The sequence below is a fragment of the Sphingobacterium micropteri genome, from assembly GCF_014692515.1.
GTDB lineage: Bacteria > Bacteroidota > Bacteroidia > Sphingobacteriales > Sphingobacteriaceae > Sphingobacterium > Sphingobacterium micropteri.
This window is the reverse complement of the sequence record NZ_JACOIK010000005.1, coordinates 173,015-230,685: the sequence shown is the minus strand read 5'-3', so window position 1 is coordinate 230,685 and position 57,671 is coordinate 173,015. Positions and strand designations below refer to the sequence as shown.

The following is a 57,671-nucleotide window of genomic DNA, read 5'->3' as shown; positions in this document are numbered from 1 at the left end:
TCCCCTATACGGCCTCCCTCTTGCAATCCACCCATCCAAGCATAACCATTTGAAGCGTTATCCCAAACATATACACCGCCCACACGATTATGCAATACCCCATTGTCAGGTAGTTTCAAGATTTTGGTCTTGGTCGTGGAGATATTGAAACCAACATTCCAGCCTAAAGCAGAGGTTCTGGGTAAAATATCGGCATTCAATTCCAATTCAATACCCTTATTTTGAAGGCTTCCCAAATTGGTTGAAATGCTAGAGAATCCAGTCGATGGGGGTAAAGTCAAGTTTGTGATCAAATCATCTGTTCTTCTATTGTAGTAATCGAATAAGATGTTGAACCGATTATCCATAAAACCTAAATCTACCCCGAAATCTAAGGTCTTGGATTGCTCCCATTTCAAGTTAGGATTAGCCAAAACGGTATTCTGTACAGCAGATTCATCCAAATAACGGCTACCGACAGCATAAGATCCTTGCGCATGGAAATCTGATAATCCTGAAATATTACCATTCACACCATAACTAGCTCTTAATTTCAAAGTCGATAAATAAGGTTGTACATTCGCAAAGAAATCTTCCTTATGCATATTCCATCCTATGGAAACACCCGGAAAAAAGCCCCAACGGTAGTTGGCGCCCAGATTAGATGCCCCGTCATATCTTGCCGTTACGGAAAGCAGGTACTTTTGCGCATAATTATAGTTTAAGCGAGAGAAATACCCTACCATAGCAAATATGGTTTCATTTCCATTTACGGAAACAGGTGTAGAAGATGCATTCAAAGTAGGGATCAAATCCGTTGCTGCTCCTTGTCCAGATGCATTAAAGCCATATATATATCTTTGGAAGTAAGAGAAACCTACCATAGCCTCAAAGGCATGGTTCCCATAGCTTTTCATGTAATTAGCCGTTAGGTCAGCTTGGGTCTGCATATTTTTATTGTAGGCAGAAGATGCAGCTCGGGTTGTATTGACATTACCAACTCCATTCAGGTAAGCATGGGTAAACACATAATTATCACCCGTTACTTTGTACAGGGAAACCTGGGGTGAAACTGTTAACCCTTCAATTGGCTTCCAATCTGCAGAAAGTGCTAATGTTAAATTCTCCGTAGCCGCTTTATTGTCTCTTTTATGCAGATGATAAACCGGATTACCGGTGTTCCGAGCCTGTCCTGGAGCTAACGTACCGTCTTCAAAAGTGTACTTGGCGGTTGGCGCTAGATTAGCTGCTCTAAAGAATAACTCCGAATCGCTATACACAACATTATTGGTCGAATAACTGTACATCATCTTGCCATTAACCGTCAATTTATCGTTAACCTTTAAGTCCGAATTCAGGTTCGCTGAAATACGGTCGTAGAAAGTCGTAATGGCGATACCATCACTCTTCATGTAACCAATGCTTGCATTTACGGTAGCACGGTCTGTACCGCCAGATACCGCCAGGTGGTGATCATGGGATAAACTATTTTGGAATAAGACATCCTGCCAATTGGTTTCTTGGAAGATAATCGTTTTACTGGGATCGGTCGGATCCGTCATCGATTGCCATCCCTCATCCAATTTATGTTTATTCGCATCCGTTAAATATTGTGTTGTAAAACCGGTATTGTTGGTCAAGTCATTACCTGTGCCAAAACCAGTCGGTTGCGTTAAAAGATTGATGGAACCCGGCACTTTACGCTCCGCCACCTGCGCACCAACTCGAGAATAATAAATATAATCCCGAGCAGAAGCCATATCATACAATTTACCTACGTTCGAAGATGACAAATTATAGGAGTACTCAATTTGCGTACGGTTAGCATTGCCCGATTTGGTGGTGATGATAACCACACCATTTGACCCTCTAGCGCCGTAAATGGAAGTCGAGGCGGCATCTTTCAATACTTGCATGGAAGCAATATCATCGGCGTTGATATCGTTCATGTTCGAACGGATAACACCATCGATGATGTATAAAGGACTAGCGCCATTTGGATTGTTAATGGATGTACCACCCCGAATAATTACACGCGGTGCAGCACCTGGTTGTCCGGAGGTGCTTTGAACACGAACACCCGACACCGTTCCTTGTAAAGCTGATGCTGGATTGGCAAAGGAAACATTCTCCAGCACCTTTTCATCCATTTTGGAAATAGCTGTTGTTAACGTCTCCCTGGATTGCGTACCATAACCTACGACTAATACCTCCTCAATATTGGTGTCGTCATTTTCAAGGGAGATAGCGGCAAGTGTAGAACTAGATGCAGACACTTCGATGGTTTTCTTTCCGATGGCGCTAATGACCAAAATACTTTGGTTCGAGTTTACCGCTAAGCTAAAGGCTCCATCTTCTCCTGTTAACGTTCCGTTTTGTGTTCCCTTTTCTGTAATAGTTACACTTGATACAGGTTTTTTATCCTGATCTACTACCTTCCCTGTAACGATCGTTTGTGCATACGCTAAGAAACTGGAACAAACAAAAAATAACAGTAATGCTGTCCGATTCAGATACATACTGGAACTCATGGTATCCTCTTTATCGGATGATGATTTGCTTAAATTCAATTGTATATTTTTAACCATAATTGTAAGGGAGCTGATTATAAGTATTATTACATTACCAAATTTAGACGTAAACCGCTCCCCCACCTACTACTTTTATGTAAATTACCGATACAATATTTCACTCACCCTATTTTCATTGTTTAAGTTTAAATGTTGTCGTATTTGCCATAGAAACAATTGCCTCGTTGTCTTTATCAAGATTACGCGTGCCTATTGGTCTTCGTTTATCCTGTATCCAGGTAATTATTCTTGTCTGTAACCGCCCCTCCAATACGACACCCGTATTCATATCCACCCATTGTTCACGTTTAAATAAAATCTTTCCCCCACGCTCGTTCAAAAAGTGGTAATTTGAGCCCCCTACTCGCTTTATTTCTTCTTCCGGCAATATATCTTCCACCGTGATTCCCCAGTCAGACAGCCATGCTTCCCCAGAAGACACCAGCAATCGACAGCGTGTACCTTCATACCATATATCTTTTTCATAGTGGATATCCAGCTCTTTCATTTTTACAGCCGGTAAATCAGTCGCGCGCAAAGCAGGAATCCTGATATTTTCTATCGATTGCCACGTATCTCCCGGTCGCAGACCATCTGTCGGCAACAATGCGGACAATATAGCGATATCCGACGCCAACCATTGTGCATATTTCCCTTCTGTCTGTACAGCAGAAGTTTTACCCTGCCTGTTTATCCGCATAGCAATCTTTTGGCCTTCGTTGTCTTTGGCTGGTTTATCAAACCACTTAAAATTATGTATAGCGATATCCGAAAGAAAAGAATTTGTGACTGAATCTGTTTGCACCGCGAGATCCACCGTTGCAGAAGCCTCAAAATATGGCATCTGCGTTGTAGGTCGCGGCATGAAAAGTCTATATTCAGGGTGAGATATCATAGCGAGAGAGTTAGCCTCGGGGACCGCTTGTAAACCCGCGACACTGACTTCATACTGTAGGGATTGATAGGTCGAATAATCTACAGAACGCACGCCTTGGTCAGGTTTCATGTACCGAAACAATTGCTGCAATATCTTTCCGTTGTCCGCCCATGGTCGAGATATATTTCCCGTCCAGGAACCAGCATCACCAACCAGTATTACCTTTCCTTTCCCGGGGCGAACCATCACGATACCAGGCCCAGATACAGAACGATCGGTGTACGTACTATCCGAGTAGACATCCAATAAAACTTCCGGATTTTCTGCTTCCGGCAGTATGTTAAGGGTACATCCCGCGCCGTAATGAAATACGGGCACATCATAGAAATAGGGATGTCCTGACGGTATGATATTGTCTGAATAATGGGTATCGTCATTGTTCCATGCTAACCCAAACTTTCGTAGCAACTTTTTAACCTGGTTGGTTTCAAAAGATTCACTAAAACGATCCTCTACCATCGCATTCAACATCAGCATCAAACTTCCTCCTTCCTCCACGAACTTTTCTAACACAGAAATTTCTTGATCGCTGATCACTTTAGCGCCAGCTATTAAGTCCGGGTTATCTGCCGCAAAAATTACCACGCCATCAAAACCTTTCAAAAGCTGCTCACTATATGGAGACCGGCTCATGGAAATCGAATACTCTTTGGAAAGGATAGTATAAGCATGGTCAAGTGTATTGGTATGCACGAAATCATTCCAACCATACCGTCCATCCGAATCTAACCAGCTCCCCGTGACGATATGATTTCCTACCTTGGTCGAGGGAAGATTATGATGGTAGTAGTCAAAAAGCAGCTTTACATCCTTATCGTCATTATAATTGATGGTTTCCCCCTGTTGAGCAAAAAGCCCCTGCAGATTCAACGCAACTAAAATTATACTAATAAAAATTTTATACATAATCATGATGGGAATTAAAGGTCTACATCTTTTTTACCGTAATCTCACGGACTTTAATCGCTTTCCGGATCTCTCCGTTGGACGTCTTATATTGGAAATCTGAATAAATCAATAAAAACCTATCTTTTCCTGTCTGCAATAACTCGGGATAGCCACAAGTTAGTGTATTTCCATCCACTCCGTCTAACCAGGGCAACATTTCAAAGGGATCGGACCATTCCTCTCCTTCTTCATCCAAAGCGACACGTATCTGTAAACCCGGTCGGCCGGAGGCCAACACCAAGGCTCCATTATCCAATTGCTTTAATTTGGGCAAGACGCCGGCTTTGGTAAAGGCAGTAGGTTTACTCCAACTTTTTCCTTGGTCAGTCGATCGGCTATAATACATCGGACTATTACCCAAACCGTCGGTTGTCCGTATCACGGACAGATACGAACCGTCCTGCAAGATCTCAAAAGCCGGCTCCGTCCATCCCAATGCATGTCTTTGCCCTCCTTTGGGGTCTTTTATCGGATCATAGTGATAAGGGATACGCCCAATGAATGACCAACTTCTCCCGCCATCCTGCGATCGATAAAAAGCGACGTCCGAAGGAGGCACCGTTCCGTTTACAAATGTAAAGCCGGGGTATACGCCGGCGACGATAGAACCATCTTTCTCCAGCTTCATATCACCCCACCACACGATCGGCAGTAAATTGTTATCGGAATACCGAACCATATTCGGTTCGCTGATATTATTATGTTCCGTTGTCCATTCACTCCCCCCCTTTGTTCGCCTTTGTATGTATACCCCCTGCAGTTCTGTAGGTAGATCTTCCGTTTTCCAAAACCTGAATGTACGTCCGTAAGCTTCCTTAACGGTAGCAATAGGCTCGGGTAAATGCAAGTCTTTCATCGGAATAGCTGGTGGGGTATGGACATGGATATATTCACCGTTCGCTAATGCTAGTCCCCCTCCTATAGGCTGTTTATCCGTTTGCGTCCAGGTTTTGCCCTTGTCTTTTGAAACGGCGAATCCATTTCCTCCTTTTCCATAGCTCTCGGCATCATCGTTTGCCATATTCCATCGGGCTACAATTTCTCCTTGATCTGACCAGTATAATCCGGGGAACTGAAAAAAGCCCCATTTGTAAGGTTTATCCGCAACAGCAACCACGATAGGCTCGCCAAAATCTATTTTGAAACTGTTCTTTCCATCTTTCTGATAAACATATTCGGTCTTACCATAGGCCGGAATACCTTCCCTCAATGATGCCCCATCAAAATCCAGCCGATGATCCTGTATGTTGACAACTGCTTGTTGCGTACTACACCCCACCAATAAAAAGAACAATCCGTAAATACTTCTTCTACTCATATTTTAATGTTTTCTAATATAACTATAACCTTTTCACCGTCACCTTCCTTACTTTAATTGCCTTGCGTCTTTCACCCTCAGGCGTCCGGTGCCAGAAATCAGAATACACAATAAGAAAGCTATTGTCATCCACTTTCAGAAATCCGGTGTATCCACAGGAGAAAGTCTCATTGGGCACCCATGGCAGCATCTCAAAAGGTTCAGACCAGTCATCGGCATTATTATTCAGCATAAAACGCAACTGTACACCGGGTCTGCCGGAGGCCAATGCCACGACCTCATTGTCCAGCTCCAGAAGTTTTGGCAATACACCGGCACCGGTAAATACCTTCGGCTTGGTCCAGCTTACCCCCTTATTGGTAGAGGTACTTACATACATGGGGCTTTCACCAAAGCCATCCTGTGTGCGCAACACCGACAAAAACGTACCGTTCTTCAGCGCTGCAAATGCCGGCTCAGTCCATCCAAATGCTTTACGTTTATTGCCGTTAGGATCTAACATCAGATCGGGTTGATAAGGTATATTCCCTTGTTTAATCCATGTTAACCCTAAATCCGTAGATTTATAAAAGGTCACGCCCGATGCGTCAATCCCTCCACCTGGCTTAGTTTCGTAAGTAGGGTATGTCCCCCTGTATATTCCATCAGATAATTCATGCATATCACCCCACCATACCACGGGAAAAAGATTGCCATCCGAATAGCGGGCTAGATTTGGATGTACCAAAGTTCCCCGCTCGGCAACCCAAGCAGTAGTCCCGCTCTTGATTCGGTGTTGATACGTACCTTGCACCTGCAAAGGCAATTTATCGTATTCATAAATTCGAAAAAGGCGGTCATAATTCGATCCGTCCTGGAAAGTGGCCAAGACAGGCGGAAGGTCAAGATCACCTATGGGAATGGCCGCAGGGGTAGAAACCGTAATACGATCTCCATTGCTCAATAATATCCCTCCGCCAGTAGGGGCTCTTTCCACGCGTGTCCATGTTGCTCCTTCGTCACTGGATACCGCACTATTACCGCTCACTGCCTGGCCATAACTCTCGGCATTGTCGTGGCTCATGCTCCAGCTGACAGATATCTGCTGACCGGACAATGAGCGTCGTATACCGGGAAAATTGAAAAAACCCCAGGGTAATTCCCGATCTGCCACTGCGACGATAACCGGTTCACTCAATTCTACCTCTAACAATTGGCGCCCATTACGGATATATTTCACCACCTGCTCGTCGTAAGCAGGTATACCGGCTTTAATAACTGCTATATTGGGACTTTTATTTTCTGTCCATTCTAAGGTATCTTTTTCTGCTAGGACAAGCTCTCCTATTTTTCGCACACGGAATGACTTTATGTTAGAGGTTTGACCTCCAACCAATACAGATACATTGATCTTTGCCCCCTCAGCCAACTCCGGAACTTTCACCGAAATAACACCATCAGATAGATCTAATACTTCGCCCATTACCTCTCCAAATTTTACCTGTATACCTTCAGGATTGCTGCCAAATCCATTGCCCTGTATTTGTACTGTGGACCCCGATGCTGCCACATTCGGTAATATCAAATTAACCGATAGCGCATTCCCTTCACCATTTGTATCTGGCTCATCTGTTTTCTTCGCGCATGATGTCACATCCAAAAGGACGAACATACATAGCAAGTTCAATAAAATAGTTTTCATCTGTATAATTTGTTTTTTCAATTTATTCTACGGTCTGCTAAAGCCATGCAATACCGCCGGATGATTGCCTTTTATATCCTCAATCGTCAGATTAGTACCACTACCCAGTACCTTTTTCAGATCATAGGCGGCTACTAACCCGGGTGTTTCCGCGGTAACCCGAACGGACAACATATCCCCTATGACCTCTTCCGGACTGAGCGTCTTTTTATAGAAACGCAATCGCGCTATCTCACCAGTGAAAGCCTGTCCAACACCACCTGTCGACGATGATTTATGCCCCCCGACAGATAGATCAGCGATATTGGTCGTTGACAACACCGTAGCAGGGAGCGCTCTTGAACCCAAAAGCACGCCATCCTTATACACGAACATTTGTTTGTTTGCTATATCAAAAACTGCGGCGATATGCGTCCATGTATTTACAGAAATAGAGGGCATATTTATGGCCTGAGTAGCCCCCTGATAGACCAAATCTGGATAAATATTTCCCGTGCTTCCTAAAAATGCTAATCCATAACCCGTATTTCCATATTCTCCATAGCCAGGGGCGTTGGTAGCGGTATAACGTTTTGCGAAAATCCGCTGCGTCGCGGCAATAGTAGGCGTCCGCGCCCAACATGTCACCGTCATTGCCTCTCCGGCAGCGATATCAAAGTCAGCATGATGAGGAATAAGCATATATTGGCTGGTCGTACCATTAAATACCAACCCTTCTATGGCTTCAGAGAATGACAAATCGCTGTACTCCGTATAAAATGTATCCAGCGCATTCTGAACCGGAACATACCCTGTTCTATACTTTAGATTCCCGTCGAACCTGTTGAGATAGACTATAGATCTTTCTTCTATGGGGCGTTCTATCACGCGGGTCTCCCCATCTGTCCCGTCATATTTAATCTCAATCGTAACCGCTCCTTCAAAAACACTTTTCCAAGTGATATCAAGCTGATTGGAGGATTCGATGTATGTGGCTACATCGACCAATCGATTATTTAGACTCTGCCGATAATTATCCCCGTATACCCTACTCGAGAGTTCAGTAGCCAGTGATTTGTTGTTGCCACCTGCGGTGGTGGTTACCAGTTCAAATGTCAGGAAGTCTTCAGGAAGATCAGGTAATTGTATTTTTAGTTCTTGCCCGACACTATTGTCCGGAATGGTATATACTACAGAGTCCGTTCTTGATCGCCAATACACCGTCATCGTCTTGGCCTTTGAATCATTATTCTCAAACACGAGTTCTGCCCTTTTATTCCCCGGATAGACCTTGACTTCATTTATTCTGGACAAGTAGGTTGTTTCTCCTCTTTGCAGATATTCGTCATGAAGGTCATTCATCCTGTCACAAGAAAAAAACAACGGGAGGATCAACGAAATCCTGAAAATATATTTAATAGTATGTTTCATCTGTATATTTTTTTGCTTTTTATCTTGTTATCTTTTAGTCCTGAACTTCTCCCCAGAAGGTCATCTCCATCACTTGTGTATTTTGGGATCCACCCCATGTATCGAGCACATACCAACGTATATATTGTACGGGTGGAAGACCCCGCGGAAAGTTCCATTCCTCTCCATTGTAATGTCCATAATTTCGATCATCATCCGTTAACACACCTAAAGGTTCGCCTGAGGGTTTAAACGAATCAAACTCGCCCAACAATATCCATGTACCAAAATTCTCATTTACGTTCGGAGAAATTGATCCCCATAACTGAAACTTCTTAGGATGTGCAAAGTTATAGAGCAAATTAGGCTCTAGCCTGTTGTTAATTTTGAAACGACTGAGCTTGGCCACTTGCCCCATATTGAAGGTCTGGTCATGCGTATAGCTGGCATATCCTCCTGATCCGGGTGCAATTGTACCATTCCACAGGTTTTCTATCGCCCACTCACCGGCCTGATAAGCATTGTAGGGTATTCCCGGTGGATTCCAGCGGGTAAACTTCGATTTGTCCAGCTGTTCTTCAAACATCGGCGTCGCACTTATATACAGCGTATCGGATAAATTATCCCAGCGGTCCCTAAAATATAACCCGAAAATGCGCTCTTCAGGACTGAACCCCCTTACATTGGCACTTCCCTTTACGGCACCCGAGTAAAATCGATCAGCTTCCGACCACTCTTCAACGCCATACTCCGCTGTCGTCGTCAGCACAGTCAACACCACCTCCGATTCGTGCGGATTTTCCCATTCGATGTGTATACCTCCAAAATCATCAATGACGGTCACTCCTTCGATGAGGTCAAATACCGGTGCGTCTAAAGGTTGGATATCGACTGTTACAGGCGTAGAGGCATTATCGCTCTTGTCATACGCTATGAGTTCAATTTGCTGAACTTGAGATTTGCCGAAGCCATCCAATGTTATTTTTCGATTAAAGACTGATGATTTTTGCTCTTTCGTCTGGCCATTGATTGTATACACAGCTTTGACGTAAGAAAAATCTTCATCTGTCGGTATAGTATAGTTGATGACACTTCCGCCCGGGATATTCTCCACTGAAGCTCCCGACACTGGTCCCGGTGGAACATCGTCCATGGCATACTGGCCAATATAATCTTCTCCACATCCCCAAACCAGAAGCAGTAAGATCAGATATAATATATTTTTTTTCATCGCTATATAGTATTATATGATTTCTATTTTCCTATTTACCATCCTGGATTCTGCAGCAGGTTTGTATTCCGTAGCATCTCATCCTGCATAATTGGCCACAATATATCCCGTAATGTATACTGACTGCGGTTGTGTGTAATTACCTGATAAAATTCCGGCGGTGTTTCACCTGCTATATTCCACCCCCGAACAGGTTGGTTCATATACTGGATTGATTTCTTCCACCTTCGCAGATCCCAAAAGCGTTGCCCTTCAAAGGCTAGTTCAATATTCCGTTCCTGATGGATAATCTCCCTCATTCCTTCTTTTGTAGTTGGCTTTTGCGGAAACCTAGAGTGCTGCGCCCAAGAGTCTACAACACCACTTAGACCGGCCCGCTGTCGAATAAGGTCGATATAATGGTATACGTTTGCATCAGGTGACGACAAACTTTCGTTGAGTGCCTCTGCATGGAGTAAATACAAATCTGCGAGACGAAACAATGGGAAATCGAAACGCATACCGACATACGCATCCTTACCTGTATATGCCGATCGATAATTCGACAGCTTTTTGATATAATAACCTGTGGTCGAATAACGTTGGTTACCGATCATCCCTCCGGTCATGGATTTGGCCCGGAGATTCAAAGGCCATTGTGCATTCTCATCCGTTCTTCCTAAACCAAACCACCAACCGCCATCGACACCCAAGGAACCGTAAAACCGTGGTTCCCGATCCAGATGCAGACCAATGGTACGGTATCCCGGTTGCATATATGCTTCTTGGTCTTGCGGCACAAACGTCAAGGTCATACGATCCTCATAGGCATAATCGACATCCTCTTCTATCGGCACGCCATTTTTCGAATAAAACAATTCGGCCATTTTAAGCGTAGGTATAAACCACTGGTACACTATATTTTGATGGTCACTATGCAGCCGGGGTATCGTGCGCAATTCCAATCCAAGATCTTGGAGATTTGGGCTACTGCTATTAAAATCGGATAAACTCCAGATCCGCTCCTCATTGAACTTATCAGCTACGATCTGCCCCACCTGTATGACGCCGAGTGTCTCATTACTGACATTAAAAGTCGTCTGATGATGATATAATCTAATCCCGGCCTCATGTGCTATATCAATAGCTTCTTGGGCAGCCTCAGCCGCTAATGTCCATTTATTTGGGTCTTCGACCGGATTAAACAGCACTATTCCACGCTTATCGATCATACTTGCATAATCCTGATTACCGTTGAAAAACGGACTCGCTGCTGTTACCAATACTTTGGTCTTAATCGCTGCCGCAACCGGTTTGGTGATACGACCTGCATCGGACACCGTATTATCCACTTCCAAATCCAAATTTGGTATGGCTTCGTCCAATAATTGTACGATGTACGCCACGACCTCATCTATGGGCTCCCTATAGACCATTAATTCTTCTGAAGGAGCAGTGGCCGGTATATTTTCCCTTGCAATGGGAATGGGTCCATATAGTTGCATGAGATAGAAATGATAATAGGCTTTCAACGTTTTTACCTCAGCAATCCATTTTTCCCGCTCATAGCTATCCAAATCCCTTGCGTTGTGTACATTGGCAATAAATGTATTACAATCCCGAATAGCTTTCCATAGCGCAGACCCGCCTTCAATATTATGCCAATAACTATACAACGGCCTCGTCACATTATTTCCATTAATCGCCAGCTCTCGGTAATATTGTCTCCAACGTTCTTGGGCACCACCATCAATAAACTGGTGAATCCAAAGATCATCACCCGCGGCAAAACCGGGATCATAACGTGTTCCATTTCGGGGAATTTGATTATAACAAGTCGCTAATGCCCTTTGGGCACTCACTCTGTCCTTATAAGCATCGTCCATTGTGGCTATATTATCCGGGACAACATCCAGATATTTTTGGCAACCATACAACGAAATGCTTACCATAATGGTTAAAACTATTTTTATTAATGATCTCATAACTGACACATAATTACAATGAACACTGAATTCCAAAATTGTACACCTGTTGCAGGGGATACCCTAAACCGTTACCTCCCATTTCCACATCCCAAAGCTTGAACTTGGAAAAATTATACAAATTGGTTCCGTTTATATACATTCTTATCTTCTCTATTCCAATTCTTTGCGTCAAAGTTTCTTTGAAAGTATACCCCAATTCAACCTGTTTGATACGCAAAAACGACCCGTTACGCATAAACCAGGTACTCACTTTGGTGTTATTTGTATTGGCGATATCGCTCAATCGTGGCCAAAGAGCTTTCAAATTTCTATTGTCTTCAGACCAATGATCATCCACATAGGCTTGGAGCAGCTGATTTTTCTGTCCCGTAGCTAATGAAACAAAAGGAGCTGTTTCAGCTGCGTCTATCCAAAAGGAAGATTTGGCAGACCCTTGAAAGAAAGAAGAGAAATCTACACCTTTATACCCCAATGAAAATCCAAAACCATAAGTCATCCGAGGGATAGTAGGATAACCGATAGGTACCATATCAAGATTCGTGATTACGCCATCCTGATCAATATCCTTATACTTGATGTCGCCGCCTAATACCTCGCCAAACTGCTGCGGCGAATTATAGGCCTCCTCATCGTCTATAAACAAACGTTCGGCAACAAAACCAAACTGTTGTCCGAGAGGTATGCCCACACGAGAGCGCCACGGAAATGCGCTGTAATCGGGTTCTTCATATTTGATATATTTACCTTCTGCATAGGTAAAATTCCCCCTGCCTGAGACAAACCAACCATTAGCAAAGTTCTTATTCGCCTCCAAGGAAATGTCTATCCCTTTACTCTCTGCTTCGCCCACATTCGCTTGCGGCAAAACAGCCACACCCATTGTATTCGGCGTATGTGCCCGTGTCATTAAGATATTGTATCGATGCTCTTTGTACAGATCAACAACAAGATTAGCCATATTGAAAAGCCCTATCTCCGCACTCAGATTTAATTTCCGTGATGTCTCCCAGGTAATATCCCGGTTTTCCAAGCGTCCTTCCGTCACACCATTTATCCTGTTTCCAAATTCGGATCCAAAGGTATACCCCGCCGCCGATACATTAGGATTGATTTCCGACAAATAGAAAAACCTATCTTCCAGACTACCGATGGCATCATTGCCCACCAGGCCATAGGTTCCACGCAACTTCAGATTAGATACGATCTGCTGTATATTGCCTTTCCAAAAAGGTTCTCGCGACACATACCAAGCGCCCCCCACGGATGGGAAGAAGCCAAAACGATGCTCTTTAGCAAAACGTTCGGAACCATTGTAACCAAAGTTCCCTTCTAAAAAGTATCTGTCTTGAAAGGCATAGGTAAAACGCCCAGCTAATCCTAGGTTTCTTCTGGCTAGTGAATTTTGTAAGCTACCGGCATTCGCAGAAATTTTATTCTGCATATTATAGACCAACATACCACTGACCGAATGGTCTGTCCCAATATCTGTGTTGTAACTCAAAATACCCTGAAAATAATCTTCGGAAGTGATCTGTTTGGAATCCTCTGTATAGGTCAGGTACTCGTGCGCAGTTGTTGGATTAAGATTGTTTAATATATATTCACCTGTCTGCTTGTCATAAGCCGATAAAATATAATAAAACGGAGTATACGTACGAGATACCTGATAATAATTGTACCGTGTGGTGTTGTACATTCCACTGGCTTTCAATCCCGGTAAGATGAAATCCAGATCCTGTTTGACTTCAAATTGTGCTAAAAACATGGCATTGGTATAATCGCGATATCCCCTCATGAGATTTGCATAAGGATTTAAATACTCCCCTGCGCCAGCATTTCCAAACAAGATATGTTCGGTTGTGAGATTCTTAGCATCCGGCTCATAATAGGCGGGAAATAATACCGGATCCGTACGGATAATCTGTCTATAAAAGTCTGCGCCTGTACCTAAGGGACCTGTATAGTCTGTCCAGGTCGAATTGAGACGGACAATCGCTTCGGTCGTTTTGGTCAGATTGATATTCACATTGGAACGTAGTCCATACGTTTTCAGATCAATACCGTTGTTAAAGTTGTTGCGATTGTCTACTTTGAGCATACCGTTATCCTTATTGTAAGTCGCAGCAACATAATAACGTGCGACCTTTCCACCACCATTCACATTTAAGTTGAGTCGATTATTAAATGTCCGGTCTTTTAACAATAAAGATTGCCAATCTGTTGCCGGATAAATCATCGGATCTTCACCAGCCATAGTCCGTTCTATTTTTTCCCATTGATATTGTCGTGTTCTTCCCCGCGTTAAACTCGACTCATTTGCCAGATTCATATACGTAATCGGATCGGCCAATTCAATATTTCGTGTAGGTTGTGAAGCCGATGTTTCATAACGTAAGGAAATACTTGCTTTTCCCTCACGGCCTTCCTTGGTGGTAATCAAAATCACACCATTAGCCCCTCTAGCACCATACAAAGACGTGGCAGTAGCGTCTTTCATAATCGAAAAACTCGCCAAATCATCAACTTGCAAGCGTGCCAACTCACTGGCCGGCACTTCTACCCCATCCACCAAGATCAAGGGACGATTGGAATATCCAAAACTGGTTACTCCACGAATAAAAAAGTCTGCGTTATCGGCACCTGGCTCTCCACTTTGCTGGAAAGCGATCAAACCGGCGACACGGCCTGCCAAGGCCGTTGTCAGGTTACTCGATGGTACTTTCAACTCACTAGGCCTTACCGTCGTTATCGCCCCTACTACACTTTCCTTTTTCTGTTCTCCAAAAGCCACTACTGTGACCTCATCTAAAGCATCAGTGACGGGGCTCATGGTTACATTAATCTCGGTACGCCCTTCGACAGGCAACCTCTGTGTAGTGAAACCTACATAACTAAAGACTAATTGATCGTTCCTATTCACGGCAATCTCATACCGCCCTTGTTCATCAGCAAGCACGCCCCGTGTGCTGCCTTGCACTGTCACTGTAGCTCCCTGTATGGGATCCTCTTTGTCGCCTAGGATTTGTCCCCGTACGAGATATTGTCCCATTTGCTGTGCCTGCAGCATAGTAGAAATGCCTAGCAAAACAAGGATGCTTAGGAGTATCCTAGGGTACCCCAAAATAAATGTTGCTTTTTTTAATCGTAGCATTGGTTAAATTATTAGTAGTTCTCTTTTAATATTAATGTAGTTAGTTCGTCAATCCAGATTTGTCTCTTCTGACGACACCTCTTATACTATCCAAAGATAGAGTCATGGCTTCCACCGGACTACTATTATTATTCTCTTATATGATATTATATTTTAAACTCCAATATAAAATCTAGGTTTCTCTTCTATGGAATAAGAAAAGTTAGATCAATATAGGAGGTTATGCTATTGACAAGCCGAGGAAAGCGTAATTTAATTGGTTATATATTATTTCAGTGGCGATTTTGAAAAAGAAAAAAGTCAATGCAGCTACATTGACTTTGGCCTTGATGGCAGAAAAATGAAATATGCTTATCGCGTCGAAACACCAAAATTGATATATTTCACTTCCACGTATTCGTCCAATCCGTAACGTGATCCTTCCCGGCCTACCCCGGACTCCTTGATTCCACCAAACGGGGCTCCAGCAAAGGAAATCCGTCCCTCATTCACGCCCACCATACCCGCTTCAAGCGCTTCAGCAACACGCCAGCAGCGATGCACATTATTACTATAAAAATAGGATGCCAGCCCGAACTCCGTATCGTTAGCCATTTGGATAGCCTCTTCCTCCGTGGTAAATCTAAACAACGATGCCACCGGGCCAAATGTTTCCTCTTTGGCGATTAAAGCATTTGATGGGACATCGGCAACGACGGTAGGTTCGTAAAACAATTCTTTAATGACCTTCCCTCCTGTCAGTATACGAGCACCTTTGTCAATAGCATCGGCTACGTGTTCATGTACTTTATCCAATCCTTTTTTATTGATCAAAGGTCCTATTTGTACGTCGTTGTCCAAGCCGTTGCCTACTTTCAATGCTTTTACGGCTTCGGTCAGCCGTTCTGAAAACGCTGCAAAAACCGAATCTTGTACCAAAAAGCGGTTAACGGCCACACAAGTCTGTCCGGCATTGCGAAACTTCGCAAACATCGCTCCTTCAACAGCAGCTTCGATATCTGCATCTTCAAATACAATGAACGGCGCATTGCCACCAAGTTCCAAAGAAATCTTTTTCACATTTTCTGCGGCTTGCTTCATGAGCTGTTTTCCCACAGACGTTGATCCCGTAAAGGAAAGTTTTCTGATCAACGGATTCGTGCTTAGTTCATAACCTATACCGGAAGAATCTGTACCGGTCACCACATTTAGTACTCCGGTAGGCCAGCCGGCTTTTTCAGCAAGCATAGCGAGTGCTAAGGCGGTCAATGGTGTCTGTGACGCCGGGCGGTGCACCACTGTGCAGCCTGCTGCAATAGCCGGGGCGATTTTTCTCGTAACCATCGCTAACGGAAAATTCCACGGTGTGATGGCAGCAACAACCCCCACGCCCTGTTTAATCGTCAGTATTCTATTTGACATTTTCGATGCAGGCGTGGTCTCCCCATAAGCCCGCTTGCTCTCCTCCGCAAACCACAGCACAAAAGAAGCACCATAATCCACTTCCCCCAAACTGTCAGTCAATGCTTTTCCCGATTCCAGGGTTATAATCTCGGCCAATTCCTGTTTATGTTCCAGTATCAATTGATACCAGTTTTCTAACATAGCAGCACGTTGCTCAACATCACTCACCTTAAAAGAGCACCAAGCTTTATATGCTACGTCTACCGCATCATGTACGTTGGACACCGTTAGATTTGTTACTTTTTCAATAACGGTACCCGTAGCTGGGTTTACAACGTCGAACGTATCCGCTCCGGCTACCCATTGTCCATTCACAAAGGCTTTATTTTGCATTAATTCTTTTAATGTCATCGTTTACTTTTTTGTTTAGATCGCTCCTCTTTCTTTTTTCAAAAGAGAGAAACTGCATTTCTTAATAAAACTAAGAGAATAGATAATTTGTTTTATCGCTTATTGAAAACAAATTTTAGGTTCTGTGAAGTATAATCTTCGAATTTTCGGTCGGAAGAAATAAGTGTGAGCTTCTCCGTAATGGCGTGGGAAATGATCGCGTGATCGAACGGGTCATTGTGTCCACCAGTAATATCAAGTCTGGAAAGGGTTTTGGTGTGCTCCTCTCCGAAAGCAAGTATTTTGATGTAAAAATCTTTTTGAATGGCGTCCTGTAGTTGTTGGGTAGTTTTATACTGTTTCGGTTTAATTTTTCCGATACGATATAACTGCAAGAGTTCCGTAACAGAAACAGAACTCACATACAATTGATTAGCGTGGTCGCCCAATATCATGGCAACATCAGGAGAAATATTATCATATTCACCGGAGACAAAAAAAGCTAAAATGTTCGTATCCAGTATATATCGAGCCATTTCATTATTTCAAAACAGCTCTCATATCAACGATTTCAATACCAGGATTTTTCACAGCTTTCAAAAACGCCAACCAAGTCTTGGACATCTTTTTTTGTTTTACCAGTTCCTCGGCCTCCGCTATTAACTGATCGATATTTTCTTTGTCTATTTTCTTTTTAGTCGTTTTCATATGACCTCCTAGTTATCACAAAGATAGGCAAAAAAACCTCAAAAAATTACCTCCTCCTCGCCACAACCTCCCATTCCCCCACGACAGCGTTATTTTCCACGACCAATAATTTATCATACAATGCGACCGTCGGGCAAATATGGATAGGCAAAGCATACAATACATCGCCTACTTGAAAGTGATGATTTACACCAGCTTCTAGTACGAGATGTTCTTCGCTGTGGCTTATCGGTTTTAGATGAGAAGCATTTAGAAAAAATACCCGATTCGCCAATGGATTTTCCGATGCTATAGCTTTATAGCCCAAATCAACACAAATCGTATTTTCGGAGGGTAAAGAAACTACACGTGTCATTAGTACAGCCGCCGGAAGAAAATTTTGCTCCGGCAGCGTATCTGCATAACCTTTATCCCATAGAACAAATGTCCCAGGGCTGCATTCCACCTCCGGATATTGCGCGTAAATAGGAAAGGACGGTGAACCGCCGATAACCACCGATGGCTTCTCGAAGCCTCCATCCAATAATCGCTCTATTAACTTAGCAATAGGCTCATAATTCCGATCACAAATATTTTTACGCTCTGCTATATTTATTTCGCGCACATGACCATCATACGCGTGCAAACCTTTCACGTTTAACCCATCCACCCCACTGCAAAATCGGTATAGTTCGAAAGCGGCATCATCGGGTACTATACCTGTACGCCCCATCCCTATATTCAGGTCGATGAATACATCTATCTGTATCTCGTTTTGAACAGCGATAGCCGATAGATTCTTTACAGCATCCACATGATCGACTATAGCGGAGAAACGCGTCTGGGGAAAATGTTGAACTAGTGTCACAAACCGCTGTAGTTTTGCTCCATATAACGGATAAGCCAACAACACGTCCGGCACACCACACTCTCCTAGCATTTCCGCTTCGGCAATCGTTGCACATTTAAACTTACGAATGCCTGCATCCAGTTGCATCCGGGTAATTTCTTTCGTTTTGTGGGTTTTGACATGCGGACGCAATCTGTCGACACGATCAATCATACCTTTAAGCGCCTCGATATTATGCTGGATACGATCCGGATAAACCAATAGTGCCGGTGTATCCACGTGTTCAGGTGTATGTAAATTATACCAATTCATGTATGTGCTGTTCAATCTGTTCCGATAAAACACCGCTTATTTTTTCCGCTGCGATTTCTTCCAAGAAACTGGTGCGGCAACGCCAAGTCTCATAGCCGCCTAACATTATTTCATGCTTAGGTGGTACATAACCGACGTAGTCGTTTGCTAAACAGATCGTAAAATATTTCCCGGGAGCGGCCTTGGCTTTCAAGGCCAATCCTGTTTCCGCAAAAAATTCACCGCCCAACGCACCTATTATACCACTACCGATACGAAAAGACTGAATATAGAACTGCCTTTGCTCTGGAAATTCTGCCAGCAAAACCTGTTCCCGGGCATAAATACGCCGATAACCATCTTCATTCAGTACGATATGCTCATAATCCGTATCCTGGATCATCTGCTTTGCTTTCTCTAGTTCCTGTGCGGATGGCTTTCTGATCCCTACCGGCACCTCTTCGTACAACACATCCAAAACAGGGTATTCTTCCCATTGGAGGTCTTGTACGTTCGCTAAAACTTTATCGGCTAAATCCCGACCGATATATTCACTTTTACGGTGTGGTTCGGTTGGGTAACGACCCGCATTTACAAAATCCCAAATATTGATTTCGCCACTGGTGCCATTGCTCATCATCGCGACGAAGTTACTATCATCTCCAGACAGTACCTCTTTAAGCCTCTTCGCGAAACAACCGAAATAATCCGCACTGATAGTGCCACGTTCGGTATCACCTACATAATGCAAAGAATAATTGGCTAAAAGTGCTATCCATTGATCATCCAATCCTTTTACACCCAGATAAGCTAATTGCGTATCGGGGGTAGAATTTCTTTCTACAATGTGCTCTTCATCTCCAAACGGGTTGGTTTTCACCAGATCATGTCCCCCTGTTACCGGATTAAATGCTTTATATTGGGGAGCCATCTTATATCTTCGGCACAATACATGTTCCGGAGCATCTGTAGCCCCAAACGCGATCTTGGCTGCACGAAGATGAGGAAGTGTCTCCCTAACAAGATCGACTAAAATCCCATGAAGATTTTTTCGATACCGAAGATCAGCATGCCCCATCAACAACTCTGCAACAGCCCCTGCCGAATGGGTATGCGTACTGGAAATGAGCACGTGGGATTGGGGAATTCCCGTTTCTTTATAGATATCTGCTTTCACTTCATCTAAAAAGTCTTGCTGCATGGCACAAATATCCACGACGATAAACAGCAATATCGTATCGTTTTTCTTTAACAGCAACGATTTTGCATACAACGGGTCGTGTATTTTATTGGCATATCTCGCCTGAAATTCTCCATTGATCAATGTGCCCAAAGGAGGCGTAATGTCTTTTTGTAAAGCCGCTGCTTGAAATAAATTGTTGGCCATTTTGTTTATATTGTTACCTTAGCGCCTTCCTCAAAAAACGCAACCAATTTCCGTGAAATATATTATCTATATCCTGCTCGGTATAGCCTTTATTGGACAAAAGGTAATCAAATTTCTGTAAATCTGCAATGGAGTTCATGTCCCACGGCGACTGTTCCGTTCCAAATATCCCGTCCAGATCACTTCCTATGCCAATATGTAAGGAATTACCCGCTATTTGGCAGATATGATCCCAGTGGTCAATGAGCATTTCCAATCGGATATCCAGCTGCCAGGGATCAGAAACCGTATCGATAAACCGTATATCCATGGCCCAACAATCCAGCATCCCACCGATAACGGCGTCCCGTTCCACCAATTGCCTAATTTGCACGTCATCCAATTGTCTTTGGTTAGGAACGATTTTCCGCACGTTGTGATGGCTTGCCCAAATGGGGCCCATATAGCCCTCCATCGCCTGCTCAAAGCCTTCATCTGTGAGGTGTGTTACATCCAATATCATATGCAGTTCATCCATGATTTTCAGCAATTCCAAACCATTTGGGTGAATCCGTCCAGCTGTCTTTGTCCCATCTGCATATCGGCCAGGCCCAAAGTGTGACAATCCTAACGCCCGAAGTCCATTGCCATATGCCTCATACAGATAATCCGGTGTCACCAACGAATCCGCGCCCTCTAGGCTCAATAAGAATCCTACCGGTTTGGTTTCATCTGCAATCATTACATCATTCCAAAGTTTGACATGGGCATCCAAGCCTTTTTTATCGACAATCTGCACCATCTCCCCCTGTTTCTCCATTTCTCTATACCAAGCCAGTTGTGCCTGTGTCATTGCCCAAGCCTGTGCCGGCGAATTCCACCCCGTCAACGCACTGTTAAACGGATTGACGCGCGCCAACTGGGTGGCTACCACAAAACCCACTTTACCTTTTCTCAATTCGGGCAGACAAACGGTGCCATTGCCCCTATCCGGCTTGTCGTTTATATTCATTTCTTTCAAACGAATATGTTCCAACGGCATAGCCAGATCACGGTTCCATTCGATGGCATTCATCGCCAAGTCCAGATGGGCATCAATGATCAAACGACTCATGTGGATATTTTTTTATCAATTGCTGTATTTCCTGACTAAAGGCTCTAAATATTCTATCCCAATAGCCTTTTTCCTCGACAGAATAGGTGTAAAATCCTTTTCCTTTAGCCATGCCGGTTTCTCCTTTATCTTTCTTTTCCTGCAAAATTTTAGGCAACGTAACCATATTGGACAATTCTCTGTTTAAGTCTTTCATCACCATCCCATAAGCATACGTTCCCATCAAATCCATGTATCTGAAATTACCGACAAAAGACAGATAAAACCCAGCATCATTTCGACAAGCTCTATCGACACTTTCGATGGAGGCAAATCCGTTTTCAACTAAATACAATCCTTCTCGTAACATCGCCGCCATCATTCTGGCACGGATACTAAAACCATTCCTGACCGTACAAGCATCTTTTTTCCCATATACGTTTACCCATTTTTCCAATTGTGCTAATGTAGCTGGATCAGTTTCCGCATTGGAAATAATTTCGGCAAAAAAAGTCCGGTGAACGGGATATGACCAATTCAGACCGAAAATTCTGGTGGGGCGCGTACTATCTGTCTGGATTTCTTCCAGACCTATACACTCCGTATTAACCGCTATAATGGTGTCCTCAGCGGTCCGGTTTTCCACCTGGCTTATTAAATGCTGCTTAGCCAACAGTTTATCGGGCGTAACCAATATGACTAATCTAGCCGTTATATTTTTCGGCCAATCGGTGATAACCGCTAATTTCGTACAATCATGGACTTCCTTACGTACGTAATGCTCAGCGGCTCCCCTATCATCCGTCAGCAATAGTACCGGATGGTCGCCATCCAGTAAACTACAGGCAACACTATAGGCTAGCTGGTCTTGACCGACAACCATAATAGAATTTGCTACACCATTCCTCGTATCCATATTATCTTATTTCTTTTAACACTTCTGTTCCAATCACAATGGCTTTATCGATATCTTCTTCTGTATGGACGGCGGAGATATACCAAAGTCCGCGTCCGATGACACGGATACCCCGGTCATGCAATCCCGCGATGAAACGCCCTAGTTTTGCTTTATCTGCTTGAAGCGTATCTCTATAATTCTTAACCTCAGGCAATGAAGTAAAGGAGGTACTCAACATGGCGGCTGTTCCTTGTACAAATAAGTTTTGTCCTGTCTCCTGTGCCGCAGCACGAAGCCCGTCCTTCAATTTTTTTCCCAATCGAAACATACGATTATAGGTGTCCGGATCTTCTTCCAATACTTCAATAGTGGCAAGTGCTGCAGCCACGGTAGGGTTGCTGGTATTCATGGTACCGGCATGAATCACCCTCACCGACACAATTTCATCCATCCACTCTTTTTTGCCTACAATAGCACTAATCGGATATCCACTTGCTATCGCTTTGGCAAAAATGGATAAATCCGGGGTGATGCCATAGTAGCCCTGCGCCCCGCCAAGCCCCAAGCGGAAGCCGGTAATCACTTCATCAAAAATGAGTGCTACATCATAACGGTCGCATATCGTACGTAACCCCTGTAAAAACCCTTCATTTGGCACAATACAGCCATTATTACACATAATCGGTTCGGTAATAATAGCCGCTAATTCCGCATGCTTTTCGGCGACGACACGTTCGATCAGTTCTAAATCGTTCCACGGAAGAATGATAAAATCATCCTTACTGTTTGGCGATAATCCAGCTGACCAAGGAAATACATGTGGGTTATCATTTTCTCCCAATGCTTCTACTGAAGGCGTACTGATTCCCCAGGCGACATTATCTAACCAACCATGATAATGCCCTTCGAAACGCAGAAACTTATTCTTTCCCGTCTTCGACCTAGCAACACGGAATGCCGTTTGAACCGCTTCTGATCCATCTAAACAGAATCGCATCCGTTCGGCCGACGGGATTAACTGGTGCAGCTTTTCAGCCAATTCAATTTCTTTGATATGCTGTCCGGCGAACAATTGCCCTTCTCTAGAATAAGTTTCAACCGCCTCCAACACCTTCGGATGGGAATGCCCAACAATTAACGGCCCTTGGCTTAATGTGAAGTCCAAGTAGTCGTTACCATCTACATCATATATATGTGTCCCTTCACCATGTGTATAAAAGATAGCATGGGGATGATTGTATTTCCGAAATTCGGAGGATACCCCCCCTGCTAAGACCTGACTGGCTCTATCCAATAGATCCTTAGATTTTTGATAGCTTCTTCTCTTCATTATATACCTTTTCCCTAATATGTTTCTCTGTATATCGCGTTGCTAAATCATAAATTTCCTTATTAAATTGCGCGAAAGCTTCTTCCCAGGCCTTAGCTTGTTTTTCATCATAGTCATAAAAGCCCTTACCATTGTGTATACCTCTAGCCCCTGCTGCTACCAAAGGCCGCATAAGATCTGGCACATCTGTACGATTGCTTAATTTTGGGAGGATTCCCTCAAAAGAATCGATATAATCGGCAAATCCCATAAAGTCCATTCGTCTGAAAATCCCCATTAAGGTTATCCATGAACCCACATCATATCGAAAAACCTTATCGGCGTCTTCCATCGTAGTCTCTCCATTCTCCACTAAGGTCAACGCTTCACGATAAACAGCATACATCAGTCTATTGGTAATAAATCCCCGAATATCCTTTTTGAGTAAGGTAGGTTCTTTCCCCCAGATTCCCCCAAGCTGCATCACATACGCCGCGGTATCTGTATCGGTCTTTGCTCCACATGTGACTTCCAGAAAACGGGTCATGTAAGCCGGTTCTGCCCAATGTACACCGATGAAACGATTGGGATGGGATACAAATGTCTGTAATTCGCTGATAGGTATGGCGGACGTGTTCGTGGCAATAATTGTATTTCCCGAAACCTGTTCTTCTATCTTTTCATATACCACCTTTTTTATCTCCTTGTCTTCGATGACACATTCCTGTACAAACTTACAAGTGGCTATATCCCGATAGTCGTCCGTTACTTTTAACGCCCCCACACTTGCTGACAGTCCTTTGGACAGCAAATTGGAACGGTCGGCATGGCGCAATAGATCTACGATATGGTTGATCGCCTTTTCTTTCTCCCCTAATATAGGTGCCAATGCCACCACCTGATGGCCAGATGCCAATAAAGAAACGACAATACTACACCCCATCAGCCCTAATCCCACGACCGCAACTTCTACATTTGCGCTTACATTAATCTTCATCGGAATGGGGAAGCTTTACAATACAGTCAATCTCCACACAAATACCTTCGCCCAATACGGATTGGACAGTCGTTCGTGCAGGTTTTATTCCTTCAAAATAAGTTGCGTAAACTTCATTGAATCGGTCAAAATCTGCTATGTTCGTCAAGTGAACGGTACTCTTCACCACATCATCCATGGTGGCTCCGGCAGCCTCGATGATGGCTTTGATGTTGTCCATCGTACGGGCGGTTTCCTCTTCTATACTCCCCAAGATAAAAGTAGAGGTTTTGAAATCCACCGATGCCTGTCCGCTAATAAAAAGAAATCCGCCTGCGACGACACCATCAGAATATGCTCCGGTCACGAAAGCCGCGTCTCTATCCGGGTGTACAATTTTACGCTTACTCATATACAATGTTTTGGTTTAATTTATGTGTATACTGTATAGCAAAAGTACATGTACGGCACATCCAGGTCTATTACATTTGTGCTTAATTGTAGTACTATTTTTCAGTTGGTTTCTTTGCCGCTAGAACCGCGATTGACTTTTCCTTTTTATCCATTAGTTTTTGTTTTCAAAGGAATGGATGAGCACTTCTTGGTTTTCTCTCAAAAAAAGGAAACAAAAACCGATCAGAGGGAGCTCATGAATTCCAAAATAAACACGAATTCATAAAAGTCGCCACTTTAAAATTGCGAGCTTTTTGCTTCTTTTCGCGAGGAAAAGGAAGATGAAAGAATGATTCGTTCTATCGCAACAAAGCATTAAACCGTTCCCAAAAGCCATCGACAGGTAGTTTTGCCGTGAGTTTTAGCTTTTCATCCTTTATGGGGTGGACGAATTCTAGCGAACGGGAATGTAAACAGATTGTACGGCGTAGGCTTCCCCGAGGATATCCATATTTGTTGTCTCCTACGATAGGACAACCCATATACGCCAATTGAGCACGAATCTGGTGGGTACGTCCGGTCATAGGCGCTACCTGCAATAGATAATAGCCATCAAGAACACCTATAACCTCATAATCCAATTGCGCAAAACTTCCGCCTTTCACTTCTCGGTCGTAAGCCTTGGTAACCATTTTTTTACGGTCTCGCAGCAACCAGTTTTTTAATGTATCCTTATCTTTTGGCGGACGGTTACGAACAATGGCTAAATAGGTCTTCGATACTTTGCGGTCATGAAACAAACGATTCATCCGATCCAGACCTTTGCTGGTCTTTGCAAAAAGAATCATCCCACTGACAGGCCGATCCAACCGATGGATAACCCCTACAAATGCACCATTTGGCTTTTGGTATTTAGCCGTAAGGTAAACATTGACCATGTCTTCCAGTGACTTGTCTCCCGTGTCATCCACCTGTACGATATCACCCGCCCTTTTGTTAATGGCGATATAGTGATTGTCTTCGTAGATAACATCTTTATCCGTTATGTTCATCCGAATGACTATAAAGAGTCTTTTGCAGCCTTCTCCTGTTCTTTTTGTTGTTTCCGGAAATAGCCTCTAAATAGAAAGTTGCTTTGTAACGCTTTCATATTATCATCCAGCTTCTCGGTACTCATATTCAAGTTCCGCAATATTTGCCGGATTTCCTCGGCGGCCGCCGGATCGTTGGTCAATACACCGAGCGCATTATCTTTATCGTTTAAACGTGCGGAAGTCGCATTCAAATTTTCCATCAGCGTCGATGCTGTTTCGGTTACACCCTGCAGTTGTGTTGCTGACTCCCGTAAACTCGCAAAAACGACTGTATCTGTTGTCAGCTCATGGATTAGCCCTTGATTGCTATTTAACTTATTCATCAAAACAACCAAATTAGCAGAAGCTTTGTTGACATCGCCCATCACTTTATCTAACCCCTGCACGGTACTTTTTAGAGAAAGTGCAATGGTTGAATCCGTCATTAAAGCACCCACCGTACCCTTTCCTTCCACCATTTGTTTGGAAAGAACGGCAAAGTTTTTCGTTATCTCCACCAGATTCTCATTATTTGTTTGCAATGTCGCAAACATCGCGTCCGTATCGGTGCCACCTACTGATTTGATAACATCACCGTCTTGTATCGGCGGAACCTGATCCGATCCACCGACCAGATTGACGATAGCATTTCCAATCAATCCGTCAGAGCCCAACTTTGCAACAACATCTTCCCGAATAAACTGGCTGGATTTCTCTTCAATGTGCATAACGACTTTTACATCGTTGATACTTTGGAATTTTATTTCTTTGACAATCCCCACTTTAACACCCGAAAACCAGACGTTATTTCCCACTTTCAATCCTTTCACGTCATGAAAATAAGTCGTCACGACTAAATTCTTACTGAATTTATTTTGTTGCGTTCCCAATACCAGAATACCCGCGACCAAAATAATCAAGCCAATCAGGACAAATAATCCAACTGTAAGCGAACGCTTCCTTTCGTTTGTACTCATATATCTTTAATCAATAAAATTATAATCATAAAAGGGTTTCACACGTTCGTCATCCGTATCAAAAATCTCCTCGAACGTTCCCTGTCTTTCAAATTTTCCATCCAATAGCATCACCATTCTATCGCCTACCATCTTTGCGCACGACAAATCATGGGTAATAATAATGGATGACGTTTGATATTGTTCCTGCACCTGGTTTATTAGTGAATTGATGTCCAGACAAGTCAACGGATCTAACCCCGCGGTAGGTTCATCGTACAGCATAATATCCGGGCGCAATATCAATGTACGGGCAATCCCGATACGCTTACGTTGTCCACCCGATAACTCGGAAGGCATTTGATTAATTGCCTGTGACAATCCCACACCTTCCAGCACCTCCTCTACCTCTTTATCAATTTCTGTCCTCGTCAGATTCCGCTTGTTTCTGACCAACGGAAATTCCAGGTTTTCCCGCACGGTCATACTATCGTATAACGCGCTATTCTGAAAAGAAAAGCCAATACGTTGGCGTAAATCTCGTAATTCCCGTTCATCTAATTGGTTGACAATCTCTCCCAATACATGAATATCGCCTTTATCTGGTTTTAACAAACCCGATATAAGCTTGATCAGTACAGATTTTCCTGTACCCGAGCGTCCTAATACAACTAAGTTTTCGCCGTTAAATAGTTGGAGATCAACATCGCGTAATACATGTAAATCACCAAACGATTTACTGACGTTATCCACATGGATAACAACGTCGTCATGATTGATATTTACGTTCTTTTTTTCCATACCTGTTTAACCAATCAAGGAAAGTAATTGAACAATAAGCAACTCTTCGATAAACACCAGGAACATGGACGATACCACAGCGGCGTTAGCCGCTTTACCGACACCTTCTGTTCCTTTAGAAGAATAATACCCTACATAGGTACTTGCAAATCCAATGGTGAATCCAAAGACTACCGCCCGTAAAACCATGGCGAAAACATCTTTGGCTGCAATAGATTCGAAAACTTGAGTAAAAAAGGCTAAAATACTTAAATCGTCTTTGGTAGCAATACTCAAATACCCCCCCAATAAACCAATACCTGCTACATAAAAACAGAGCACCGGAATCATCGTCGTCGTCGCGATGATGCGGCTGGTTATCAAGAATTTTGTCGGATTTGTACCGGACACTTCCATCGCATCAATCTGTTCGGTTACATTCATCGAACTCAATTCTGCTCCAATCTGGGAACCTACCTTGCCCGAAGCGATCAATGCTGTAACTAAAGGAGCTAATGCCCGGACAATAGCAATGGATATTAAATTCGGCAGCCAGGAAGTGGCACCAAAATCTTCGAGAGAAGGTCGCGATTGCTTGGTAAATACAAAGCCTACGATAAATCCCGTCAAACTAATCAATGGAAACGATTTCCACCCGATCTCGTAACATTGCCGGATAATCTCTTTAAATTCATAAGGAGGGGTTACTGCTTCCCGCAGGAAACTCATCATGAAGCGATGGATTCTGGCGAACTCGATAAGTAGTTTTTCTATTTTACGTCCCATTCCGAAAAAATCATCCGACAAATGTACAAACTTTTATTTTTAGTAGGAAGCTGATCATACCTTATCACTGAAGTTATCGTCAATTAAACCTTTGCTATTACTATGCAGTCATAACAATAATAAACAGTAAATGGTTTTATTATTTAAAGAAGAAGATCATGAGAAGCATAAAAACTCCCACCTTACTGATTGCATTAATTGCATTTGCATTTAGTGTCTGCTCCCATAAACAAGTGTCTGCTCAACCTCACGGTTCAGTTTCATTTGATTTATTTTACAATGAGTTATCTCCATATGGGCATTGGGACCGTGATCCTGCCTACGGTGATATTTGGTTTCCAAGGGCAGAGGCTAATTTTCGTCCGTACGGTACAAACGGTTATTGGACGATGACCGAATATGGTAATACGTGGGTATCCGACTACGACTGGGGATGGGCACCATTCCATTATGGGCGTTGGGTTTATACCAACTATCGTGGTTGGGGATGGATTCCGGATTATGAGTGGGGACCTGCTTGGGTCGACTGGCGCAGTGGCGGTGGTTATTACGGCTGGGCTCCTATGTCTCCATCTGTGGGCGTTACTGTTTCTGTTGGTTTACCGATCAATTTATGGGTGTTTCTTCCCTCAAGACGTATTTACGACCGGCATATACATCGTCACTGGGCCTATGGCCGTCGTAATATTTACAACCGCACAACGATTATCAACAATACGTATATTGTAAACAACAACCGTTATTATGGCGGTCCAGCTCGTCGCGATATCGAGCGTCAAATTGGTCGTCGCGTTAATGTTCGAAATGTTCGTACAACGGAACGTCCAGGACGCTCACAGGTAGATCGTCGTTCGGTATCCATTTATCGTCCGGATAGGGCTACCAATACGCGTGGTAACCAAAATGCAGTACGTGCAACGGAGTCAAACCGAAATACGCGTGCAACGACTACCCGTTCGAATAATGGCAGAACAGAGCGCTATATTGGCGATAATCCTAACCGCACGAGTGGGCGTACGACAGAAAATCGTGCAAACGCAACACGTAGCAATACAACGTCCTCCAATCGCAATCAAAATGCGACACGGACACCGAATACAAGCAATCGTTCTACTTCGAGTAATCGCGAAGGTACAACAACTCAGCGTCAGACGCGTTCCAACGAACAACGGTCGAATGTTAACCGCAGTTCAACACAGCGGAATCAGAACGCAACACAACCGCGGAGCCAGCAGCCGAATACCCGCGCCACACAACAACGTAGCGAGGTAAACCGGAGAACAACAGCGCAACCGCAACAAAATAATCGAAGCAATACGCAACAACGCGCTACACCCAATCGCACACAGACGCCTTCACAACGCAGTCAACCATCCCGCCAGAGCGCGCCTTCAGGCAATGTGTATCAAACGAGTCAACGAAGCAGTGCACCAGCACAGGTTAGCCGTTCCTCTAGCAGCAGTTCTTCGAATAGTGTAAACCGTTCGAGTGGGTCAAACAGATCCAGTGTACAACGCAGTAGCAGTTCTTCATCGCGCAGCAGTGAAGCAAGTTCACGTGGTAGTAGCACCAGCCGCTCCTCCTCTGCCCGCGGAAGCAGATAAAAATTTTCTATTTATATTGAAGCAAAGACAGCCTCCTGTTTGCAAACGCAAAACAGGGGGCTTCTTTTTTTAGCGTAACTTCTGCCTTTTTGCAATACCCATAAAAAAGGGTAAAAAAAGCAACGTCGCTAACGTGGATATGATCAGTCCGCCCATTGTTCCCACCGCAAGCGGAAACCAAAAAGCCTCCTTCCCTTCACCGATCAAGAAAGGAATAAAGCCGAGTATCGTGGATAAAACCGTCAACAAAATAGGCCTTATCTTCACCTGGCATGCCTTCATGTATGCCCGTAACGGTGTGCTAGCAGGGCGGGTTCTCCTCAGGTAGCTATATTCTTCCACGATGTAAATATTTGCATTGATCGTCAATGCCGCCAAGAGGATAAACGAAGCATATCCCCCCTGATCAAATTCAATCGAAAACAAGTAAAAAGCCAGAAATATTCCGATAAAAGAAACCGGAATCACAAAGATGATGTACAACGGCTTTTTAAACGAATTGAATAGAATCGAACAGACAAGATAAATAACCAGAAACACGTACGCCAACAAGAAATAGTTGGTTTGTTTTTTATCCCCTCCATATCGAGGGTTTGCATCTTTGATCGTATACCCCAACGGTAGTTCTTCCGCGAATTCTTCGATGTGCATTTCCTGCACCTTTCTTCCCTGCTCATGCGCCCCAATGTATTCATATTGCAGGCATACGCGGTATTGTTGGTTGACTTTTCCCACCTCCTTCGGCATTTGCGTTTTCTCCATGCTCGCCAATTCCCCTACTTTATAGGTGTTGTTATGGATCTGTATCGGTACGTTTAGCATATCCCAGATCGCGTATGTATCCGTTTGCCTGGCATGCAAAAAAACACGCTCCAAGCCTTCGGACGTCGGGAGGCTACCCGCATTTATTCTATTTCCGAGTACCGTATTCAATTGTTCATATAATTGATAGGGCTGTATATTTTCTTCGATCAGGCGGTTCTTCTTGAGTGCAAAAGCAAACTCTTCATAATCATCCTTGAACCAACTGAACTCCGCGTTGATAAACACCTCTTTTATACGCCGATGCTCCATTAACTTTTGTTTGAATCGTTCTGCCCAGTACGACAATTCGTCGTAATTATAACCGAACATCTCCACACGGTAAGATCCTGTCCCTTCCCGGACATCATTACTAAAGCCATCTCCCAGTCCGTACACCCCCCAACTGCCTCCTCCAAGCTCCAACGATTTCGTAATCAGTCGGGATTTTAACATATACGGAAATCCGCCACGCGCATGCTCCTGCATAAACTGTATACGGATACTGGCCTGTTGCGCATTATAGATATCCGTTTGAAACTGTCGGACCTCGGGGAATTGACTAATGTAGCTTTCCATTTGCTGTATCAGCCCGTTCATCTCGGCTATGGTCGAATTGCTCGGCAAGGACGCATTCACCTGCAGTGTCGTCTCTTCCCGTTCGGTAAAATAAGTCCCATGCTTTACTTTTTGGACGAACAGACGTAAGGTTCCACCCAAAGCCGGATTAACATATGGCGCGATAGCCTCTTTATACCATTCACTTCCTAAGGTACGGTTGTACCAGTTTGCCCATTCGCTTTCCTTCTCTATTTTTTCAGGAAGCAGAAATACCGGCAAACCAAAAGCTAGTATCAGTAAAATAATCACGATGACACGCCAACGGTATAAAAACCCACATAGCAACCCATAAAAGCGGAAAACAGCAACCGACCATCTTAATTTCTTCCGACTGCGCCGGGTTTGACGTGCGGTACGTTTTCGCTTTCGTCTGTCCAATTGAAGTTTATCCACCAACGCCGGCACTAAAAATAATGCCACGAATAACGATATGCCCAGATTGACCATCATCACCAACGAAAAATCCAACAAATTCAGCCGAACCCGTTCATCCATCAGGAACACGACGGACAAGGTGCCGATGGTCGTCAGCGTAGCCGCCATAATCGACATAAACGCCCGTCTATTTTTTTCCCGAATGATGTGTTCAGCCATCACAATGGTATTATCGATAACCAATGTGAGCGAAATCGTAATACCCGCTAACGAATACAACTGTATCTCCATATCCAATATATAATAACATATCACCGCTATAGCGAGATTACTGAACAAGGATACCACGGTCAGCAGCATATATTTTAGGTTACGATAGGTCAGCAACATGAACAGCAGCAAGATGAGCAACGTCAAACCCGTCCTAAAATAAATCTTATCCAGTTCTGTCTCGATAAATTCCGTTGCATCATAATTGAGATGTAATTCATATCCCATTGGCAGCATTCCCTTCATAGCGGCAAGTTGCTGCTTTAACTTTTTCCCGAGTGCCAGCTGGTTGCTCCATTCATCGGCCACCACGGTCAGGTAGATAGAGTTCAATCCATTGATACGAAAATAGCTTCGGACTTGATCTTGCACACGCTCCGCACGCAGCAGTTTCCCCAAAGGTATCATAGCTCCATCACCTCGCCGGACACCAACCTGGTTTAATATATCTGGCAAGGATTCCTGTTGTGAACGAGCCGTCACCTGTATCCATTCCTGCCGCTGGTCCGCCGTTTCCACCATGGCCATATCCAGAAATTCCATTCGCGTGGACTCTGACAGCGCCCGTTGTATTTCCCGGACCGTTACGCTGTATTTCGTCAAGACATCCGCATCGTACTCCAAACGCCATATCATCGGTACCGCTCCCCGCACATCCACCTCCGAAACCCCTTCGATAAGGCTGAGCGGTGGTTTGATACTGGTTTCTACAACGTTCTGTATTTCATGGGGTGTTACCGGCGCATTCACGGTATAGGTTAATATGGGTTTATTGGCATCTCTATCCACCCTGCTTTGTGAGATGGATGGATAGGAGACATTTTCTGGCAACATGCCCCAAGTTTGGCGGATAATGGTCGATATCTCAAAGCGAGCCACATCGATGTCCTTATGTTTATTAAACTCAAGTTTTATACGTCCCCAGCCATTTCCCGATTTTGAGCTTATTTTCCGGATGCCATCGATGCGGTTTAGCATGGCTTCCAACCGTGACGTTGCTTCAATTTCTACCGTCCGGGGCGAACTTCCATACATCGAGAAATGTACACTGATATGGGGCAATGTTTGGGATGGAGCTAACTTAATCGCTAACCGCGGTATCAGGGTCAACCCGACTAACGACAGGCAGGCGAACACCAAAATAATCGAGAACGACGATATTTTCCGAGCGGCTTCCATCAGCTTAGCGGTGTAATTGATCAAAAAGATAAGACAGCGATTCTCCGGTATGGAAATCGAACAACGTCAGTTTTCGGATCCGGAAATAACATTTCCAATAATTTTTCAACGAAGCAATGTAATTTTTCTGGGCTTCCTTCTGCCGGTTAAGCGACAAGGTTAAGCTATTGATATCCGATTTACCGATCATAAAGCGCTGCTTTGTGGCCTGAAAAGCCGCAACCGCCAGCTCCAATGCCTCTTCGGCGCTATTCACCATATCCTGTTGTACCCCAAAATCGCTGACCGTCACCATAATATCCTGCTCGAGGCTTTGTTCACGCTGCTGCGTGGATATTTTCGCTACATTCAGGTTGTTGCGGGCCATATTGACCCTCCCTTTCCGAACCCCCCAATCCAGAATAGGAATCGTCAAGCCGACACTCACCAAATTTTGCTGTAGCGGGTTTCGATAAGCACCGGCAAAAGTCGGATCCACCTGGTTGAACCCTGCACTCGCCGATAGACTTGCCTGAAAAGCAGCTTCCCGCTGCGTACGTTCCACTTCCCGTTCAGCCTCCATGATTTCCTGCCGATTGGTCAAGTAATCGGGGTTATTTTCAGCTGCCAATGACAACGCCTGTTCCACCGGAATATCGATGTGCATAGGTCGTTGCGGCAAAACGACCGTAAGCCGCTCCTGTCTGCCCATATTCAAGTAATTCCCCAAACTGAACGTCGACCGCTGCAATTCAATTTCGCTGTTTTTCAAGGTATTCCGGGCATTTACCGCATCCAGTTTCAACGTCAGCATATCCGCCTGTGAGATCGCCGCAATCTTAAACCGCTCCTGCCCCATCAGGAATAAGGTATCCGAAGAGCTCACGTTATCCCGAGCCATATCGAACTCCGCCTGTGCCAGTGCGAGACCAAAGAAGAGCTCAATAACGTCTTCCGCTATCCCCTCCTTTTCATATAAATATTGCTTTTTCGCCTTCTCAAATTTCAGCGGTTCTACTTTCTTTTCCCATTTAAACGGATTAAAGCCCATGAGCCGCTGAATATAGCCAATACGCAGCGGAACACTGGAATACTGCGAAAAAGCTGCCTGACCAAAATTTCGGAAATATCCCAGTTCCGAATCGATAAAAAAAGTTCCCCCTGTCCAGTCGAGATTTTGGTTAATCGAAATATTCCCGGACGTATAGAAAGACTGCTGGACACGGTACACATCAATATTATTATCCGGATCGTACCGTTTGGTAAACTCCCGATTATATTGTACCGGCACCAAATTCAAGTTCAACGAAGGCAAGCGTGCCGCTCTAAACGAGCGGTATTGCCAATAATTCGCCATATACAGGTTTTTTAACCGAAACGACTGCAACGAGCTGTCGCTCGCCATATCGATACTCTCCTGCAACGTCAGTTGGTGCGATTTCCCGGACTGCGCCTTCGCGCCATTCCACCAACTGACTACCATCAACAAAACAAAAAAATACTGCTTCATATCGTTACATTTTTCGTCCCCTTCTTACGGTAAACAAACCAATACACCAAGGGTACCACAAAAAGACTGATCGGCGTTCCGATCAACATACCGCCGATAGTCGCTACCGCCAAAGGCTTTTCCAATTCCGATCCCATATCACTGCTGAACAACAGCGGAAGCATACAGACGATTGACGTCATACTGGTCATCAAGATGGCATTCAGTCTTCTCCGTCCCGCCTCATGAATAGCCACCAACAGGTCGACACCTTGCTTGCGGAGCTGGTTTATGATATCTAGCTTCAGAATACTGTCATTAATGATAATACCGCTGGTTACGATGATTCCTATGGCTGACATGAGGTTAAGGCTATAACCAAATAGCATCAACAAGCCCAGAGCAGCTGCGATAGCGATCGGGATCTCCATCAATACAATCAGCGGTTGCACAAAACTTTCAAATTGTGCCGCCAGGATAAAATACATCAACATGATGGACACCAGCAGGATAAGCAGCAGCCCATCTAGCATCTGCTGGTTAAAGAAAAATGCACCCGAGAAATCGATATCCCGTTCGCTGTTGGGTTTGATATGCTCCCGCAGTTGTTGCCATGTCGCCTCCGGCTGCGCCAGGTCATGCAGTTCAAAAGGAATAAATTCCCCATTACGTCCCGCGGTCAGATACTTCATGCCTTCCGTTATTTCCATATGCACAAATTCCTTTAGCGGAATACGGCGCGCCGGTTCGTCCCGTTGTGTTCCCGGTACGTTCAGCAAGGTCTGTTGGATCGATTCATTAACGTTTACACGCTCCTGGCCGAGCATCACCGGCAGGTACTGCTGGTAAGACCGGAGTGTCGTCACCTCTTCCTCTTTCAAGTTCGTTTTCAACGCCTGGTTCACCAGTTGGTAGGGAACATTATATAGCAAAAGCTTTTCGTGATCAATCTGTATATTCAGCTGTTTTTGGAACGGCACACTGCCGGCAATATGTCCGGTAATCGCATAGATACGTTTCTGCCAAGCCGTAATAGAATCTTGCCCGGGCATCTGCCGTTGGTTTCGGGGATAATACTCCAGCCGGAGGTCTGGCTCCGCTGTGGAGAAAATCCGCTCGAATACTGTTCCTGTCGGCGCAAAGGTCAACATCGCCTGCGGGAACAGGCGGGCGATATACCCCGCCACACTATCCTGAAGCCCGGTAACGGCCGTCTGATCCGCAACGGCCATATATATTTCAGCTTCCGACACCGTTTGTTCCCGTTCACGATTCAATAAGAACTGCTGCTGTCCGATCAAAGCCGAGGTAACCGTCACCTGCGGTTTCACATGTGCTATCAGCGCCTGCGCGCGCTTTTGGTTTTCTTCCAGGTGGATATTTTCATTCCATTCAATCTTGGCGACAATTTCATGCTGGCTGATCTCCGGCATTTTTTCTTTCGGGATGACGAAAAACATCCAGGCACTTAGCGGGAATATGGCCAGGATCAGGATGACGGTAATTATCTTGTGCGAAAAGACCCAATCCGCAACTCGGTGATATACACGTTCTAGAAAAGGAGGCTTCTTGTTCTCGGTTTGGACGTGGGATTTTGCGGATTGCCTCCAAGGCAGTCGAATAGTGTAGAGCAATTTATACAGTACCGGTAGCAGCAAGATACCTGTCAGATACGACACCAATAAACCGATGGCAACGGAAAAAGCCTGATCAAAAAACAAGGCACCAGCGATACCGCTCATAAAGATGAGCGGCACGAAAACGGCTATAGTCGTAAAAGACGAACTGAGCATCGGACTGATCACCTCGTTCGTTCCCTTTATGCAAGCCTCGTCAATGGGAACACCTTTTAAGCGATACTGACCGATATTATCGGTAACGATAATGGCGTTATCGATCATCATCCCCAGCGCCAACACCAAACCCGTTAAGGAAACGATATTGAGCGAGACATTGCACAGGTAAAAAAACAATAGGCTGATGATCAGCGAGACGAACATGCTCAATCCGATAATCAACGGCGAGCGGGCATCCCGCATAAAAAACACAGACACCAAACACACAAAAATAAAGGCAAGTACAAGATTTTGCTGCAAATTCGAAATTGTATAATCCAGTAATTCCGTTTGGTTTTGCGTGGTCGAAAACAGGATATCCGGATAGGTCCGCTTTAAATTCGCGATCGTTCCCGCCAAGGCCTCCTGCAAATTCGCCATATTTTCATCACCTTGTTTGATGATACCCATACTGACTGCCCGATGCCCGTTATATAAGGCGATCCCTTTCTCTTGTTGTGCCCCCATTTCCATATCTGCCAGATCCTGCAATTGAAAAATCCGACCATTTTTACGGATATAGAGTTGTTTAATATCTTCGAGCGTCCGTACGACCGCCGAAAACGTAATGTTATACGCATAATGCCCATCCTTCACCAAGGTAGCACCCGGTTCGATGTTATTATCCTGCAACGTCGAGGCGATATCCGACAGCGTAATGCCCGTCACCGCCAGCATATCCTGCTTGGGCGAAATCAATATCTGTTTGTCGGCAATCCCTGTAATATCTACCATGGCTACCTCCGGCAATTGTTCAATCCGTTTTTTAATGACCGTATTCGCCAACTCACTCAGCACTAAAAATTCCTGTTCGCGATCCTTGTCATGAACCGCATCTCGTTCATTTAGGGTTAGATGGAGAAAAAACACGGGGATATCGGTTGCACTCGCTTTAACCACACGCGGCCGTTCCACCTCTTTGGGAATCTGGTTCATCGCCGCATCGATCTTCTCGTTAACTTCGATAAAGGCTAGATCTGTATCCTCTCCATACGCAAAGTTCAGCCGGATGAGGGCATGTCCATTATGCGCCTCGCTGTGGATATCACGGATATGTGAAACCTGCAACAGTTGTCGCCGGATGGGCGAGACGACGGTATTCTCCAAGGCCTGTGCCGACATGTTTTTGCCCGATACCTGCACGGTGATCTCGGGGATCGGGATATCCGGCAACAGCGAAATAGGAATATGCAGATACGTAATGACCCCCAGGATGAAAAATGCTAGGAATGTCATGAATACAGCTATCGGTCTTTGGATAAGGTACTTGATCATTTGTATGACACTTTAGCGTAAGACCTTCACCGGCGTCTCATGCGCCAAATTGAGATTTCCTTCATAGATTACACTATCCCCTACTTGCAATCCTTCTGTAATCACGTAGCCGGTAGCGTTCTCCAGTCCCGTTGTTACATAATTCCACAGCGCCTGATTGCTTTTTGTCGTAAACACTACCTTTCTGTTATTTCGCAATACCAAAGCTTCCTTCGGCACGATCAATTGCTTACCTGCCGAGCGCTGCACGCGCACCCGGATATTCATCCCCTCGTACAAGCCCTGCGCAGCTCCCCGTATACGAGCCTTCACCTTCACCATACCATTTTCATCCACGAGTGGGTTAATCTCATCGATTACCGCCGTTGCCTGGTAGTTCTGGATAGAAAACGGCGAAAGCTCCACCCGATCCCCCTGTCGGATCAACGGAAGCTCCGTTTCCAGTACCGTGAATTGGGCATCCATTGCGTCGTTGGCGATGATCGTACAAAAAGGCTCGTTGCTCGGTGGCAAATTATATTTCTTTGCGGATAGATTGGCGATGACACCATCGTAAGGCGCGTACAATACCGATCGGGATAAGCTATGTTTTGCCAGTTCATATTGGATCAGGCTATACTCATAGTTACTTTTTATCTTGGCGATCTTCATCGTCTCCTCTGGCACCTTTAGCGAGTCGGCCAAGGTAAAGCCCTGACTGATCAACACATCCTGCAGTTCCAGTTTGGCTTTTTCCAGATTATCCGAAGCCTGTTTGAGAGCGTTCTGCAATTTAAATTGTGCCAATTGCGCAATTTTTTGTCCTTTTTGGACGCGTTGCCCGTTTTTTACAAAAATCTCTTCGACCACCTCCGCCTCTTCGAAACGCAGATCAGCTTTCTGCGATGCAACGATCGTCCCATTGGAAATCAGCTCATGGTTAAAGACTACTTCCTGCAGCAAGAAAGCCTTCACCTCTGCCGTTTCGGTGGGCGGTAAAGCCTGCACATGTCTCTCTGCCGTACGCTGTTCCTCCGCACTGCCACTACAAGCTAGTGACAGTATACCGCTAATAAACCAGAGCCGGCACAAATTTCTTTTTCTTATCATCCTTATTTAACTTACTTTCTTTTTTTCCCTGTTCTATATATTTCTGCATTTCTGCTTTCATTTCTTCGACAGCCGGCGAATGTACTTTCACTTCCTTATTGACGACCTCTAGGGCAATGTCATAAGCTTTTTCGTATTCGCCTATCTCATCATACAGTTTTGCCAGCAAATAATGTGGATAAAGGCGGTTAGGCACCTGGTTCGCCGCAAAACGATACTGTCCCTCTGCCCGTAAATAATCCTCTTTCATCTGTTCATTCCGACCGATCAAAATCCGGAACATCGGATCCGCACTGATGTCCACACCTTTGAAAAGCACATCTATACTCTCCTCGTATTCGCCCATCATGTACAAGCTACGCCCATATTCAAAAAGAAAATGTGGTTGATCGAGTAGCAAGGGATATAGCGGTTTGTATAGGTCAACAACCCGCTTATACATGCCCGTTTGGTAATACACCTGGCTCTGTGCCCAGGCTTGATGCGCCTGGTAAACGGGATATCGTTTGTACAAAGATTGGGCGACATAAAGCGTTGATAATAGCAAGGCAAAAATCATTGTATACGCATTCCATCGCCTGCGGACACGGTAGGGAATAGGGCTAGATTTTATAAAGTCGAGGTAATAGGTAAACGCATAGGGAAGCGATATACAACTGGCTAAAAAAAACACAAATACAATCAAAAAAGGCATCAGGCTAAATGGATAGGAAAAAAAAGCAAATACCAATATGGCCATCAGACCACCGTCCGCCATGAACCGTCGGTAGCGAATGCCCGTAACGAGTGCAAAGGCGATGATCAGGATAAAAAAGGCCAGCGGAAGATATCCCTGCTCTACGCCTATTTGCAGAAACTCGTTAAAAGCGTATTCCGGTTCTCCTGCCAGCCATTTTTCCCGTTCTACTCCGGCACCCGAGTCAAAATAAGCCTCTTGTGCCCCTCCGTATACGCCGCTGAAAGTTCCCATCCCCTCTCCCACCCAGGTTTTTGACATCCGGTCTGCACTCAGTTTCCAGATCAGCGTACGGCCATCCGCGGAATCCTTTTTTAAATAATAAATACCGGCTGTCGCTAAGCTCATAACGGCTGTAAACGCAGCGGCAATGCCTATCATCCTTCCTATCGTACTACGCTTCGCTCGTTTCGGTTTTAAAAAACAGCGGTAGTATCCCCCAAATACCGTCGCGCATCCTATTGTTGCTGCCAACCAAGCGGCACGGCTCATGGTCGCCGGTAAGACCAAGACAATAACGATACAAGTAATCATCGCCGTAAACCAGCGGACTTTAAAAAAAGCAGCCTTGCGGTGTCGGTGTTTTGCTAGCGCTTGTCTGTCCCACAACAGATAAAAAAGCGAAACAGGTAAGATAATGGCGAGAAAGCCCGCATACGGCCCGGGATTAAACAAGGAACCCGTTACACCATATAGCGCATGTTGTGAACGCGCAAAGCCATACAATTGCAATAGCCCCCATACGGCCTCTACACAGCCCAAAAGCATGATAGCAAGCATTAAAATCCGCAGATTGATTTGGGTCTGCGCCAAAAAAATGCGGAAACAATAATACAATGCGCCAAGCATCACGAAAATGGCCATCTTATTGTTGACCGTTTGGAGATAGAGGTAGGACAGGCCGAAAGAAATCGCCAGCCAGATGACGATAAAATAGTCGGCCAGATGGAATTTAACACCTGCTCGGTTGTTCCAAAACGACAGTGCTGTGGCCAGTGGAATGAAGGCCATTACGATATAAAAGCCGATATGCTTGCCAATATGGGTATGCGTTAGCCAGTCATCGGCAAGCAATACATTACCTAACAGCGCGATAAACGGCAGAAGGCAAATGTAATTTATCCAGCATATACGCGGTTGCTGTATCATCTTTCTATGGGTTTAAAAACAAAGAAAACAAAGCGTTCGCATTTTAGGAAAGAAACGGGCAACTCAATTCTGACTCAATTCTTACAGCCATCATTCCACGGACTTAAAGAATCGGTCCCATCGATATTTATCCGTACCCGAATCCTTGGACTTCCAGATATAGGCTACTTTGCCCACGATATGATCCTTCGGCAGTAAACCCCAGTATCGGGAGTCTTTGGAATCCGTGCCGCGATCGCCTGCCATAAAATAGTAGTCCAGCTTAAATTGGTATTGCCTGCAAACCTCTCCATTTAATAAGTATACATCCTCCATTTCCACCAGTTTTTTCCCTGTTTCATATTCGATTAGTGGGCGGTAAAGATGAATGTTGATGGTATCCAGTGTAACCAAATCGCCTTGAGCGGGGATATAGATCGGCCCGAAATTATCAATTGTCCAGCCGAGTTCTTTAAACCTTCCCGGAATCCGGAATTTGGGTAGCATCGCTGCGTACTGTGCGCTGTCAGTCGCTATTTTATCGTTGATTTTATTCCGTTGTCCATTGCTATAATAAATACCACCGGCGATGTATAGCGTATCTCCCGGCATGCCTACACAACGTTTGACGTAATAGGCATTCCAGTTTTGAATAATTTCTGCAGATTTGTAATACGGATCGTTAAATACCAATACTTCATTGCGTTTTATCGTTCGGTAACCGATCAAACGCAACGGTCGTCCTTCTTCGTTATTCCCAAGAAAATCTATCCGTGGGCCGGGAATCAGCTTATTCACTAAAATAAAATCACCTGCAAACAGCGTGGGTTCCATGGAGAAAGAAGGGATCTTGAAAGATGCAAAAACAAGAATACGGAGTGTTATGACGACGATCACTGTTATAATGCCGATTAATACCATTCTCCAGATATCCCGTTTATTACTTTTGGTTCTTTTCATATTCGCTATACCATACTTTTTTACTGTCTATCATCGATGACAAATAAAGCAAAGTACCCTAATTTTGGGAAAGAAACAGGCGGCTCAATTCTGACTCAATTCTTTCGCAGACGGATTATCCAAAAAATCCTCTCTTTTAAATTTATCCGGAAAACGTTTAACGAAGTCAGACTTCCAGCTACGCATCATATATTTATCATCGAATATTCTACCCTCTGCGCCAACCAGGATATAGTGTGGAATCCCATTGAATCGGAACAGCTCGCGCAATGCACGGTATTCATCGTTACTTACTTTGTAGGAATTAACCATCTTTTGCTTTTTTGTATAGTCCCGATAGAATTTTTCGCTGGTGCTCTCGTCGGTCACAAATACAAATGCAAAATCCGGATGATCTGCATACCTTTCCCGATCGGCCAAATGCCGTTCTATACCTGTCCGACAAGGCCCACACCACTCTGCCCAAAAATCTACAATCAGCACCTTACCTTTATATTTATCGGCTATTTTCTTGAAGACCTGTGCACCGTAGGTATCGGGCAATTCGTAACCTGCTCTACGGGCTTCTACGTACTCGGCGTAGTCCTTTATACTTCGAGCCACAATGGGATACATAATAGGCTGATTTTGCACAAGCTTTTTTCCAAAATCGGGAAGTTGTTTGAGCATGACCGCAATATGCCTACCCAAAGCTATGTCATTAATCAAACCGCTTCTCGCTGTCTCCGGCTGTGTCAATGTGGAATCTGTAAATGACGGCCGGATACGAAATGGTTTAGCATACTCATAGCGGTTAATAAAAGTAGAGAATTTAGAGGTAGCCAAGTATACCTGATCATTGAAATCCCGTGTCGTAACAAAATTATAGTAGTCGTCCGGAAGTGGCGTCTTCAAGACCATGTTGCTGGTGTCTTGCTTACTATAATAATCCCTAGCCATAGTATATTCAAAAATGTAACTCGCGTATTGAACATCAACTTCCGCTTTAACCAGCGACGAAAGTTTAGTATCAACTTGATCTGCAATCAAAACAGAATCAGTCCGCCGAGATGCAGCTTGCCATTTTTCTATCCACGTATTTTTAAAATCATTAGGCATGATTCTCTTCTGGCTATCTGCTAACTTATTATAGTCGGGTTCAAGAAGATCAATAGCAAATAGATTTTCATTAAATTTTCCTAAATCCCCCAAATACTGTATATGTTGCCAGATATAGCTTCTATCCCTATAGCGATCGCTTTGTAAAAAGTCTTCCCAATCCAACAGCAACCCTATGGTATGTCCTGGCTCGGCATAAAACTCAATCACTTGATCATTGATTGATATATATGAAATTTCGGGATAAAGGGCTTCATACGAAACCTCAAAAGTGCCGTTTTCATAAATCCTCGCGGTAGCTGGGAAATCTTCTCTCGTGAACTGGTCGGTTTGGTAAATGATACCGCTTGAAAAGCCAAGTCGCGGATCGTAGCCCTTAATATAACCTACGATACGGACCGAATCCCTCCGAAAAAAATCTTCGCTGTCATAGGATTCCAAAACCTTTGGATTTTCCGCTTTGGCCAATTCAGCATGAACCCATTCCAACGCTTCTTCTTCCTTTTGATCCTCGGAATCTTTAATCGTCGGATCTGTCTTTCCATGTATATCGACCCCATAAATATATGTTTTCTCCCCCTCGCCAAAATCAATTTGCGCTACATTTGCCGGCAACGGATCAAACACCAATGTAACGAGTGTATCGCCAGATTTGGGTGTCCGAAGTTTTTCTTCAAATACAGCACCTGCAATTCCTTTCGGATGCATTTTCTGTTCTGAATCGATCGCTTTAATAAAGTTCTTTTTGGAAAACATGGTCCACCATCCCGGAATAAAAGTCACATGGACATCCACAAAGGTGGCGGTATCGACGTTTCGAATAGCTGCGATGTGATAAATACCGGAGTTTTGTAACTCCGCCGGTAGATGTTCTATAGAGCGGGTTTGACCAAAAAGCTTAGTTGCGAAAACTAACGCGATAAATAGGTTGAATATCTTTTTCATTGTTTATAATTTGATGGTTGGTATGTTATCTTTTTCCAAATTTAATGAAACAATCCAATGTAGGGGTATTAACAACGGGAGCTTGTTAGGTAGATTTAGAAGTCGTCTCGGTCGGTTCTAATAGCTTTCAGTATATTTTCGTTAAAAGTACGCGTATCCACGCCTCTTTCACTCTTTAAAAGAATCTTTCCATCTGGGTTGATCAGATAGTATGTTGGAAAGATTTTGATTTGAAAAATTTGATTGAGTTGACCATTCGCCGGTTCCACAATTAAATTATGTAAACTCTCTTCCTGAATATAAGAAAGAGGAAGATGCTCTAACTTATCCAATGCTATTGAAAGCAGTGTCAAATCCTGATTTGAAGATATTAATGAGTCGACATGCTCCTTTAACAAATAAGTACTTCCGGCACAGCTAGAGTTCCAGAAATACACTAATACATACTTCCCTTTAAAATCGTCACTGTGGGTAATATTTCCATTTATACTTCTTGCGCTAAAAGGTGGCATAAAGTTTCCGATCTGAAGAGAGCTGAGTTTCTTATGTTTATATCTTTTAAGTTCGATCACCCCTCCATCTCTTGAAATGGAAAAAACTTGGTAGACTAAGTTTTCATCTACTGTAATTAAATGGTTTAGCGAAAATTCACCGATCGTTTTTTCTTGATCATCAATTTTCAGGGTAGAAAGCTCACTAAAATCATAATCGTTTAGCAGAGCTTCCAATGTCACCTTATATCTCTTTCCTGCCAGCTTAAAGTAACCTTCTCGTTTCTCGACAAATCTAAATCGTATTATTTTATCTGGAAAATTGACATTCTCAATATGAATTGTCAGTGAATCTTGAACAACTTTTCCTTCCCTGGGTCGTTCGTATAAAATCCTATGAGTGCGTGATTCGTTGACAGTTTCTTGTGAGAGGATCCTATCATCACTAAAACTTCCATTGTTGTTACTATCTATAATAAGTAAAGCTTCGCCGTTTTGATATGCTATTAACGCTGAGATATAGGATCTAATTGTTACGGGAGTCAATTCAAGGGTATCAAGCCCCCACTTTGCTATTTGATTTTCTAAAAAATCACGTGACATATCCTCCCGTTTGAACGCTTGAAAAATCGTCTGGAAGTAATCAACCGGTGCATGAAGGAAAAACGCACTATCGCAATCTAGGTCTTCTAACTTCTGTTTTCCGTATGTATTTTCCCAACTTCCCTTCGGAATGTGCAACGAGTGAGAAATAGTTGATACTGCAGTATCAGCCACACTCTCCATTTGTATCTTTACATAGTCTTGCGAATACGTGTAAAAGCTTAGTAGAAGTAGAATTAAACTGAACAAACACTGTCTCACCATATTTTAAAACGCTCGATGATAATAATCTTTTATCTGGTAATCTTTACAAATCAGTAAATGTTACTTCATTAGATAAAAAAACAATATAGGGTTATCCTCTTCTTGAATGGCAGCAGAAAAATTTAAAAAATTCCGATTTCCATCATTTATCTTCCCATTTCCCTCAACATATTCATTAATCTTTTCCCGCAATTTTATAGCGTGATCAGCATACATCACACAGACCAGTCCGTTCTCATGATTTGAAGTAACCATGCGATTAGTTGTAGTATTTAATGCACTATTAAACACACCATATTTGTATGCATATAATTTTTTTTCTTCTTTATAAATTACAGCTAGAGCGTGATCATTTTTATAGAAAATATAATCGTCCGCCTCTGTCCAATTATAAATTCCAGTCATATCGTCAAAACCCAGTTTGTTAACTGTATATTCAAGCTCACCTTCTTCATATAAACTATAAATATAATTTCGATCTGGAACTGCGATCATTGGCCTTCGATTATTAGTCAAAAGGTTACCAATACCGATAGTAAATTTCGAATAGTCGATGTTCTTGTCCGTAAAGACGGGTAAAATACTTTTTTCTATTCTTCCGGACGATCGATCTAAAACATCAACATGAAAAGCATTTACTTGGCCATCGTTAAACGGAGCTCTTCTGCAATAGATTCTATCTTCTGTAACAGCCAGTTCTAAATACAAAATCTGAGTCCTAATTTCTTTAACGAAATTGAAATCATAATCATAAATATATATCTTATATGGAAATTCGCATAACACCAATACTTCCTTATTTATGGTATCTACAGCGAAGTCTGCAATTCCGCGGTATTCTCTAGGTCCTTTTCCTATATTGTGTAATACTTTTTGAATCTTGCCATACATATCGAATTTACATATTTTACGGGTTTCGTTATCAAATACAAAAATTTCATTGTCAGCGACTAACACTTTGCTGACAGTCTTCAGCAGTGACTCGATAGAAGTTTCCAAATATATGATCTGTGGCTCCCTAAACAAAATTGTATCGACAAGGTATTCTCGTACATCAGCGTATTTAAAATTTTTAGCTTTAGACATGTCCAAAACCTTTTTTGCCACATCATTTTCTGATTGCGTATGGGTACATGATATCAGAACCAAGACAATTTTCAGCAACAAAAAAAATCGAATTAATATTTTCATCACTAGTAGATTAACATATCTATTTTTTTTATCTATAAAAAAGAGGTTGGCCCTACGTCATGGATAGCCAACCATCTATTATTCTTTATTCTAAAACCTGAAGCTATAACTCATATCAGCTTTTAATAACCGGGAGGGCATTTGCCTGAAGACTCAGAGATAACTTCACTATACTCATATTCATTACAGGATAGCATGCCAAATCCCACACACGCCTGCCCCGTCACACGATACGTAGTATGTACGCAACTAGCCCCAATACGAGTATATTCAGTTCTTGTCTCCTGATATGGCTGAATATAAGCTACTTTCTTTTCTTCCTCTTCCTGCGAAAATACTTCAAGCGTACCCAACGCTAAAACGCACCAAACTAATGCTAAAATTTTTCTTCTCTTCATAATTGTTTATTTTTTTAATTGAATATTACTGTAAATATAAATTTATAACGTATACCTTTCACGACATTATTCTTGAATATTCATATTGTATATCTATTAATTTATATTCCTAGGTTCGTACCTTACAAACAACAAATCAATTAAAAATAACAGAAACTAAGGAGAAGTATGCCCAGCGCTCTCCCGAGATAAAACCTTGAATTCCGACAACTGTCGCCAAATACCTCCTTGTACATCTACCCCCTCTAATACGATACAATGTTTACCCCACTCATCAGAAACATAAAAATCAAAATGTATATGCTTTCCCTTGTTGATGACCAAACTGGGCTCCCAGTGAATGGTAGGACGCAAATCTTTTACAGCGGTCGGATATGCGGTTGCTCCATAGATAGGTTTGTAAAAAGTCTTCGCTACATACAGTCCTCCAGGACGTATACTCGTTTTGCCACGCGGCATCGAGATTCGATTGAACGCCTCATTACCGGGTTTAGTCGTTATATAAAAGATAATCTTTTTCGGATCGACACCATAGAATCCATTGGCAAGAACCTCTACACTTTCAATTGCATCAATGGGAATAGACTGCACCCTGATCGAATCTATACTCATACCATCCAAGACGTACACACCTATGCCCCCCATCGGCCAGCCTGTCTCCGGATCCCAACGCAACACACTACCAATCTGATCCATCATATATTGACCTAAATGCGTGTGTCCCTGAAAATCCTCTGCTGTAAATATATAGTCAGCATTACCTGCCCCATACGGATTTTTCGATCTATTGGACACCCTGTTCTGCCTATGGTTCACCTGCACCTCATCGATCATGATCGTTCCTTCTGCCAGTCCGGCACGCCGTAGCTCGGCAAGACGGGCATTGGAAGCTTTGATCTGGTTCACTTGCAACGCGTTCACATCGCTCCGCTCCAACGGAATGTTCCGATTCGGACCGATCCCCGGCAGATCCTCCTCCACTACGGTAATATCGATCCGATCCTCACCCTTAGTGTCCCTTGCCGATAGGACAAAGGACATACTATCCGGAAACAGCAAATCGCCAAACTCGAAATATCCATTTTGGTCGGCGGTCGTTTCCTGATATTCCAAAAGACTGCTTGTCGGAAAAAGCTGTACTATCGCCCCCGCTTCCGGCGTCTTTCTGCCCAATTTCTTGGTATGGCCGGCAATCCTGATCCCTTTCTCCGCTCTGTACGGCGGGATTCCAACAGTATCCAAGCTAGTCCAATCGATGTTCCGCCAGCCCTGCGTGAGCATCAGGTAATCCAAATCCTGTCTTTTGATATTGCCGTTGGCAAAGTAAAAACCGGGCTTCTCGATAAAGCCTTTGAGATCTGAGCTGAGCAACAGGGTAGACAGGATATTTGGAGCTTCTTCCAATTCATCTCTATCCACCTTGCCCAAGTGTAACACACTGGCCGAAAACGCACCGATCAGCAGGCTGTCCGCTTCGTTGCGTGCCCCGATCTCTACCGCCACTTTCTCTCTCGTAGAATAGCTTTCTCTGTCCAACGTAATGGTAATCGGCGTTTCTTCCGAAGTGTCGTAGTGGAAGAATGGCCGCTCGGCAATAGGCATAAGCCTATTGTCCAGAACGCTGAGCGTGAGCACCCCATTAGGCAGGTCGGCCGTGCCTGCCGAAAAAACAACCTGTTGCCCCTTCATCTGTTCGCGCGATGCCAGGTAGGCTCTTCCCAGATGGTGTACCACAAAGTAGAATTCCCTGCCGTCGACCAGGTCATCCGAAAGATTCAACTCGGCTGTCAAACGCCCCTCTCGGAGATTGTCCAGCATCAGCGAATAACCGGAAACATGAACGGTAGGCACAGCAATTTCTTGAGACATACCGTCTTCAAACTTCGCAACCGCCCGCAGCGGACTGCCTGATAAAGGGAACAATGTTGTAGCCCCCATGCCCAGTACATTCGTCTGTACGCGGGTGACGGTATCTGCTCCCGATAGGAAAAGTACCTCCGCCGCTATCCCCAGCCCACCGGCGTCCACCGCCTTCACTGCAATGCGATTTGTCCGGTCTGCCAAGAGCTTCCCTCCCTCAGGCAGAAGCTGTACGCTATATGATGTTGTAGTATCCGTGGCTTTAACAAACTTTTGAACCGTACGCCCGTCTGCCGTTTCAAAACGATACCGCACCATTGCGTTTCCGTGACGACGGTCCAATGTAAGAGACACCACACCTCCCCCATCTGCACGTCCACGTTTCCTTTCCACCACCTTCCCTTTATCCAGGATTTCAAACTGCACAGGGATATCACCAACAGGGTCTCCATTTAATTCTCTTAAGTTGATCGTATAGACCTGTCCTTTGGTATCTTGCTTTATGCTTGTATTCGTCAGCACACGATCCGAACGGCCGTTACTGATGGATAGGGTGCGATCGTAGAAGAATTCCTCTCCAGCGTTTCGCATCCAGTTGGTATACGCTCTCAAGCGGTAAGAACCTTCGGTAATTGTATCCTGCAGGGCAATATCCGCCAAACCAAGCCCCATCACCAAGGGAATCTTCATCCTGTACACCACCTCCTCGGCTGGATCTATCAACTCAATGTAGGCCAACCCACTCAGGTTAGACAGCAGGTTTTCAACCCCTACAGTACAATAGGCCTTGATCCAAATCGTATCACCCGCTGTATAACTCGGTTTGTCCAGATGCAGGTAAATCTTCTCCTGAAAGTGTACGCCGTGGTATTCCCGTGCTTTATCGAGTGTTCCATGTATATCCTGGGCATAGACGCTGTTTATTATTCCCACGATGGCGGTAATTATTAAAGGGAGCTTTGTTATGAGGCATAGTTGAGACAACTTGTTATTTAAGGTAAATGACATGATATAAGGGTGTTATTGATATTTTTCTAAATTAACCAATAAAAAACGTAACTCACGTTTTATCATTTCATGTTTTGCGTTACGAATTTTAGGAGTTAAAGCCAGTACTTCTTTCGCCTTGCTTTGAAAGGATTGTAAATCACCTTGACTAAGGTAGAGTTTTGCTATTAAATACTTCGGTTTGATTAGATGTGGAATAGCCTTCTCTATTAAGAGATAACAATACATCGCATTTTCAAATTGCTCGAGCTGCTCATAACAACTTCCCAAATCGTAATAATACTCCTTATCAAAATCATATAGAGCTGCCTGCCTGAAATAACCCAATGCGATATCGAAGTTTTCATGAACTCGATAATAATGGCCGATTTGATTATAAAACTTACCATTACCTTTTAAATCTGCTTCTATAGCTAAAACTGCCTTCTCGGTAACCTCCCCCTGTTCCATTTTATACCAGCGTACGTAAGCAATTGTTCGTTTGACACCTGTAAAAAGAAGCACTATAGTCATAGACGTTAGGAAAAAAAAGGTAACCACCCTCCCATAAACTTTGGACGTATCCTTTTGAGTGGAATTATCAAAATTGACATTTGCCAGTGCAATTAAAGTCCAAAACCAGATATTAATGGGCAACATTTGCAAAGGATATGCGGTCATTCCAGCTATTACAATAACAATCACTGAAGCCGCTAACCCCGTCCCGTATGTAAACACGTCCTCATTATCGTGCTTACGAATAATCTTATATAGCCGAACAATGGAAAAAACAATGATTCCAATAAATAGAAGACCTCCTATCACTCCCTTCTCTGCTGTTGTATGCAAAATATCGTTGAACGCATAGATAGATTCTCCGGCAAGGTTTCCATATCGATCTTTCAGATTATCCGATAGTAAAATTTTCCCTTGGTATGGCGGATATTCCCCACCTAATCTATCAATACCTATCCCATCGATAGGCTGGTCCAATATCATTTCCCAAACAGACTGCCATACCAATACTCTTCCTTTTACAGAATCTGGTCGTATCTGATAGAATGCGAAAGCGCAACAAGTTATTATGATCAAGATAAAAAAGAAATAAGGGATAATCTTCCTAGTACATCTAAAAGTCAGACAACGGCAGTACATCATTGCGTAAGCAAGTATCAAAACGACACTACCTGCTGATAAGCCGATCCATGCAGAGCGCGATCCCAGTTCAACTAATACAAGTAAGCCCAAAATCAATAATACCATCAGCAATTTTGCAAGCAAGAAATTTCGCTTACGGTAGGTCCACACGCAGGCAACGGTAACTGTCATCATCAACGATGCCAAAAAAATGGCATAGGGTCCCGGATTAAAAAACATACCAGATATCTTACTGAGTTGATGGTGAGCATGTTGCCATCCGACGTACTGAATAACGGAAATACCTAAATTAATTAGAAATAATAAACTAGTAGCCAAGCATACGGCAAGAATCACTGACTTACAATCCACTGTCGAGCATATATTCAAAACTACAATGTATATCAAAGCAAAACCTAGCGATTTCGCAACCGAATACCAATGGATTTCTCCATGAAGTAGGTACTGTAGAGAAGGAACCGCGATAAGAAACACAAGTATGAGCCCATCGAATAATCGCAAACGGTAATTAACCTTATATCTCCAACTGTACCATACTCCAACGCCTCCCCATATCCCACATACGGCATAAAAACCTATCTCCTTTATAGAAAACAACCCATTGGGAAAATGCCTACACGCCAAGAGCGATATAATTAACAAAAGTGAGAACATTGTTGCTAACAGTAAAGTGGAGGCAGATATCTGTCCAAAACTTCTTGCGAAAAAGCCCATTATCCTACTTCTTTGATTAAGCTGTCTAGTTTCTCCTCAATATCCCTGATGTTGACCGTGAAAGACACCCTTGTTAAATCCCTTAACTCCAATTCCCTTTCCGCATGATGGATACACTTGACGTATTTTAAGTTAACCAAGATTGATTGGCTAACCCTAAACATGAAAAGATAAAACTCTAACCTTGCCTGCATCTGTGATAAATTAAAACTAGCGACGACATTTTCCTTCTCTGGCAGATAAATCACCGAATAGGAGCCTGACGCCTTACAGTACAAGATATCATCGACATCGAGTATGTAGGTTTTTTCCTTACTTTTGATCTTGATCTTCTTCATGATCTTCCTTTTATTTTTTCATCTTTCAGTATTCCCTATAGCTGATAATCCTTGTCGTTATTGCCAAATCTGTTTCCCGTTTTCATAAGTAAATATTCGATGTTCTATTCCCTTGCTTTTATTGACCAGGATAAATAACCCATTGCTAGGCATCCCTGGATAAACTAGATATTGGTCTGTTGCCTTTAGTTGCCCTTGACTTTTCCATGCCCCCCCATCCCACAAAAACAGTTCATAAAGGTCTCCCACTTCTATAAAATTGGTATCGCTCCGTGGACAGTACCGCACCTTAACAATTTGCTGAGCCGTTCCCAAGTCCAGTCCTATCCAAGGATCAACTCCTCTGGGTTTCAAATAATAGGTAAGTAAATCTCCATCGAAAGGGTAAGCATAATACCGCTCTTTGCTAAGATCCGCTTTCGGATCGCCGATAATATCACCAGACAACTTTACCGTATCTCGTCCATTCGCAGATAAGCCATAGAATTCCAACTCCGCCATATCGCCTCGACCACCCGGAGGAATCCACATACGTACATAACGGTATTTTTTCCGATCGTTTACCCCCACACTTTCGATATTTTTCGGTGTTTCTGTAATGGTAAAAAAAGTCGCGGAGTCCTGAAAGTTCCGCGTATTCCCACCTTGTATCTTATTCCCTACTACAAAAGACATGATTCCTTCCATGTGAGGTGTAAGCGGAAACTTACGTTCTAGACGCATATCCTGACGTCGGGTATAATCTGGCTTAAAAAATTGAATATTTCCGATACTGTCCAGCAGGAAAGGCTCTGATTTTCTGACATAGCTACCGTTATCGTGAACAAATACGGCGTAAAGATTATCTACGCCCATGTTATCGAATTTCGCTTTTCCATTTTCAATATCGCCCCAACAATGCGGCACCCAATCAAAACCGTGATAAGTTGAAATAACTGCATACTTAAATCCTTGAACGCCTTCAATGGGAATGATGATATCTTTTGTGTCCACGTACTGCCCGGTCACATCCTTATCAAAATTTCTTCTTAATGCTTTCGGAATTTCATGCTCATGCTTTTCGTCTATCTTAATCTTTTGGTCTGCAAATGTTTTACGATAGACTTTGGCAATCCTTCGCCAGGAAAGGTCAATTTTTAGCCCTCTGTGAATTGCATCAAAGGGATGCAAGCTACCATCTTCCAGAAAAATGGCATTCCACTCATGCCCATTATTAGCACCAGCCCATTTAGGCGTATAGTCTACAACAGTTGGTATCCCTACAGAACGAAGGACCAACGTAGTGTAATAGACACCATGTTTACAGCTTCCTGTACGGATACGTTCAAATTCGCTGCTGTTGAAATCATATGGATAAGACCAAAACATACGCATGTGTGAGGTTCGATAGGAGTTAAAGTCGTTAATGTGACGGGCTATGGTATAGATGCTGTCCAGCCCTTCTTCTTTAATTTTGGGCAACCATTCTGCATACAGTCGCTCCGCCCATGGCTCTAGAGATTCAGTCCCTACCCTATAGGGTAAGATATATTCGCAAAAATCACTAAAATCTACATTCGCTTTCCAAGGGCTCTCTCGCCATACTTTAAATACCTGATCGATATGATGGATAAGGTATTCAGACTGAATATGCTCCAAATCTGTATCAATATCCGTCTCTCGTACACGGGGTGCGCCATAACGTACCGTTAGCGAATCCCAACTCGCTTTTAACAATGCAGCATGCTCAATCATAGCCGCATTTCCGTGCCCCCATAGAGAGTCTATACGATCCAAGATCTCAAGAAAAGATGTATTGGATCGGTTAATTACAGCTTTTTTATCCTGCATATTACCGATAAGAAAGCGTGCAGCATCTAGCTTCTCTCGATCCCCCTCTTGTTGATAATGCTTTAGCACTCTTTCCAATTCGTGGCGATTTTCTCCAGATAACCTAAGAGAAATTCCAATATCGGACCGTTCTTGACAGGAGAGCAATAGGAGAAAAAGAGTGCTAAAAAGAAAAAGGTATGTTTTCATTCAAAATTTTTAGGTTTTCTAAGATTTCTAAAACTGCATTTTGCTATCCAAATTCAGGATAATCTGATTATTAACCTTATACTCATTAAGTTGAAAAACTTGTCTATGATCAATTTGGAATGCTGAATTTATAGACAGGGCTATCTGAATTAGCATCTAGGGCTAAGAAGGATTCGTTATTGTCAGCAAATATCGACACAAAATATCTGTCTAATACTAGTTTCTGTATAGGCTTTCCTCGGTAATCAAATACATAAATAACGTTTCCCCCATCTTTTCTTCGCTCTTGATTGACACGTTGTCCGCTGAATAAAGCATAGATGTGACCATTATTTACAACAATATCTTGAAAGCCATATATTCCCTCTTGTATAGCAAACCCATTATGTATTTTGAAAACTGGCTCCCCAAATTTTCCCCACAGTGTAGTTTGCTTCTGTCCATCGTAAATTTCCAGAACTTCTCCAAACTGCGTACCGGCGACTAAAAGGGTATCCGCCACGCCTAAAAACGGCATCCATGCTTGATAGGTGGCCGCCACGAAATCATCCTCTTGAGTAGGTATTTTCCCGAAAGATCTCTTTAACGTTCCGTCAGAATTAAATTCAAGTATTCTATGATCGCTTAAGCTATTGAATACCGGAAAATAAAAACTATTTCCAGACTTCATACCCCTTGATAAAAAACCATAGTCGTCTGGTAATTTTACACGTTTAGGAGCTTCATTTCCGTCATAAATATCATTCACGTGGTATACATAGATTTCATTTCTGGAATCATAAATATAAAGCGAATCACCATCTAACTGCAAACCATTTACAGAGATAAATTCGTTTGGTCCTTCTCCGCGCTTACACAGCGATCGATAAAAGTTTCCATCCGTAGAGAACAGATGAACAAAATAATCGGAACCTAGCCCAAGGATAAACATAAGCGAATCGTTCTTCACCAAACGAAATGGAAAGGACATTATGACAGAATCATCGATAGGAATGGGTGAGGAAGAAACAAGTTTTTCGCTTTTGAATACGAATTTTTCTTGATCAGCAGCACGGTGACACCCGGATAATACAGCTATAAAGAAGCAGCAACGCAGGAAGCTCATTGCCAATTTTATACATTTATTTTCCATCATACTTTTATTTTTTTTAGAGAGATGTCTCCCATATTCATGATAGCGAACTGAGAGACATCTTTGTAAATTAGCCCCAAATAGTTACTTTGTGAACTAAAGTACCATCAAGCGGACAAGTTACAGACCCCGACCCGTCACAGGTCACTCCTTTATCCGGCTCCTCCCCATCCGCCAGAGCCTCTACATTCGCCAAGCTAAGAGCGGACAGCGCATCTTCAGATTCATTATTAAAATTCACATTAACTGCGGCCACTGCTGTAATAGCTACTGCAACTATACCTCCTAGAATTTTCTTTTTCATTTTTTAAAATTTAGATGAGCTTTAACAAGCTCCCTTTTATAATATTGTTTAATCTTCGGGCGGAATGCATTCCACCCTACTGTGTTTATCCTTTCAACAGTTCCCTGTATGAGCAGGGTTTAATCTCAAATGTTTATCTTTGCCGCTGTACCTCCTTTCTTGTTACGGTGGGATAGCAGGCGGACAGGCTGCAAAACTTTTTTCCGAGAGGGCAGCCTGCCGCCTTACTTTTCCCTAATGCTCATTTTGTTTGTTGGTTAGTATTATCGTTTTATAAATATCCCATAACTTCGGGTTCAATGTTGGGTTGCCTATAGCTAGCACTTTATTGTGCTTATCCAATAAAAAGCATTGGTATTCCATCTCTTCCGCAAGCCGATTCCGCCTTTTCAAAGTACCGTTATTATCCAAAAACACAATCTGCTCCAACCGATCCCGGCGTAGCAAATGCGCTAATTCCCTCCGATCTTTCGGCTGGAAATAGAATGCAAAATCAACTTGTCCTGGTGCTATAGAATCCATTTCACGGATATAATGCTTCCACAACGTCAGATTTAGCTTACAGCTGGTACAGCCGACAGAATCTGTATAAACCAACATTTTAAACGGCTTATTTTCACGCGGAGGACAGGCCGTGTCCTGTCCCATAAACCAACAGTCTACGTCCGCTGGCAAAAGAATCTCTTTCCCCATCCATTCTTTCACGATTTTTTCTGCGGCACTTCGTCTATTCTCTTGGCAGCTTGTCACAAACATGAGTAGAAAACAAGCCCCTATAAACACGCCGTTAAAAGTGCTCATCCATTTATTATAATTGACGCTCATTTTTAATCGAGGTTAAAAACATATTCTACCACAGGCTGATTACTATTCACATCTAGCCCGATCATCATGCCTTGCTCTTCGTCTATATGAAACCCCGTGAGGTGTCTATCTAACTGATATTGCCTCACAGGGTTACCCTGTAAATCAAATACATGCACAAAACGCCCGCCCTCTTTATGATCATCCGGACGCTTCCGTATAGCTTCAAACGAACTGCCCCAAAACAAGGCGTATATATACTTTTGGCCCACATGTATATCGCTATACCCCATGATACCTGTCGGAACCGCATAACCTCCCCGGTTGACAAACTGGGGAGCACCCGTTTCCTGCCCTATTATCTTAATGACCGTGTCTTGTTTCAAGTCGTAGATTTCCAGCACCTGACCCAATTGTGTTGCCATACCCAAAATACCCAATTGTGGATTGTAGCTGATGAACGACCGCCAGGCCTGCGCCAACACCACAGTGCTTTGTTTTTCAGTAAATGTCGGGATTTGAAAAGCATGTTTCAGGATATCACCTTGTGCATTCACGAATGTTATACGATGCTGCCCCGTATAGTCCGGCACGATAAAAACAGAATCATTTAATCGATCAAAATCCAACGTCCTGATAAGATCCTTGTCCAAATTGATTTGGCGCGACTGTTCAACCTCTTCTTTCATCAGGTGTACAATTTTACTTTTATTGGCGTCGAGTGTCCATACATCGCCCTGTTCGTCTATTCGGATATTCTCGGTACTGAGAAACTCTTGTGGGGCTTCTCCGCGATGTGCCAAGCTTCCCTTGTGTTGCATAGTCTTATAATCAAACAGGTGGATATAATACGCTGCGGTATGTATATCCATCACATAGAGGACATCATCCTGCAACCGAACGCGGAAAGGATACCGCAAGTAAACACTATCTCCTATCGTTTTTTCCTTCCCCTGTAGGGAAATGGTTTCGGGGAATACCATAACCTCTGCAGAAGCAACAGTCCTGCAGGAGGTCACGGTAAAACCCAAACCCATGAGTAAAACAACAGCGAAAATCCTTTTCATTCTACGTATAGTACCTTGATACTACTATAGGGACAATCAACACTTGCACGAAACCAACAGTTGCCACTTCCAGATTCTCCTTGTGCTAAGGCCTCAATATTCCCTAGGGTGATTTCACTTTTGTCGCTATCAATTCGAAATTGCAAACTCACATTCATAGCAATGCCAATTGCCACGCAACAGGTCAGTAACATTAAATACTTCTTCATAATTTTTTATATTTTAATTTATTGGCTCCAAATTAAGGGCTTCAACAAAAGAAAACGATTTTTGAAGCCACTCAATTCTATCTCAATTCTAACAACTGGAAAACAAAAAGCTGGAACAAATCTTTTTTTATGTTATCAAAAGCTGTAACTTCACAAATCCATTATGCAACTTAACGCAAGACACATCCAAGTAATAACACTTGTCATCCTGTTCACTATTCTCGGCGGACAAGCAATATGGATATATAATCTATATGAGGCGCAACATCGGTTGATTACACAGGTTAAAGACGAAGCACTGCTAACTGCTATCCTACAAGAACACCGCTATCGACACGAAACCATG

43 protein-coding genes (2 of these 43 running past the window's edge) are annotated in these 57,671 nt (G+C 43.5%); 2 read left to right on the top strand and 41 right to left on the bottom strand.

Annotation, left to right across the window (positions count from 1 at the left end; all coding sequences use genetic code 11):
- From H8B06_RS08700 to H8B06_RS08595, 22 genes are all read right to left on the bottom strand, one after another.
- A protein-coding gene (locus H8B06_RS08700; protein ID WP_223857554.1) for a SusC/RagA family TonB-linked outer membrane protein crosses the window boundary here: on the bottom strand, nt 1–2,567 show its 5' portion. The gene continues 688 nt to the left of window position 1, outside the view; only the first 2,567 of its 3,255 coding nucleotides appear in the window; the start codon lies at nt 2,565–2,567; its stop codon lies off the left edge, out of view.
- A 115-nt stretch (nt 2,568–2,682) separates the two neighbouring features.
- A complete protein-coding gene (locus H8B06_RS08695; RefSeq protein ID WP_223857553.1) occupies nt 2,683–4,398 on the bottom strand; it encodes a hypothetical protein in 1,716 nt (571 codons plus the stop codon).
- Between the two features lie 16 nt (nt 4,399–4,414).
- Complete coding sequence (locus H8B06_RS08690; protein WP_190993887.1) at nt 4,415–5,752, bottom strand: sialidase family protein; 1,338 nt, start codon at nt 5,750–5,752, stop codon at nt 4,415–4,417.
- A gap of 22 nt (nt 5,753–5,774) precedes the next feature.
- The gene (locus H8B06_RS08685; RefSeq protein WP_190993886.1) at nt 5,775–7,433 is read right to left on the bottom strand and encodes an IPT/TIG domain-containing protein; all 1,659 of its coding nucleotides are present in this window, start codon (nt 7,431–7,433) and stop codon (nt 5,775–5,777) included.
- Nucleotides 7,434–7,460: 27 nt separating this feature from the next.
- Nucleotides 7,461–8,843: a DUF4998 domain-containing protein gene (locus H8B06_RS08680; protein ID WP_190993885.1), complete on the bottom strand. Its 1,383-nt coding sequence runs from the start codon at nt 8,841–8,843 to the stop codon at nt 7,461–7,463.
- A gap of 34 nt (nt 8,844–8,877) precedes the next feature.
- Nucleotides 8,878–10,053, bottom strand: a complete 1,176-nt coding sequence (locus tag H8B06_RS08675; protein ID WP_190993884.1) for a DUF5000 domain-containing lipoprotein — start codon at nt 10,051–10,053, stop codon at nt 8,878–8,880.
- Nucleotides 10,054–10,088: 35 nt separating this feature from the next.
- Nucleotides 10,089–12,017 (bottom strand): RagB/SusD family nutrient uptake outer membrane protein, encoded by a 1,929-nt coding sequence (locus tag H8B06_RS08670; RefSeq protein WP_190993883.1) that lies wholly within the window; start codon nt 12,015–12,017, stop codon nt 10,089–10,091.
- A gap of 13 nt (nt 12,018–12,030) precedes the next feature.
- Entirely contained in the window at nt 12,031–15,171 is a 3,141-nt protein-coding gene (locus H8B06_RS08665) for a SusC/RagA family TonB-linked outer membrane protein (protein WP_223857552.1), read from the bottom strand.
- 351 nt (nt 15,172–15,522) lie between these two features.
- A complete protein-coding gene (locus H8B06_RS08660; RefSeq protein ID WP_190993882.1) occupies nt 15,523–16,965 on the bottom strand; it encodes an NAD-dependent succinate-semialdehyde dehydrogenase in 1,443 nt (480 codons plus the stop codon).
- Nucleotides 16,966–17,057: 92 nt separating this feature from the next.
- Nucleotides 17,058–17,480, bottom strand: a complete 423-nt coding sequence (locus H8B06_RS08655) for a type II toxin-antitoxin system VapC family toxin (protein WP_190993881.1) — start codon at nt 17,478–17,480, stop codon at nt 17,058–17,060.
- Between the two features lie 4 nt (nt 17,481–17,484).
- Entirely contained in the window at nt 17,485–17,652 is a 168-nt protein-coding gene (locus H8B06_RS08650) for a hypothetical protein (protein WP_190993880.1), read from the bottom strand.
- A 46-nt stretch (nt 17,653–17,698) separates the two neighbouring features.
- Complete coding sequence (locus H8B06_RS08645; protein ID WP_190993879.1) at nt 17,699–18,793, bottom strand: D-TA family PLP-dependent enzyme; 1,095 nt, start codon at nt 18,791–18,793, stop codon at nt 17,699–17,701.
- Nucleotides 18,780–20,159, bottom strand: a complete 1,380-nt coding sequence (locus H8B06_RS08640; RefSeq protein ID WP_190993878.1) for a hypothetical protein — start codon at nt 20,157–20,159, stop codon at nt 18,780–18,782. Before H8B06_RS08640 ends, H8B06_RS08645 begins: the two co-directional genes overlap by 14 nt.
- A 13-nt stretch (nt 20,160–20,172) precedes the next feature.
- Nucleotides 20,173–21,252, bottom strand: coding sequence for a dipeptidase (locus H8B06_RS08635; RefSeq protein ID WP_190993877.1), 1,080 nt, complete (start codon nt 21,250–21,252; stop codon nt 20,173–20,175).
- Complete coding sequence (locus H8B06_RS08630; RefSeq protein ID WP_190993876.1) at nt 21,233–22,147, bottom strand: 3-hydroxyacyl-CoA dehydrogenase family protein; 915 nt, start codon at nt 22,145–22,147, stop codon at nt 21,233–21,235. The genes H8B06_RS08635 and H8B06_RS08630 overlap by 20 nt, the downstream gene beginning before the upstream one ends.
- A gap of 1 nt (nt 22,148) precedes the next feature.
- Nucleotides 22,149–23,459 (bottom strand): aspartate aminotransferase family protein, encoded by a 1,311-nt coding sequence (locus H8B06_RS08625; protein WP_190993875.1) that lies wholly within the window; start codon nt 23,457–23,459, stop codon nt 22,149–22,151.
- Nucleotides 23,431–24,435 (bottom strand): 3-hydroxyacyl-CoA dehydrogenase family protein, encoded by a 1,005-nt coding sequence (locus tag H8B06_RS08620; RefSeq protein ID WP_190993874.1) that lies wholly within the window; start codon nt 24,433–24,435, stop codon nt 23,431–23,433. Before H8B06_RS08620 ends, H8B06_RS08625 begins: the two co-directional genes overlap by 29 nt.
- Entirely contained in the window at nt 24,425–24,826 is a 402-nt protein-coding gene (locus H8B06_RS08615; RefSeq protein ID WP_190993873.1) for a RidA family protein, read from the bottom strand. Before H8B06_RS08615 ends, H8B06_RS08620 begins: the two co-directional genes overlap by 11 nt.
- Before the next feature lie 340 nt (nt 24,827–25,166).
- Complete coding sequence (locus H8B06_RS08610) at nt 25,167–25,859, bottom strand: RluA family pseudouridine synthase (protein ID WP_190993872.1); 693 nt, start codon at nt 25,857–25,859, stop codon at nt 25,167–25,169.
- A gap of 8 nt (nt 25,860–25,867) precedes the next feature.
- Nucleotides 25,868–26,857: an MlaD family protein gene (locus H8B06_RS08605; protein WP_190993871.1), complete on the bottom strand. Its 990-nt coding sequence runs from the start codon at nt 26,855–26,857 to the stop codon at nt 25,868–25,870.
- A gap of 6 nt (nt 26,858–26,863) precedes the next feature.
- Complete coding sequence (locus H8B06_RS08600; RefSeq protein ID WP_190993870.1) at nt 26,864–27,637, bottom strand: ABC transporter ATP-binding protein; 774 nt, start codon at nt 27,635–27,637, stop codon at nt 26,864–26,866.
- A gap of 6 nt (nt 27,638–27,643) precedes the next feature.
- On the bottom strand, nt 27,644–28,402 hold the full coding sequence (locus H8B06_RS08595) for an MlaE family ABC transporter permease (RefSeq protein WP_190993869.1): 759 nt from the start codon (nt 28,400–28,402) through the stop codon (nt 27,644–27,646).
- Between the two features lie 158 nt (nt 28,403–28,560).
- Between H8B06_RS08595 and H8B06_RS08590 the strand changes: the two genes are divergently transcribed.
- Entirely contained in the window at nt 28,561–30,006 is a 1,446-nt protein-coding gene (locus H8B06_RS08590; protein ID WP_223857551.1) for a DUF6600 domain-containing protein, read from the top strand.
- Between the two features lie 69 nt (nt 30,007–30,075).
- Here the strand turns inward: H8B06_RS08590 and H8B06_RS08585 are convergent, their stop codons facing one another.
- From H8B06_RS08585 to H8B06_RS20950, 19 genes are all read right to left on the bottom strand, one after another.
- A complete protein-coding gene (locus H8B06_RS08585; RefSeq protein WP_223857550.1) occupies nt 30,076–33,276 on the bottom strand; it encodes an efflux RND transporter permease subunit in 3,201 nt (1,066 codons plus the stop codon).
- Nucleotides 33,257–34,741 carry a TolC family protein gene (locus tag H8B06_RS08580; protein WP_190993868.1) on the bottom strand — a complete coding sequence of 495 codons (1,485 nt, stop codon included), beginning with the start codon at nt 34,739–34,741 and terminating at the stop codon, nt 33,257–33,259. The genes H8B06_RS08585 and H8B06_RS08580 overlap by 20 nt, the downstream gene beginning before the upstream one ends.
- On the bottom strand, nt 34,738–37,830 hold the full coding sequence (locus H8B06_RS08575; RefSeq protein ID WP_190993867.1) for an efflux RND transporter permease subunit: 3,093 nt from the start codon (nt 37,828–37,830) through the stop codon (nt 34,738–34,740). The genes H8B06_RS08580 and H8B06_RS08575 overlap by 4 nt, the downstream gene beginning before the upstream one ends.
- A 12-nt stretch (nt 37,831–37,842) precedes the next feature.
- A complete protein-coding gene (locus tag H8B06_RS08570) occupies nt 37,843–38,919 on the bottom strand; it encodes an efflux RND transporter periplasmic adaptor subunit (RefSeq protein WP_190993866.1) in 1,077 nt (358 codons plus the stop codon).
- Entirely contained in the window at nt 38,879–40,804 is a 1,926-nt protein-coding gene (locus tag H8B06_RS08565; protein ID WP_190993865.1) for an O-antigen ligase family protein, read from the bottom strand. Before H8B06_RS08565 ends, H8B06_RS08570 begins: the two co-directional genes overlap by 41 nt.
- A gap of 90 nt (nt 40,805–40,894) precedes the next feature.
- A complete protein-coding gene (gene lepB, locus H8B06_RS08560) occupies nt 40,895–41,743 on the bottom strand; it encodes a signal peptidase I (RefSeq protein WP_190993864.1) in 849 nt (282 codons plus the stop codon).
- An 84-nt stretch (nt 41,744–41,827) separates the two neighbouring features.
- Nucleotides 41,828–43,786: a TlpA family protein disulfide reductase gene (locus H8B06_RS08555; protein WP_190993863.1), complete on the bottom strand. Its 1,959-nt coding sequence runs from the start codon at nt 43,784–43,786 to the stop codon at nt 41,828–41,830.
- Between the two features lie 95 nt (nt 43,787–43,881).
- On the bottom strand, nt 43,882–45,054 hold the full coding sequence (locus tag H8B06_RS20910) for a TlpA family protein disulfide reductase (RefSeq protein ID WP_190993862.1): 1,173 nt from the start codon (nt 45,052–45,054) through the stop codon (nt 43,882–43,884).
- 150 nt (nt 45,055–45,204) lie between these two features.
- Nucleotides 45,205–46,230 (bottom strand): 6-bladed beta-propeller, encoded by a 1,026-nt coding sequence (locus tag H8B06_RS08545; RefSeq protein ID WP_223857549.1) that lies wholly within the window; start codon nt 46,228–46,230, stop codon nt 45,205–45,207.
- Nucleotides 46,231–46,457: 227 nt separating this feature from the next.
- Nucleotides 46,458–46,733 carry a hypothetical protein gene (locus tag H8B06_RS08540; protein ID WP_190993860.1) on the bottom strand — a complete coding sequence of 92 codons (276 nt, stop codon included), beginning with the start codon at nt 46,731–46,733 and terminating at the stop codon, nt 46,458–46,460.
- Between the two features lie 156 nt (nt 46,734–46,889).
- Nucleotides 46,890–49,526 (bottom strand): hypothetical protein, encoded by a 2,637-nt coding sequence (locus H8B06_RS08535; protein WP_190993859.1) that lies wholly within the window; start codon nt 49,524–49,526, stop codon nt 46,890–46,892.
- An 87-nt stretch (nt 49,527–49,613) separates the two neighbouring features.
- Nucleotides 49,614–51,452, bottom strand: a complete 1,839-nt coding sequence (locus H8B06_RS08530) for an O-antigen ligase family protein (RefSeq protein WP_190993858.1) — start codon at nt 51,450–51,452, stop codon at nt 49,614–49,616.
- The gene (locus H8B06_RS08525) at nt 51,452–51,790 is read right to left on the bottom strand and encodes a LytTR family DNA-binding domain-containing protein (RefSeq protein WP_190993857.1); all 339 of its coding nucleotides are present in this window, start codon (nt 51,788–51,790) and stop codon (nt 51,452–51,454) included. Before H8B06_RS08525 ends, H8B06_RS08530 begins: the two co-directional genes overlap by 1 nt.
- Before the next feature lie 57 nt (nt 51,791–51,847).
- The gene (locus H8B06_RS08520; protein ID WP_190993856.1) at nt 51,848–53,698 is read right to left on the bottom strand and encodes a transglutaminase domain-containing protein; all 1,851 of its coding nucleotides are present in this window, start codon (nt 53,696–53,698) and stop codon (nt 51,848–51,850) included.
- 220 nt (nt 53,699–53,918) lie between these two features.
- Nucleotides 53,919–54,944 (bottom strand): BF3164 family lipoprotein, encoded by a 1,026-nt coding sequence (locus tag H8B06_RS08515; RefSeq protein WP_190993855.1) that lies wholly within the window; start codon nt 54,942–54,944, stop codon nt 53,919–53,921.
- Between the two features lie 67 nt (nt 54,945–55,011).
- Nucleotides 55,012–55,245 carry an NVEALA domain-containing protein gene (locus H8B06_RS08510; protein WP_190993854.1) on the bottom strand — a complete coding sequence of 78 codons (234 nt, stop codon included), beginning with the start codon at nt 55,243–55,245 and terminating at the stop codon, nt 55,012–55,014.
- A gap of 234 nt (nt 55,246–55,479) precedes the next feature.
- Entirely contained in the window at nt 55,480–56,070 is a 591-nt protein-coding gene (locus H8B06_RS08505; RefSeq protein ID WP_190993853.1) for a hypothetical protein, read from the bottom strand.
- A 2-nt stretch (nt 56,071–56,072) separates the two neighbouring features.
- On the bottom strand, nt 56,073–57,116 hold the full coding sequence (locus tag H8B06_RS08500) for a BF3164 family lipoprotein (RefSeq protein WP_190993852.1): 1,044 nt from the start codon (nt 57,114–57,116) through the stop codon (nt 56,073–56,075).
- The gene (locus H8B06_RS20950) at nt 57,113–57,325 is read right to left on the bottom strand and encodes an NVEALA domain-containing protein (RefSeq protein WP_190993851.1); all 213 of its coding nucleotides are present in this window, start codon (nt 57,323–57,325) and stop codon (nt 57,113–57,115) included. The genes H8B06_RS08500 and H8B06_RS20950 overlap by 4 nt, the downstream gene beginning before the upstream one ends.
- A 163-nt stretch (nt 57,326–57,488) precedes the next feature.
- Between H8B06_RS20950 and H8B06_RS08490 the strand changes: the two genes are divergently transcribed.
- Nucleotides 57,489–57,671, top strand: partial view of a sensor histidine kinase gene (locus H8B06_RS08490; RefSeq protein ID WP_190993850.1) — the 5' portion only. The gene runs 1,197 nt beyond the window's last position; only the first 183 of its 1,380 coding nucleotides appear in the window; its start codon is at nt 57,489–57,491; the stop codon falls past the right edge of the window.

What these genes read in the sequence shown, in the direction of transcription:
- H8B06_RS08695 (WP_223857553.1), bottom strand. Translation starts at nt 4,398, where the DNA reads ATGATTATGTATAAAATTTTTATTAGTATAATTTTAGTTGCGTTGAAT.
- H8B06_RS08690 (WP_190993887.1), bottom strand. Translation starts at nt 5,752, where the DNA reads ATGAGTAGAAGAAGTATTTACGGATTGTTCTTTTTATTGGTGGGGTGT.
- H8B06_RS08685 (WP_190993886.1), bottom strand. Translation starts at nt 7,433, where the DNA reads ATGAAAACTATTTTATTGAACTTGCTATGTATGTTCGTCCTTTTGGAT.
- H8B06_RS08680 (WP_190993885.1), bottom strand. Translation starts at nt 8,843, where the DNA reads ATGAAACATACTATTAAATATATTTTCAGGATTTCGTTGATCCTCCCG.
- H8B06_RS08675 (WP_190993884.1), bottom strand. Translation starts at nt 10,053, where the DNA reads ATGAAAAAAAATATATTATATCTGATCTTACTGCTTCTGGTTTGGGGA.
- H8B06_RS08670 (WP_190993883.1), bottom strand. Translation starts at nt 12,017, where the DNA reads ATGAGATCATTAATAAAAATAGTTTTAACCATTATGGTAAGCATTTCG.
- H8B06_RS08665 (WP_223857552.1), bottom strand. Translation starts at nt 15,171, where the DNA reads ATGCTACGATTAAAAAAAGCAACATTTATTTTGGGGTACCCTAGGATA.
- H8B06_RS08660 (WP_190993882.1), bottom strand. Translation starts at nt 16,965, where the DNA reads ATGACATTAAAAGAATTAATGCAAAATAAAGCCTTTGTGAATGGACAA.
- H8B06_RS08655 (WP_190993881.1), bottom strand. Translation starts at nt 17,480, where the DNA reads ATGGCTCGATATATACTGGATACGAACATTTTAGCTTTTTTTGTCTCC.
- H8B06_RS08650 (WP_190993880.1), bottom strand. Translation starts at nt 17,652, where the DNA reads ATGAAAACGACTAAAAAGAAAATAGACAAAGAAAATATCGATCAGTTA.
- H8B06_RS08645 (WP_190993879.1), bottom strand. Translation starts at nt 18,793, where the DNA reads ATGAATTGGTATAATTTACATACACCTGAACACGTGGATACACCGGCA.
- H8B06_RS08640 (WP_190993878.1), bottom strand. Translation starts at nt 20,159, where the DNA reads ATGGCCAACAATTTATTTCAAGCAGCGGCTTTACAAAAAGACATTACG.
- H8B06_RS08635 (WP_190993877.1), bottom strand. Translation starts at nt 21,252, where the DNA reads ATGAGTCGTTTGATCATTGATGCCCATCTGGACTTGGCGATGAATGCC.
- H8B06_RS08630 (WP_190993876.1), bottom strand. Translation starts at nt 22,147, where the DNA reads ATGGATACGAGGAATGGTGTAGCAAATTCTATTATGGTTGTCGGTCAA.
- H8B06_RS08625 (WP_190993875.1), bottom strand. Translation starts at nt 23,459, where the DNA reads ATGAAGAGAAGAAGCTATCAAAAATCTAAGGATCTATTGGATAGAGCC.
- H8B06_RS08620 (WP_190993874.1), bottom strand. Translation starts at nt 24,435, where the DNA reads ATGAAGATTAATGTAAGCGCAAATGTAGAAGTTGCGGTCGTGGGATTA.
- H8B06_RS08615 (WP_190993873.1), bottom strand. Translation starts at nt 24,826, where the DNA reads ATGAGTAAGCGTAAAATTGTACACCCGGATAGAGACGCGGCTTTCGTG.
- H8B06_RS08610 (WP_190993872.1), bottom strand. Translation starts at nt 25,859, where the DNA reads ATGAACATAACGGATAAAGATGTTATCTACGAAGACAATCACTATATC.
- H8B06_RS08605 (WP_190993871.1), bottom strand. Translation starts at nt 26,857, where the DNA reads ATGAGTACAAACGAAAGGAAGCGTTCGCTTACAGTTGGATTATTTGTC.
- H8B06_RS08600 (WP_190993870.1), bottom strand. Translation starts at nt 27,637, where the DNA reads ATGGAAAAAAAGAACGTAAATATCAATCATGACGACGTTGTTATCCAT.
- H8B06_RS08595 (WP_190993869.1), bottom strand. Translation starts at nt 28,402, where the DNA reads ATGGGACGTAAAATAGAAAAACTACTTATCGAGTTCGCCAGAATCCAT.
- H8B06_RS08590 (WP_223857551.1), top strand. Translation starts at nt 28,561, where the DNA reads ATGAGAAGCATAAAAACTCCCACCTTACTGATTGCATTAATTGCATTT.
- H8B06_RS08580 (WP_190993868.1), bottom strand. Translation starts at nt 34,741, where the DNA reads ATGAAGCAGTATTTTTTTGTTTTGTTGATGGTAGTCAGTTGGTGGAAT.
- H8B06_RS08575 (WP_190993867.1), bottom strand. Translation starts at nt 37,830, where the DNA reads ATGATCAAGTACCTTATCCAAAGACCGATAGCTGTATTCATGACATTC.
- H8B06_RS08570 (WP_190993866.1), bottom strand. Translation starts at nt 38,919, where the DNA reads ATGATAAGAAAAAGAAATTTGTGCCGGCTCTGGTTTATTAGCGGTATA.
- H8B06_RS08565 (WP_190993865.1), bottom strand. Translation starts at nt 40,804, where the DNA reads ATGATACAGCAACCGCGTATATGCTGGATAAATTACATTTGCCTTCTG.
- lepB (WP_190993864.1), bottom strand. Translation starts at nt 41,743, where the DNA reads ATGAAAAGAACCAAAAGTAATAAACGGGATATCTGGAGAATGGTATTA.
- H8B06_RS08555 (WP_190993863.1), bottom strand. Translation starts at nt 43,786, where the DNA reads ATGAAAAAGATATTCAACCTATTTATCGCGTTAGTTTTCGCAACTAAG.
- H8B06_RS08545 (WP_223857549.1), bottom strand. Translation starts at nt 46,230, where the DNA reads ATGTCTAAAGCTAAAAATTTTAAATACGCTGATGTACGAGAATACCTT.
- H8B06_RS08540 (WP_190993860.1), bottom strand. Translation starts at nt 46,733, where the DNA reads ATGAAGAGAAGAAAAATTTTAGCATTAGTTTGGTGCGTTTTAGCGTTG.
- H8B06_RS08530 (WP_190993858.1), bottom strand. Translation starts at nt 51,452, where the DNA reads ATGGGCTTTTTCGCAAGAAGTTTTGGACAGATATCTGCCTCCACTTTA.
- H8B06_RS08525 (WP_190993857.1), bottom strand. Translation starts at nt 51,790, where the DNA reads ATGAAGAAGATCAAGATCAAAAGTAAGGAAAAAACCTACATACTCGAT.
- H8B06_RS08515 (WP_190993855.1), bottom strand. Translation starts at nt 54,944, where the DNA reads ATGATGGAAAATAAATGTATAAAATTGGCAATGAGCTTCCTGCGTTGC.
- H8B06_RS08510 (WP_190993854.1), bottom strand. Translation starts at nt 55,245, where the DNA reads ATGAAAAAGAAAATTCTAGGAGGTATAGTTGCAGTAGCTATTACAGCA.
- H8B06_RS08505 (WP_190993853.1), bottom strand. Translation starts at nt 56,070, where the DNA reads ATGAGCGTCAATTATAATAAATGGATGAGCACTTTTAACGGCGTGTTT.
- H8B06_RS08500 (WP_190993852.1), bottom strand. Translation starts at nt 57,116, where the DNA reads ATGAAAAGGATTTTCGCTGTTGTTTTACTCATGGGTTTGGGTTTTACC.
- H8B06_RS20950 (WP_190993851.1), bottom strand. Translation starts at nt 57,325, where the DNA reads ATGAAGAAGTATTTAATGTTACTGACCTGTTGCGTGGCAATTGGCATT.